This window comes from Acinetobacter sp. 22301 (assembly GCF_052045285.1).
Lineage (GTDB): Bacteria > Pseudomonadota > Gammaproteobacteria > Pseudomonadales > Moraxellaceae > Acinetobacter > Acinetobacter pittii.
On record NZ_JBQEOR010000004.1, the window covers coordinates 115,344 to 173,014 of the forward strand.

At 38.4% G+C, this 57,671-nt stretch carries 53 protein-coding genes and 6 tRNA genes (2 of these 59 cut by a window edge); 30 read left to right on the forward strand and 29 right to left on the reverse strand.

Going from position 1 to position 57,671, the window contains the following annotated elements; all coding sequences use genetic code 11:
- The 4 genes from ACTJJH_RS08745 to ACTJJH_RS08760 all read right to left on the reverse strand — a co-directional run.
- Positions 1–804, reverse strand: partial view of a tetratricopeptide repeat protein gene (locus ACTJJH_RS08745; RefSeq protein WP_440601012.1) — the 5' portion only. 21 nt of this gene lie to the left of the window's left edge; 804 of the gene's 825 nt are visible here — the first part of the coding sequence; it begins with the start codon at positions 802–804; its stop codon lies off the left edge, out of view.
- Positions 805–988: 184 nt separating this feature from the next.
- Entirely contained in the window at positions 989–1,699 is a 711-nt protein-coding gene (locus ACTJJH_RS08750; protein WP_014207575.1) for a DsbC family protein, read from the reverse strand.
- Between the two features lie 146 nt (positions 1,700–1,845).
- Complete coding sequence (gene ygfZ / locus ACTJJH_RS08755) at positions 1,846–2,568, reverse strand: CAF17-like 4Fe-4S cluster assembly/insertion protein YgfZ (protein ID WP_440601013.1); 723 nt, start codon at positions 2,566–2,568, stop codon at positions 1,846–1,848.
- A gap of 59 nt (positions 2,569–2,627) precedes the next feature.
- Positions 2,628–2,744, reverse strand: a complete 117-nt coding sequence (locus ACTJJH_RS08760; protein WP_002116161.1) for a hypothetical protein — start codon at positions 2,742–2,744, stop codon at positions 2,628–2,630.
- A 38-nt stretch (positions 2,745–2,782) separates the two neighbouring features.
- Here ACTJJH_RS08760 and ACTJJH_RS08765 point away from each other — a divergent pair, with 38 nt between their 5' ends.
- Positions 2,783–3,235: an SRPBCC family protein gene (locus ACTJJH_RS08765; RefSeq protein WP_014207573.1), complete on the forward strand. Its 453-nt coding sequence runs from the start codon at positions 2,783–2,785 to the stop codon at positions 3,233–3,235.
- A 45-nt stretch (positions 3,236–3,280) separates the two neighbouring features.
- On the opposite strand, the gene ACTJJH_RS08770 is transcribed toward ACTJJH_RS08765, so the two are convergent.
- From ACTJJH_RS08770 to rutD, 8 genes are all read right to left on the reverse strand, one after another.
- Positions 3,281–4,153, reverse strand: coding sequence for an NAD(P)-dependent oxidoreductase (locus ACTJJH_RS08770; protein ID WP_440601014.1), 873 nt, complete (start codon positions 4,151–4,153; stop codon positions 3,281–3,283).
- A 15-nt stretch (positions 4,154–4,168) separates the two neighbouring features.
- Positions 4,169–5,521 carry a pyrimidine utilization transport protein G gene (gene rutG / locus ACTJJH_RS08775; RefSeq protein ID WP_440601015.1) on the reverse strand — a complete coding sequence of 451 codons (1,353 nt, stop codon included), beginning with the start codon at positions 5,519–5,521 and terminating at the stop codon, positions 4,169–4,171.
- A gap of 31 nt (positions 5,522–5,552) precedes the next feature.
- Complete coding sequence (rutF, locus tag ACTJJH_RS08780; RefSeq protein ID WP_213689331.1) at positions 5,553–6,143, reverse strand: NADH-dependent FMN reductase RutF; 591 nt, start codon at positions 6,141–6,143, stop codon at positions 5,553–5,555.
- 66 nt (positions 6,144–6,209) lie between these two features.
- Positions 6,210–6,593, reverse strand: a complete 384-nt coding sequence (gene rutC, locus ACTJJH_RS08785; RefSeq protein ID WP_002116077.1) for a pyrimidine utilization protein C — start codon at positions 6,591–6,593, stop codon at positions 6,210–6,212.
- A gap of 46 nt (positions 6,594–6,639) precedes the next feature.
- Positions 6,640–7,392, reverse strand: a complete 753-nt coding sequence (gene rutB, locus ACTJJH_RS08790) for a pyrimidine utilization protein B (protein WP_068612103.1) — start codon at positions 7,390–7,392, stop codon at positions 6,640–6,642.
- Positions 7,389–8,507 (reverse strand): pyrimidine utilization protein A, encoded by a 1,119-nt coding sequence (rutA, locus tag ACTJJH_RS08795; protein ID WP_130173355.1) that lies wholly within the window; start codon positions 8,505–8,507, stop codon positions 7,389–7,391. The genes rutB and rutA overlap by 4 nt, the downstream gene beginning before the upstream one ends.
- Positions 8,508–8,867: 360 nt before the next feature.
- Positions 8,868–9,455, reverse strand: coding sequence for a malonic semialdehyde reductase (locus ACTJJH_RS08800; protein WP_372550686.1), 588 nt, complete (start codon positions 9,453–9,455; stop codon positions 8,868–8,870).
- On the reverse strand, positions 9,452–10,258 hold the full coding sequence (rutD, locus tag ACTJJH_RS08805) for a pyrimidine utilization protein D (RefSeq protein ID WP_440601016.1): 807 nt from the start codon (positions 10,256–10,258) through the stop codon (positions 9,452–9,454). Before rutD ends, ACTJJH_RS08800 begins: the two co-directional genes overlap by 4 nt.
- A 174-nt stretch (positions 10,259–10,432) precedes the next feature.
- Between rutD and ACTJJH_RS08810 the strand changes: the two genes are divergently transcribed.
- The 3 genes from ACTJJH_RS08810 (at position 10,433) to ACTJJH_RS08820 (ending at position 11,776) form a co-directional block, all read left to right on the forward strand.
- Positions 10,433–10,783 (forward strand): DUF488 domain-containing protein, encoded by a 351-nt coding sequence (locus ACTJJH_RS08810; RefSeq protein ID WP_320124204.1) that lies wholly within the window; start codon positions 10,433–10,435, stop codon positions 10,781–10,783.
- A 95-nt stretch (positions 10,784–10,878) separates the two neighbouring features.
- Entirely contained in the window at positions 10,879–11,223 is a 345-nt protein-coding gene (locus ACTJJH_RS08815; RefSeq protein ID WP_002116259.1) for a zinc ribbon domain-containing protein YjdM, read from the forward strand.
- 211 nt (positions 11,224–11,434) lie between these two features.
- On the forward strand, positions 11,435–11,776 hold the full coding sequence (locus ACTJJH_RS08820) for a YegP family protein (RefSeq protein WP_005064346.1): 342 nt from the start codon (positions 11,435–11,437) through the stop codon (positions 11,774–11,776).
- Between the two features lie 52 nt (positions 11,777–11,828).
- Here ACTJJH_RS08820 and ACTJJH_RS08825 read toward each other — a convergent pair whose 3' ends face one another.
- The 4 genes from ACTJJH_RS08825 to ACTJJH_RS08840 all read right to left on the reverse strand — a co-directional run bounded on the left by ACTJJH_RS08825 (position 11,829) and on the right by ACTJJH_RS08840 (position 18,533).
- The gene (locus ACTJJH_RS08825; protein ID WP_440601017.1) at positions 11,829–13,544 is read right to left on the reverse strand and encodes a proline--tRNA ligase; all 1,716 of its coding nucleotides are present in this window, start codon (positions 13,542–13,544) and stop codon (positions 11,829–11,831) included.
- Between the two features lie 58 nt (positions 13,545–13,602).
- The gene (locus tag ACTJJH_RS08830) at positions 13,603–16,701 is read right to left on the reverse strand and encodes an efflux RND transporter permease subunit (protein WP_440601018.1); all 3,099 of its coding nucleotides are present in this window, start codon (positions 16,699–16,701) and stop codon (positions 13,603–13,605) included.
- A gap of 15 nt (positions 16,702–16,716) precedes the next feature.
- On the reverse strand, positions 16,717–17,826 hold the full coding sequence (locus ACTJJH_RS08835) for an efflux RND transporter periplasmic adaptor subunit (protein ID WP_440601049.1): 1,110 nt from the start codon (positions 17,824–17,826) through the stop codon (positions 16,717–16,719).
- 68 nt (positions 17,827–17,894) lie between these two features.
- A complete protein-coding gene (locus ACTJJH_RS08840; protein WP_017400247.1) occupies positions 17,895–18,533 on the reverse strand; it encodes a hypothetical protein in 639 nt (212 codons plus the stop codon).
- Between the two features lie 284 nt (positions 18,534–18,817).
- Here ACTJJH_RS08840 and pilG point away from each other — a divergent pair, with 284 nt between their 5' ends.
- From pilG to ACTJJH_RS08880, 8 genes are all read left to right on the forward strand, one after another.
- Entirely contained in the window at positions 18,818–19,201 is a 384-nt protein-coding gene (gene pilG, locus ACTJJH_RS08845) for a twitching motility response regulator PilG (protein ID WP_000389061.1), read from the forward strand.
- 22 nt (positions 19,202–19,223) lie between these two features.
- Complete coding sequence (locus ACTJJH_RS08850; protein WP_002116220.1) at positions 19,224–19,586, forward strand: response regulator; 363 nt, start codon at positions 19,224–19,226, stop codon at positions 19,584–19,586.
- Between the two features lie 60 nt (positions 19,587–19,646).
- A complete protein-coding gene (locus ACTJJH_RS08855) occupies positions 19,647–20,183 on the forward strand; it encodes a chemotaxis protein CheW (RefSeq protein ID WP_002116439.1) in 537 nt (178 codons plus the stop codon).
- A gap of 42 nt (positions 20,184–20,225) precedes the next feature.
- Positions 20,226–22,304, forward strand: a complete 2,079-nt coding sequence (locus ACTJJH_RS08860; protein ID WP_440601019.1) for a methyl-accepting chemotaxis protein — start codon at positions 20,226–20,228, stop codon at positions 22,302–22,304.
- A 147-nt stretch (positions 22,305–22,451) separates the two neighbouring features.
- Positions 22,452–26,957 carry an Hpt domain-containing protein gene (locus ACTJJH_RS08865; protein ID WP_440601020.1) on the forward strand — a complete coding sequence of 1,502 codons (4,506 nt, stop codon included), beginning with the start codon at positions 22,452–22,454 and terminating at the stop codon, positions 26,955–26,957.
- Positions 26,957–27,424: a hypothetical protein gene (locus tag ACTJJH_RS08870; protein ID WP_032036909.1), complete on the forward strand. Its 468-nt coding sequence runs from the start codon at positions 26,957–26,959 to the stop codon at positions 27,422–27,424. The genes ACTJJH_RS08865 and ACTJJH_RS08870 overlap by 1 nt, the downstream gene beginning before the upstream one ends.
- A gap of 213 nt (positions 27,425–27,637) precedes the next feature.
- Positions 27,638–29,029, forward strand: a complete 1,392-nt coding sequence (locus ACTJJH_RS08875; RefSeq protein WP_410560405.1) for a coproporphyrinogen-III oxidase family protein — start codon at positions 27,638–27,640, stop codon at positions 29,027–29,029.
- Positions 29,030–29,037: 8 nt separating this feature from the next.
- Positions 29,038–29,919, forward strand: coding sequence for an alpha/beta fold hydrolase (locus ACTJJH_RS08880; RefSeq protein WP_440601021.1), 882 nt, complete (start codon positions 29,038–29,040; stop codon positions 29,917–29,919).
- Positions 29,920–30,059: 140 nt separating this feature from the next.
- Here ACTJJH_RS08880 and dapE read toward each other — a convergent pair whose 3' ends face one another.
- From dapE to ACTJJH_RS08895, 3 genes are all read right to left on the reverse strand, one after another.
- Positions 30,060–31,196 carry a succinyl-diaminopimelate desuccinylase gene (gene dapE / locus ACTJJH_RS08885; RefSeq protein WP_005072799.1) on the reverse strand — a complete coding sequence of 379 codons (1,137 nt, stop codon included), beginning with the start codon at positions 31,194–31,196 and terminating at the stop codon, positions 30,060–30,062.
- Positions 31,197–31,322: 126 nt separating this feature from the next.
- Positions 31,323–31,466, reverse strand: a complete 144-nt coding sequence (locus ACTJJH_RS08890; RefSeq protein ID WP_014207555.1) for an entericidin A/B family lipoprotein — start codon at positions 31,464–31,466, stop codon at positions 31,323–31,325.
- Between the two features lie 123 nt (positions 31,467–31,589).
- Entirely contained in the window at positions 31,590–32,471 is an 882-nt protein-coding gene (locus ACTJJH_RS08895; RefSeq protein ID WP_440601022.1) for a DUF1853 family protein, read from the reverse strand.
- Positions 32,472–32,574: 103 nt separating this feature from the next.
- Here ACTJJH_RS08895 and ACTJJH_RS08900 point away from each other — a divergent pair, with 103 nt between their 5' ends.
- The 8 genes from ACTJJH_RS08900 to ACTJJH_RS08935 all read left to right on the forward strand — a co-directional run bounded on the left by ACTJJH_RS08900 (position 32,575) and on the right by ACTJJH_RS08935 (position 34,525).
- Positions 32,575–32,943, forward strand: a complete 369-nt coding sequence (locus ACTJJH_RS08900) for a YbaN family protein (protein ID WP_014207553.1) — start codon at positions 32,575–32,577, stop codon at positions 32,941–32,943.
- 151 nt (positions 32,944–33,094) lie between these two features.
- On the forward strand, positions 33,095–33,598 hold the full coding sequence (elsL, locus tag ACTJJH_RS08905; protein WP_063099547.1) for a cell wall-recycling L,D-carboxypeptidase ElsL: 504 nt from the start codon (positions 33,095–33,097) through the stop codon (positions 33,596–33,598).
- A 206-nt stretch (positions 33,599–33,804) separates the two neighbouring features.
- A tRNA-Val gene (locus ACTJJH_RS08910) sits at positions 33,805–33,880 on the forward strand.
- Between the two features lie 24 nt (positions 33,881–33,904).
- Positions 33,905–33,981: transfer RNA gene (locus tag ACTJJH_RS08915), tRNA-Asp, on the forward strand.
- A 47-nt stretch (positions 33,982–34,028) separates the two neighbouring features.
- A tRNA-Asp gene (locus ACTJJH_RS08920) sits at positions 34,029–34,105 on the forward strand.
- Positions 34,106–34,194: 89 nt separating this feature from the next.
- Positions 34,195–34,270 (forward strand) — tRNA-Val (locus ACTJJH_RS08925).
- Between the two features lie 36 nt (positions 34,271–34,306).
- Positions 34,307–34,383 (forward strand) — tRNA-Asp (locus tag ACTJJH_RS08930).
- A gap of 66 nt (positions 34,384–34,449) precedes the next feature.
- Positions 34,450–34,525 (forward strand) — tRNA-Val (locus ACTJJH_RS08935).
- A 374-nt stretch (positions 34,526–34,899) separates the two neighbouring features.
- On the opposite strand, the gene ACTJJH_RS08940 is transcribed toward ACTJJH_RS08935, so the two are convergent.
- From ACTJJH_RS08940 to yccS, 4 genes are all read right to left on the reverse strand, one after another.
- Positions 34,900–35,685: a YdcF family protein gene (locus tag ACTJJH_RS08940; protein ID WP_440601023.1), complete on the reverse strand. Its 786-nt coding sequence runs from the start codon at positions 35,683–35,685 to the stop codon at positions 34,900–34,902.
- Positions 35,686–35,798: 113 nt separating this feature from the next.
- Positions 35,799–38,387, reverse strand: a complete 2,589-nt coding sequence (locus ACTJJH_RS08945) for a PepSY domain-containing protein (RefSeq protein ID WP_440601024.1) — start codon at positions 38,385–38,387, stop codon at positions 35,799–35,801.
- Positions 38,388–38,542: 155 nt separating this feature from the next.
- Entirely contained in the window at positions 38,543–39,118 is a 576-nt protein-coding gene (locus ACTJJH_RS08950; RefSeq protein WP_002116136.1) for an SdpI family protein, read from the reverse strand.
- A 100-nt stretch (positions 39,119–39,218) separates the two neighbouring features.
- Positions 39,219–41,393 (reverse strand): YccS family putative transporter, encoded by a 2,175-nt coding sequence (gene yccS, locus ACTJJH_RS08955; protein WP_017400237.1) that lies wholly within the window; start codon positions 41,391–41,393, stop codon positions 39,219–39,221.
- A 127-nt stretch (positions 41,394–41,520) separates the two neighbouring features.
- Here yccS and ACTJJH_RS08960 point away from each other — a divergent pair, with 127 nt between their 5' ends.
- Positions 41,521–42,735: a multidrug effflux MFS transporter gene (locus tag ACTJJH_RS08960; protein WP_440601025.1), complete on the forward strand. Its 1,215-nt coding sequence runs from the start codon at positions 41,521–41,523 to the stop codon at positions 42,733–42,735.
- Between the two features lie 25 nt (positions 42,736–42,760).
- Here the strand turns inward: ACTJJH_RS08960 and ACTJJH_RS08965 are convergent, their stop codons facing one another.
- On the reverse strand, positions 42,761–43,468 hold the full coding sequence (locus tag ACTJJH_RS08965) for a nitroreductase (protein WP_002116417.1): 708 nt from the start codon (positions 43,466–43,468) through the stop codon (positions 42,761–42,763).
- Between the two features lie 510 nt (positions 43,469–43,978).
- Between ACTJJH_RS08965 and ACTJJH_RS08970 the strand changes: the two genes are divergently transcribed.
- From ACTJJH_RS08970 to sbmA, 6 genes are all read left to right on the forward strand, one after another.
- On the forward strand, positions 43,979–44,182 hold the full coding sequence (locus tag ACTJJH_RS08970; RefSeq protein ID WP_086399865.1) for a hypothetical protein: 204 nt from the start codon (positions 43,979–43,981) through the stop codon (positions 44,180–44,182).
- Positions 44,183–44,365: 183 nt separating this feature from the next.
- Positions 44,366–44,506, forward strand: a complete 141-nt coding sequence (locus ACTJJH_RS08975; protein ID WP_014207545.1) for a hypothetical protein — start codon at positions 44,366–44,368, stop codon at positions 44,504–44,506.
- A gap of 99 nt (positions 44,507–44,605) precedes the next feature.
- Positions 44,606–46,081 carry an alanine/glycine:cation symporter family protein gene (locus ACTJJH_RS08980; RefSeq protein ID WP_063099544.1) on the forward strand — a complete coding sequence of 492 codons (1,476 nt, stop codon included), beginning with the start codon at positions 44,606–44,608 and terminating at the stop codon, positions 46,079–46,081.
- A 170-nt stretch (positions 46,082–46,251) separates the two neighbouring features.
- Positions 46,252–47,226, forward strand: a complete 975-nt coding sequence (locus ACTJJH_RS08985; RefSeq protein WP_005804673.1) for a patatin-like phospholipase family protein — start codon at positions 46,252–46,254, stop codon at positions 47,224–47,226.
- A gap of 203 nt (positions 47,227–47,429) precedes the next feature.
- The gene (locus ACTJJH_RS08990; RefSeq protein ID WP_005064397.1) at positions 47,430–48,665 is read left to right on the forward strand and encodes a threonine ammonia-lyase; all 1,236 of its coding nucleotides are present in this window, start codon (positions 47,430–47,432) and stop codon (positions 48,663–48,665) included.
- Positions 48,666–48,903: 238 nt separating this feature from the next.
- Entirely contained in the window at positions 48,904–50,100 is a 1,197-nt protein-coding gene (gene sbmA / locus ACTJJH_RS08995) for a peptide antibiotic transporter SbmA (RefSeq protein ID WP_119684659.1), read from the forward strand.
- Positions 50,101–50,142: 42 nt separating this feature from the next.
- Here sbmA and ACTJJH_RS09000 read toward each other — a convergent pair whose 3' ends face one another.
- Positions 50,143–50,892 carry a DUF4850 domain-containing protein gene (locus tag ACTJJH_RS09000; RefSeq protein ID WP_119684658.1) on the reverse strand — a complete coding sequence of 250 codons (750 nt, stop codon included), beginning with the start codon at positions 50,890–50,892 and terminating at the stop codon, positions 50,143–50,145.
- 124 nt (positions 50,893–51,016) lie between these two features.
- Between ACTJJH_RS09000 and ACTJJH_RS09005 the strand changes: the two genes are divergently transcribed.
- Both ACTJJH_RS09005 and ACTJJH_RS09010 read left to right on the forward strand, forming a co-directional pair.
- On the forward strand, positions 51,017–52,081 hold the full coding sequence (locus ACTJJH_RS09005) for a DUF1176 domain-containing protein (protein WP_440601026.1): 1,065 nt from the start codon (positions 51,017–51,019) through the stop codon (positions 52,079–52,081).
- An 83-nt stretch (positions 52,082–52,164) separates the two neighbouring features.
- Positions 52,165–52,683 carry a hypothetical protein gene (locus ACTJJH_RS09010; protein WP_440601027.1) on the forward strand — a complete coding sequence of 173 codons (519 nt, stop codon included), beginning with the start codon at positions 52,165–52,167 and terminating at the stop codon, positions 52,681–52,683.
- A 79-nt stretch (positions 52,684–52,762) separates the two neighbouring features.
- Here ACTJJH_RS09010 and ACTJJH_RS09015 read toward each other — a convergent pair whose 3' ends face one another.
- The 4 genes from ACTJJH_RS09015 to gatC form a co-directional block, all read right to left on the reverse strand.
- Entirely contained in the window at positions 52,763–53,341 is a 579-nt protein-coding gene (locus ACTJJH_RS09015) for a DJ-1/PfpI family protein (RefSeq protein ID WP_213069679.1), read from the reverse strand.
- A 167-nt stretch (positions 53,342–53,508) separates the two neighbouring features.
- Positions 53,509–54,978, reverse strand: a complete 1,470-nt coding sequence (gatB, locus tag ACTJJH_RS09020) for an Asp-tRNA(Asn)/Glu-tRNA(Gln) amidotransferase subunit GatB (RefSeq protein WP_000796643.1) — start codon at positions 54,976–54,978, stop codon at positions 53,509–53,511.
- The gene (gene gatA, locus ACTJJH_RS09025) at positions 54,978–56,456 is read right to left on the reverse strand and encodes an Asp-tRNA(Asn)/Glu-tRNA(Gln) amidotransferase subunit GatA (RefSeq protein ID WP_440601028.1); all 1,479 of its coding nucleotides are present in this window, start codon (positions 56,454–56,456) and stop codon (positions 54,978–54,980) included. The genes gatB and gatA overlap by 1 nt, the downstream gene beginning before the upstream one ends.
- Positions 56,457–56,509: 53 nt before the next feature.
- Positions 56,510–56,824 (reverse strand): Asp-tRNA(Asn)/Glu-tRNA(Gln) amidotransferase subunit GatC, encoded by a 315-nt coding sequence (gene gatC / locus ACTJJH_RS09030; protein WP_000107699.1) that lies wholly within the window; start codon positions 56,822–56,824, stop codon positions 56,510–56,512.
- A 133-nt stretch (positions 56,825–56,957) separates the two neighbouring features.
- On the opposite strand from gatC, the gene ACTJJH_RS09035 reads away from it, so the two are divergent.
- Positions 56,958–57,671, forward strand: partial view of a rod shape-determining protein gene (locus tag ACTJJH_RS09035; protein WP_000601379.1) — the 5' portion only. It continues 327 nt past the right edge of the window; only the first 714 of its 1,041 coding nucleotides appear in the window; the start codon lies at positions 56,958–56,960; the stop codon falls past the right edge of the window.

Here is a 57,671-nt window from a genome sequence, read left to right on the forward strand (position 1 = left end):
TGCGGGAGCATTTGCAGCCTGTTTGCTCTTTTCTGCAATAATCTTATCAACCGAAGCTAACGATTCTTTAGCGTTAGGCACATTTTGATTGGCAAGTTCAGTAAAGATCTTTTTAGCCTGCGGTAGGTTTTGCGGAATGATATTGCCATTCGCCATCATGGTTGCTAAAGCCATAGAAGCAGGTGCATAGCCTTTTTGTGCAATTGACTGTAAAGCTTCGATACCTTGGCGTTTCATTAAAGGATTTTTATTTTCAACACCTTGGCTAATGTCATAGAGTGCTTTGACCTGAATAGCAGGATAGTTACCTTTTCGAATTAAAGGCGCCAATTTTTGAAGGGCAATTTGATGTGACTGTGGTTTTTTTTGAGCAAATAAAATTGTCGCAATTTTCACAGTTGCATCATCAGAACCTTGAGCCGATGCCTTTTGAATATATTGACTGAATTTGTTGCTATCTTTCGCAACGCCCAATTCACCAGTCTCATAAATTTGTGCAAGGGTGTAACTCGCTTGGGCGTAACCTTTATTTGAAGCATCCTCATAATATTTTAGAGCTTTAGAAGAGTCTTTTGCTGTACCTTGGCCTATTTGAGTCATATAGGCTAAGTTATAAATAGCTTGGGCGTTACCTGATTGGGCTAAGCGTTGCATTTCTTGAAATGCAGCGGAGTAATTTTTTGCTGCGTAGAGTTGTTCAGCTTGTTTAAAAACATCGGTTTTAGCAGCAGTTGCTGTGTTATCAGCTGCAAAAATTGATGCACTTGAAAGGGTGATTAGGCTTGCGATTAGTAATTTCTTCATTTCTTTTTAACCTTTTACTTCGTAGCTACATCATTCCATTGATGCATGAAAGAGTTTCAATTTCTCATCATAAATATTGATTGATGAAAGTAAACAGCCGATTTGTATATAAAGCGCTGCACTTTGGGCAAATTGTGGAGAAAAAATACCCACTCACATTCATATAACGGAGTGGGTAATATTGTTATTTTGCAGTCTGGAGTAATGCTTCAATTTGTTTGGCATCACTTGGTACACCAGAGAGTCTTTGGCCATCTTGCAAGAACAGGGTAGGTGTTCCATCAATATTTAATTTTTGACCTAAAGCGATATTTTTCTGAATTGGGCTTGAACAACTTTTGCTATTAGTCGGCAATTTGCGATTAAGCATATAGTTTGTCCAAGCTTCTGCCGGATTTTTTGAACACCAGATTTGATTTGAAACTTTTTCAGCATTTGGATGCAAACTAGTAAGAGGATAAAGGAACACATATACGGTTACGTTATCAACCCCAACCATATTTTGTTCTAGGCGCTGGCAATATGGGCAATCTGGGTCACTAAAGACATAGAGCGTACGTTCGCCTTTACCTTTTACATATTTAATCGCCTGATTTAATGGCAAACTTTTAACGTCAATCTTGCCCAATTCGGCAATACGTTCTTCAGTCATGTTTTTTTGTTGTTTGATGTCGACTAAATTACCAACAAAAAAGTACTTCGCATCTTGATTAGTATAAACAATGCGGCCGCTTGTATAGACTTCATAAATGCCCTGTACAGGCGATTGATAAACACCTTTTACAGGCAAATCGGGATAATTCGTCTTAAGATTTTGTTCAAGTGTTTTAACATCAGCATGAGCAGAACCGAAAATAGCCAGACTCAACATGAGTGTAGCAAGTTTAGTTTTCATCTTTTTTCTCTTTAATTTCAACAGGGCTAATGATGGCATATAAAGCTTAAAAAATTGACGTTCTAATCTAATGAAATCATTAGTGTTTTGTATCTATAAAAAAGCCCACTAACTTAGCAGTGGGCAGTTTGAACTAATAAAAGTTATTAGTGTGGTCTTGCTACGTCGCCACTTAAAGCTTCTGGTAACTCAAGAACTTGAATCCCTAACTCTTGAAGAGCAGCAGGTTTAGCTACAACTAAAGCAAGATAGCCTTCATCATTTGCAATACTATTAACGACTTCTATATCGTTATTTAATTGAGCTGCTGAAGCAGGCGCTTCACCTGTACCCTGAACCAGATGTAACCAGTGTTTTGGTTTTGCTTTAAACCAAAGACGCGCCACAATTTCCTGGCCTAAGTAACAGCCCTTGTCGTAATTGACGCCTTCGCGTTGATGTAAACGCAATTCTTGTGGCTGGAATTCATGTTCAGTTGCCTGTGTAATCCACGCTTGACCAGTCATAATGGCTTGTTTTTGCCATTCTGAAATATCAGTTTCAGCAGTAGTGAACTCAGTTTGATGATTCACAACTTTTGGAAACACAGCACCTTGTTCACTTAAGGTCATTTTTGAAAAGGCACCATACTTTTTAATATGTTTGGCAAACTCTTCAGCTTGATCTTGAGTAACTACAATTTCAAAACTTTCAGGATTCATCTTCTTTAGCCATAAGCCAAAATGAATACGACCTTTAAGATCACAAATAGCTGTATAGCGAGTTTCATTTTCAGCTAAACGTTCAGTATCTACAGTAACTTGGCCTTGTAAAAACTTTTGTGCATCTACACCGTTTAAAGCATATGAGGAGAAAGCGAGCAGACTCATGATTAATCTCAAATTCAATATGTTTCTTTATGATTGCTGACTATTTTGCTCCATTTTTACTAAAAAATCAGCCATAGTTTTCGTAATTTGAGTTTGTCCTGAAGTTGGCTTTTTTGTTTAAAAAAACACCAAAAATATACGTTCGGATAAATCGGAAGGTTTAAGCTAATAGCCATAATTTCAATAATTTTAAGGAAATTAAAATAAGGAGAATATGATGGCAACAGGTACAGTGAAATTTCATCGCGTATTTAAGGCACCAGCCGAGCGAGTCTATCGTGCATTTTTAGATCCAGATGCTTTAGTCAAGTGGTTACCGCCCCACGGTTTTACTGCGAAAGTTCATAGTTTTGATGCAAATGTTGGTGGCTCATACAAAATGAGTTTTACCAATTTTTCAACAGGTTCAACCCATGCTTTTGGCGGAACATATGTGGAATTAGTTCCAAATGAACTAATTCGCTACAACGATCAATTCGATGATCCAAATTTACCTGGGACTATGCAGGTTACTATTACATTAAAAAGCGTATTGGTAGGTACAGAAGTGCATATTACGCAAGAAGGAATACCGGAAGTTATTCCTGTAGAAGCTTGTTATTTAGGGTGGCAAGAATCCCTATCTTTGCTTACCTTATTGATTGAAGCTGAAATTCCAGATCAATAAAGTCACTCTACTTTCTTATAAAAGAGTAGGTCGTATGACCTACTCTTAACATAGTTCTAATTGGTTTTGTTGTTCCAATAGCTTAACTATGGCTGAAAAATCAACTTGTTGTGCATCGGGTTTGGAAACCTGATTAAACTGTTGCTGAATAAGATTAAAAGCTGGGAGTTCCAAATTATTTTGAGTAACGAGATTTAGTGCAATTCCAATATCCTTTTGTAATAAATCTAATGCAAAAGTTTTTTCAAATTTGCGGTTTAAAACGCGTTGCATCATGATGTGTTCTGAAACATTACTTTTGCCGCTAGAGTGGTTAATGCAGTTCATTGCGGAGTGTAAATTTACGCCTTGGGATTTAAGGATACTTAATCCCTCTGCCAACGCCCAAAGATGTGTTGCCATTAATGTGTTATTGATGGCTTTTACTGCAAAGGCAGCACCACTTTCGCCGACATATTCAACTAAATTAGCAAAGGCTTGAATGATTGGTTTTGCTCTTTTAAAAGCAAACTCGTTACCTCCGACCATTACAGTGAGAGTTCCTCGTTCAGCCCCAATCGTTTGTCCTGAAACTGGTGCATCTAAATAATCAACTCCACTTAATTTGAGCTGTTGGCTGAGTTTTCTTGCAGTCTCTGGCACACCGCTAGTGCAATCCACCCAAATACAGCCTTGTTTTAGTTGAGAATTCGCAATTAAATTTTCTACATCTTGGCTAGTCGGTAGGCATGAAAAGATAATATCTGCTTGTAGAGCTTGTGTCAGGTCTACAGCCTCCGTACCAAAGGTTTGTTCATGTTGCTTTGCTTTAGCAAAAGTACGATTCCAAACATAGACTTGGCTACATACTTGGGTTAAATGGGAAGCCATGTGCCATCCCATTGCACCTAAACCGATAAATGAAACACTTTGAATCAAGGAGTTTCTCCAGAATTAGAGATGTGGGACAGAATTAAGCGGTTCTACTGATTTTTCAATAGATTGACTTTCAGATTTTTCCGTTCTGTTGAGTAATAGGTTAAGCACAATTGCTGCAAGTGTCGCAGTTCCAATACCCCCTAGGTCAAATGGCCCAATATGTAGACTTAAATTACCAGCACCCATAATCAGGCTGACTGCTGCAATAATTAAAGTACTATTTTTGGTGAAATCAACTTTGTTATCGATCCAAATTTTTGCTCCAGCCACAGTAATTAAACCAAAGACAACAATGGATGCACCGCCTAATAAAGCGACAGGGATGGTACTAATGATTGCTCCAAATTTAGGAGATAGACCGAGTAGAATTGCAAATAGTCCCGCAACCACAAAAATAGTCGTTGAATAGACTTTAGTTACAGCCATTACTCCAATATTTTCAGCATAAGTCGTCATCCCTGTACCACCAACAGAAGCTGATAAACTTGTACAGATACCATCTGCAAAAAAAGCACGCCCCATATATGGCGATAAATTACGTTCTGTCATGGCAGAAACCGCTTTAAAATGTCCCAAGTTTTCAGCGACTAAAATAAGCGCAACAGGTGCAATCAATAAAATAGCTTTGGCATTAAAAACAGGTGAGTGAAAAGTTGGTAGGCCAAACCATGCAGCTTGACTGATCGCATTAAAATCGATGGGTTTGCCTAACCCAAAGATATTGGTGAGTATAAAATAAATAAAATAAGCACTGATAAGTCCGATGAGTAATAGAAGGCGGCGAATCATACCTCTTGTAAAAACAGCAACGGCACTAATGCATAAAATGGTAATGACTGCCATCCACGTGTCAAAGCTATTTGTCGAAACACTTTTAATTGTTACAGGTGCAAGGTTTAAACCAATAATCATGACAATTGCACCAGTGACCACGGGTGGCATGAGTTTTTCAATCCATGCAGTTCCAGTTTTCATGACAATTAAACCGATGCATGCATAAATCAAACCGCAAATGATTGTACCGCCCAGCGCCACAGCTAAATTTGGATTTGATCCAACTCCTGCATAGCCTGTCGCTGCTGCGACTGCGCCAATAAAGGCGAAGCTTGATCCGAGATAGCTAGGCATACGCCCACCTGTAAGTAAAAAGAACAAGATAGTGCCAATACCAGTAATAAAAATGGTGAGGTTCGGATCAAAGCCCATGAGTAACGGGGCTAAAACAGTTGCTCCGAACATCGCAAAAGCATGTTGTAACCCCAAAACAATACTTTTACCGGGAGGAAGATATTCATCAATTTGTACGGGAGTTTCTAAATTACCGGTGTGCGGCTTAAATTTAGGAAACCAAGATTCTTGTGTTCGCATAACAGATCCTCTTTTTCATTTTTTATCTGCATTAGCATGCTGTTTGTAATTCGCAATAATTGCGGTTGAAGTACATAAGTGCATTAAGCCCACTTTGGTGTTTCATTGCTTTGACCGAACAAAACAAGACATCATGACTACCGATACTCATGCTTTGTACAATTTCACAATCAAATGACACCAAGGCCTCATTCAAAATCGGAGAACCAGTGATTAGCTTGCTCCATTCCCCATGAGCAAAGCGTTCTGGCATTGGTGTTTTTCCGCCGAATATTGTAGATAGGGTACTTTGATGGGCAGCTAAAGTATTGACACAAAGCACCTCGTTTTGTTTAAAAGTATTAAAAACTGATGCTGAGCGGTTGAGACAAACCAATAGTGTCGGTGGTGTATCGGTTACGCTACATACTGCGGATGCTGTAAAACCAGCCTGTCCCGCAGGTCCATCTGTCGTGATGACATTCACTGCTGCTCCAAGATTTGCCATGCCTTGCCTAAAAGTATGCTGATCTACTTCTAAGTGTGTTGAGCATGTTTGAGTCTGCTGAATAGCAGATGGAGTTAAAACCTGTTTCTCTTCTCTTTTTTGCATGATTGCTCTCCAACCCCAATGCATGATCATTACAATGAATCGAGGCTAAAACATCACATCAGTTATGATGCAGAAGGTTTTTGTCAGTGACATCGTTTATCCCACATGGGCAATCGATGCTATTTCAATTAAGGCATCGGGTTTCACCAAGCCGCACTGGATACAAAAGCGAGCAGGTTTGTCACCCGGAAAATATTCGGCATATACCGTATTCACTGCGGTATAGTCCGCCCAATCTTTAATGAAAATGGAATTGAACGTTACGTCATCCATGGTGCCACCTGCTGTTTCAATCACTTTTTTGATTGTTTCTAAAATATGGCGAGTCTGTCCTGCTGCATCACCAATACAAACCACATTATTATTTTCATCAAAAGCCAATGTGCCTGAGACATACACAATATTGTCCGCTTTGGTTGCAGGAACATAGGGTGCAAGGGGTGCCGATGTTCCTTCAGGGATAACAACTTGTTTAGACATAAAATGCTCCAAATCAAAAAATTTTAGATAAAATTAAATGTATGAATTAGGCAGATTGCTGTAGCAATGTTGATGCCGAACTAAAGGTTTCAATGAAACTATTGGTGTCAGATACCCAGCCAAAAAAAGTTTTAATGTTATATAGCGCTGCGTCGTGAGCCTCTTGAGGTCCGGCTTGATAGCAAGCATCTTTAAGTGCAACACCGAAATATTCCAAAAAGAAACCATCACGTAAGGTCGACTCGACACAGACATTGGTGGCAATACCTACAAAGACCAAATTACGAATGCCACGAGCACGTAAAATGCTGTCGAGCGCGGTGTTAAAGAAACCGCTATAACGTGGCTTTTCAATAATGATGTCTTGTGGAAGTGGTTGTAACTCATCAATTAAAGCAAAGTCCCAACCACCTTTAGATAAAAGTTGGCCTTGTAACTCAGGCTGTTTACGCATGGTTTTTAAAGCATTGGATTTATGAAAATTTGGTGAACCTAAACCACCAGCTTCGACGTAGTTTTTATCCCAACCATTTTGAAAATAGATGACCTGAATCCCTGCACTATGTGCAGCATCGATCGCCTTTTTAATATTTTCGACTACAGGCTTAGTCTTTGAGACATCAAAACCTGCTAAATCTAAATACCCACCTAAAGAGGTGTAAGCATTTTGCATATCAATGACAACAAGCGCAGTTTGTTCTGCTGCTAGTTGAATATGTTCAGGTTCGGCCTTTAATACTTTGCCTGTACCAATCTGTGCGGTGAATTCTGCACATACAATATTAGACATTTCATTCATGCGCTTTTCTCCAAAACAGTTGGTTCGGCTTGCTTTGTCAGTTCGGTAACGACACTTTCACGACATTTCATGAGCGGTTGAATGCGTTGACCAAAATCTTCTACGCCTTGTACAAAGTCATCAAAGGTCAACAAAATTCCCTCTGTCCCTTTAATCTCGGAAATTTGATCAAGCATTTTTGCGACATTTTTAAAAGAGCCAACAATGGTGCCCATATTGATATTGACGGGAGAAACGCTAGAGGCCATGTGGCGAATATTGGTGTCAGTCCCAGACACTTTATCTTTTGCACCTTGGTCTTGTAGCCAACGAATAGCTTCCATGTCTGCACCATCGTTATAGTGTTGCCACTTCTGCATTGCGGCTTCATCTGTTTCGGCAGCAATTACCATAAACAACACATAGGTTTGTACATTGCGTCCAGTTTTGTCGGTTTGAACCTTTAAGCGATCATTAATTTCGGCATAGGCTGTCGGTGTGTTTAAACCTTTTCCGAAAACAAAGTTGTAGTCAGCATATTTTGCGGAAAAAGCTAAACCAGCATCAGACTGTCCTGCACAGATAATTTTCATATCAGCTTGAGGCTGTGGTTTGACCTGACAATCATTCATCTGGAAGAACTCGCCTTTTAGGTCTGACTTCCCAGTTGCCCAAAGTTCACGTAAAACTTCGACATATTCAGATAAGTAATCATAGCGTTTAGCAAAATATTCATCGCCGGGCCACATACCCATTTGGGAATATTCGGGCATTTGCCATCCGGTCACGACGTTTAGTCCAAAGCGACCGTTGGAAATCGAATCTATGGTCGATGCCATACGTGCCACGATTGCAGGAGGCATGACTAGTGTTGCAGCGGTTGCATAAATTTGGATTTTACTGGTGACAGCAGCGAGACCTGCCATGAGGGTAAATGTTTCAAGGTTATAGTCCCAAAACTCAGTTTTTCCGCCAAAACCACGCAACTTAATCATGGAAAGGGCAAAGTCAAAACCGTAGTGTTCAGCACGCTGTACAATTTGTTTGTTTAATTCAAAGGTAGGTTTATATTGCGGTGCATTTTCTGAAAGCAGCCAGCCATTATTTCCAATTGGACAAAAAACGCCGATCTTCATCTTGATTCCCCATCGTGAGTTTAGGAAGTCGAACTGAAAGCTATAAACGATATAATTTTCAGTGTTTGGTTGTATTTTTAATAATGCATAGCTCATGCCAAATTTAATATTTTTATATTTATCAATATATTGAATTTATTGTTTGGTATAATTTTTATCAAATGGTAAAAAGTAATGCGATTGTGCACCAAGGAGGAACTATCTTGCTTCATTGTGCATCATTTGATCAATTTTACTTTTGGAGTGTGTATGACATCCAATGTTTTAAAACAGCAGAATAAAAAAAAGGCGACATTGAAGTCGCCGTGTACAACTAAGGTATTTCTCTTTTGAGATTGAAGAGGGGGTTATGTACTTAACTCATTCTACCCGACAAGCCTCTTCAAAATTTAAACGGGGAAGGCGAGTATAAACTTTTTGAGGGTCGCCATAGCCGATGTTAATGATGATATTAATATGATGATTTGTGCCTGCAAAAAATAGCTCATCAACTTGTTTTGCATCAAAACCAGACATTGGACCCGTATCTAAACCTAAACTACGACATGCCATAATTAAATATGCAGCTTGTAATGAACTATTACGAAAAGCAGTTTCATGTGCTACGGCTTCACTTGATGTAAACCATGATTTTGCATCGGCATAAGGAAATAGTTCTGGCAGTTTGTCATAAAATCTTGCATCGGTTGCAACCAAAACAGTGACAGGAGCTGTCATCGTCTTTTCTACATTGCCAGACGACAATGCTGGCTTGAGTTTTTGTTTAGCTTCAGGTGTTGTTAAAAAGACAAAACGAGCAGGATTACAGTTGGCAGAAGTCGGCGCCATTTTGACCAGATCATAAATTTGTTGAATTTGCTCAGTGCTGACCGCTTTATCTAACCACGTGCTGTGGGTTCTAGCTTCTAAAAAGAGTTGATCTAAAATATTTAATGTTTTTGCATTCATGATAAGGCCTTAATGTTATGGAAAAATTGAATGAAAGTTTGATTTAGTCGTTGAGATTCGGTCACTGTGGAAGCATGGGCACCAGAGGGTAAAATGCAAAGTTGACCATGACCAAGTTTGGTAAAAAGATCTTGTGATTTATGTGCTGGAACTAAAAAATCATCTTGATTGGCAACGATATGAATTGCAGTGTCTTGCAATGCTTGTAAGTGCTCTGCTTGTAATTGAAAATGCATTAATGCCTTGAGTCGTGCAAATACATTTGTCTTGGGCGGAAAACCTTGAAGTTGAATATCTTCAGTACTTTTAATGTGGCTATGATTCTGAGAAATCCATGCTGGAGGATACAAAAATAATGCCTGTGCACGTACATAGGCTTCAGCACCCGCAGAGGCTAACAATGCGATACGGGCATCAAAACATTTTTGCGTATGAGCATCTAGCTCATCCCACGCATTAATCAGTGTCAGGCTGAGCATGGTAATTGAGCTAGATTGTAGTTGCTTTGCGAGTTCCATTCCGATGATACCACCCAAAGCATGCCCGATCATATGGAATTCATGAATTTGAAGATGTTCTAATAAATGTAGTACTTGATTGGCCATGTCACACATATGGTAATGTGAAGGTAATAAAGCACTGTCTTGATGACAGCCTTCTTGGTCATAAGTCACAATGTTGAAATGCGTACTCAACGATTCAAGTTGTGGGCTCCAAAAACTAGCATGACCACCTAACCCAGATGAGAAAATCAAATAAGGGGCATCTTTTTGAGATGAACACGGATAAATATAATATTTCATTTTTTACCATTTGATAAAATAATGAAAAATTCAAAAGCAATTTATATGCCTGAATTAATCAGTAATGGCAAATTGAGACAATATTTAGCGCAAAAGATTTAGATTGTAGAGGAAGGCAAATCAATGTGATGATTAAGCCAATGATATTTAGATTAAGCTGAGTAGGTGTCAGAAATGGATATACATATTAAAAGAATTTATGAAAATGCTGAGCCTAGTGATGGAAAACGAATTTTGGTTGACCGTTTATGGAGTAGGGGAATTAGTAAGGAGAATGCCCACTTGGATTTGTGGCTAAAAGAAATAGCACCATCGACCAAACTTAGAAAATGGTTTCATGCTGCAACACCAGATCATTGGCACGAGTTTAAACAGCGCTATTTAAAAGAGCTTGAGACCAATTCCGCAGTTGAAGAGCTACAACACATCGCAGCAAAACATACAGTTACGCTTTTATATTCAGCAAAAGATGTTGAAAATAACCATGCAATTATTTTGAAAGAATATTTATTAAGTAAAACTTAAAATAAATATATAAATTTTTTTTTGGTAAAAGTCTCTTATTTAAAACTTTAAAAAATGAGTCATATCTCGCATAATATACTTTTTGAGATTTTTTCATGTCTTTGCCAAACTGCCCAAAATGCCAATCAGAATATACTTACCAAGATGGCGACTTATTGATTTGTCCTGAATGTTCACATGAGTGGAAAGAAGGAGAAGCATCAGCAACTGAAGAACAAGAAATTATTAAAGATGCAAATGGAAATGTCTTGGCAGATGGTGATAGCGTCACTGTAATTAAAGACTTAAAAATTAAAGGTTCATCTTCAGTCGTTAAAGTAGGGACAAAGGTAAAAACGATTCGTTTAGTTCCAGATGCAAGTGATGGCCACAATATTGATTGCAAAATTGATGGTATTGGTCAGATGAAACTAAAATCTGAATTTGTAAAAAAAGCTTAAACTGTTAATTATTATTACATTTCAGCAGAGATATATGTCTATATCTCTGCTTTTTAATTTCCTAACATCATTATAATTTTATTACGAAAAAGTATAAAAAATGGGCTGTTCAAGGGATATTTACGCCTTTATATTGTCATTAATAACAAATAACTTTCGTCCAGAATAATAACGAAAGTCATACCCACACCAACAAAAAAATGAGGTTTTTATGGCAGGATGGTACGAAATTTCACAAGCGAGTGATGGTCAATATCGTTTTATTTTGAAGGCAGGAAATGGTGAACCTATTTTAAATAGTGAGCTATATAAGGCAAAGGCTTCTGCTGTAAATGGTATTGAGTCAATTCAAAAAAACAGTGGTGATGACGCCCGATATGAGCGTTTAACTGCAAAGAATGGGAAACCTTATTTCAATTTAAAAGCTGCAAATCATCAAATTATTGGCACGAGTCAGTTCTATGCGAGTGAAGCTTCACGAGATAAAGGAATTGAGTCGGTTAAAAACAATGGTTCATCAACGACTGTTAAGGACTTAACGGTTCAGGCATAAAATTGAGTTTAAAAAAGCAGCTTCGAAAAGCTGCTTTTTATTTATGTATTTATTAACGCGCTAACTTAGCTAAAAGCTCTTCTTTAGTTAAATTGCTCGCTTCAGCATCGCGGCGGCCTTTATATTCAAAAGTACCAGCATCAAGACCTTTTTCACCAATCACAATACGGTGTGGAATACCCATTAACTCAAGGTCAGAGAATTTAACGCCTGGGCGTTCATTACGATCATCAAGTAACACATCAAAACCTTGAGCTTGAAGTTCTGCATAAAGGGATTCTGCTGCTTCAAGAGTACGTGGTGATTTGTGCGCATTCATTGGAACAATTGCAATTTCAAATGGTGCAATGGCTTGAGGCCAGATAATACCTTTGTCATCGTAGTTTTGTTCAATTGCAGCTGCAACAACACGTGTTACACCAATACCGTAGCATCCCATAGTTACTGTAAATGGTTTGCCATCTTCACCTAAAACTTTACAGCCTAAAGCTTCAGAGTATTTAGTACCAAGCTGGAAAATATGACCTACTTCAATACCGCGTTTAATTTGTAGGGTGCCTTTGCCATCTGGAGATGGATCGCCTTCAACCACATTACGTAAGTCAAAAACTTCGCTAATTTGCGCATCACGTTCCCAGTTTACGCCAACCGCATGTTTGTCAGCTTCATTTGCTCCAGCAATGAAGTCAGAAAGAACAGATGCAGCACGGTCAACAATTACAGTTAAGCCTTTTTCGACTAAACCTTGTGGACCAGTAAAGCCAGCAGTTAAACCAAATGCTTGAAGTTGTTCTTCAGTTGCAAAAGTAAGAGGCGCAGCAACTAACGGATGCTTCTCAGCTTTAATCTCATTAAGTTCGTGGTCACCACGTACAAATAGAGCAACAACAGGAACATTACCTTTTTCGTCTGCAATGCCTTGAACCAATAATGCTTTAACAGATTGCTTTGGATCAGCATTTAAGAATTGGCATACATCATCAATCGTTTTTTGGTTTGGCGTTTCAACCAATTTAAATTCTTGTGTCGGTGCTGCGCGTTCACCCACCAAAACAGCCTCAGCCATTTCAACGTTTGCTGCATAATCAGATTCAGTTGAAAATGCGATGTCATCTTCACCACTAGCCGCCAATACGTGGAATTCGTGTGAAGCTGAACCACCAATAGAACCTGTATCTGCTTGAACTGGACGGAAATCCAAACCTAAGCGAGTGAAAATACGGCTATAAGTGTCGTACATCACATCATAAGTTTCTTGTAATGATTCTTGAGTTGCATGGAAAGAATAAGCATCTTTCATGATGAACTCGCGTGAACGCATTACACCAAAACGTGGACGGATTTCATCACGGAATTTAGTTTGAATTTGATAGAAATTTACAGGAAGCTGCTTATAACTTTTTAATTCGTTACGCGCCATATCTGTAATAACTTCTTCATGCGTTGGCCCAAGTACAAATGGGTTCGTATGACGATCTTTAAAACGTAATAACTCAGGGCCATATTGTTCATATCGACCTGATTCTTCCCAAAGACTTGCGGGTTGAGTCACGGGCATGAATACTTCCATTGCGCCTGAACGGTTCATTTCTTCACGAACAATCGCATCTACTTTTTTAAGCACACGTGTTCCCATCGGCAGCCATGTATATAAACCAGATGCCAATTTACGAATCATCCCCGCACGTAACATGAGCTGGTGTGAAATCACTTCAGCATCATTTGGGGTTTCTCTCAACGTTGCAAATAAAAAGCGGCTTGCGCGCATGGAAAAAGTCCTAAAAGTTAAGCGTTATAAAAACGCAGATTATACGATAATCGCTGCATTATGACATGAATCGTCGTGTTTGACGCAGCATAAAGTTTTTCAAGTCATCCAGATAAGTGAAAATGACGGGTACAACCACAAGAGTCAACAGAGTAGAGGTTATCACACCACCAATAACCGCATGAGCCATTGGTGCGCTTTGCTCACCGCCTTCGCCGAGACCTAAAGCTAAGGGAACCATCCCCATCACCATAGCACTTGTGGTCATCAAAATTGGACGTAAACGGGTCTTACCAGCTTGTAAAATAGCGTCATAACGGCTCACACCCTGATCCATCGCTTTCTTAATAAAATCGATCAGCAAAATCGCATTTTTAGTGACAAGTCCCATGAGCATGATAATACCAATAATCGAAAACAGATTTAGGGTGCTTTGGAACAAGAATAGGGCAAGAAAAACACCAATCAATGACAAAGGTAAAGAGGCCATAATTGCTGCTGGATGAATAAAGCTATTAAACTGAGAACCTAACACGATATAAATAAATACAATCGATAGGGTAATGGCTGTTAATGCGTATCCCGCAGATTCAGCCATATCGGCGTTTGCTCCTTGAGTATCGAATGTATAGCCCGCAGGTAACTTAAATGCCTTTTGCATTTTGTCGATGTCTTGACCAATATCTCCGCTCGGGCGACCAGAGGTATTTGCCTCAATAAGAACCTCACGTTCAAGATCACGTCTGTTAATTTGCGAAGCCCCAAGTTTTTCTTCGGTCGTTGCGACGGCACTCAATGGAACTAATATATTTTGTCCAGCTGCATTGGTTTTATTAGAGTTGATATATAAATTTTGTACATCTTGCGGAAGCATACGTTTATTTTCATTTAAACGTAAATTCACATCATAAGTTTCGCCGTCACGATCTTCCCAAGTGGTGACATTATCGCCCGCAATTAATGGTCGAATGGCATTCGCAATTTGGGAAACAGATAAGCCCAAATCACTTGTTAGCACGCGATTAATATGAACACCTAAAGTCGGTTTAGGTTCTTTCAATGAGCTTTCTAAATCAACTACGCCTTTAATTTTTTCCATTTCAGCAATAAAGCGATCTGAAATTTTTTGTAGTTCATTTAGGTCAGATCCTTTAATAGAAATCATGATTGGCTTTTGTCCGCCAGAGACAGAATCTTGTGCTGCGGCAACAGAGGTTACTCGAATACCCGCTACAGTTTGCAAACGATCACGGAACTCATTGTTGAGAGTATTAAGATCTGAGCTACGTTCTTGTTTTGGCTTTAAGGTCACCCCTAAGCCAGCATGGTTTTTACCAGAGTCTACTTCACTGTTAACCACGCCATAAGTAGAAACCACATCGGGGAATTGTCTAATAATTTGATCGACCTGATGTAATTTGGCTTGGGTATATTCTAAAGAAGAATCTACAGGAGTCTCGAACTGGATACGGACTTCACCTTTATCTGGTGTAGGTACAAATTCGGTCCCGATGAGTTTAGACAGGCCTAATGCAGCAAATAATGAAGCGATTGCAACAATGACTGTAATGAAACGGAAGCGTAGAGCAAGCTTTAATAGCTTTTCATAAACATGAGTAAGCCGATCTAGCAAATTAGAAATATGGTTAAAAAAACGTTGTAGCCAATTATCTTTTTTCTTTACAGGATCTTTCCAGTGAGCTGAAAGCATTGGATCGAGTGTAAAGCTAATAAACATTGAAATTAAAACAGCCGTACTGACCGTTACACCAAATTGATAAAAGAAGCGTCCAATCAGACCACCCATAAAGGCTACGGGTAGAAAGACTGCCACAATAGTAAGCGTGGTTGCGAGTACAGCTAAACCAATTTCTTTTGTCCCTTCAAGAGCAGCGGTTACGTGGTCTTTGCCCAGTTCAGTATGTCGGACGATATTTTCCCGAACTACAATTGCATCATCAATGAGTAAACCAATACTGAGTGACAAAGCTAACAGCGTCATCATGTTAATGCTAAACCCAAATGCCCAGATAAAAGTTAAGGTTCCGAGCAAGGTAATCGGTAAGGTTAGACCAGTAATAACTGTAGAGCGGAAAGAGCCTAAAAAGAGTAAAACAATGAGAACTGCTAAAGCAGCACCTTCAATAATGGTTCGAACAACATCTTTGATTGAAGCGCGAATACCTTTAGAGCTATCAGCTACGACTTTGTAATCTAAACCCGCAGGCATTTGATCTTTTAATTTCTCTAACGTTTGATAAGTCTGATCGACGACTTTAATTACATTGGCATCGGAACTTTTTAAGATATCGACTGAGACCGCAGTTCTTCCATTATAAAAGGCACGCGATTGTAGTTCGGCTTGTGTGTCCTCAACAGTTGCCACTTGCTTTAAAAAAATGGGTGAACCATTTTTATTGGCAATGACCAAATCACCAAATGCAAGGGGATGAATAACTTTTGATTGAATCTGTACAACCAGTTCAGAATTTTTTTGCTGTAAGGTCCCTGCAGGCACTTCAATATTTTCATTTTTTAGCGTGTTAATGACCTGATCAATACCAATGCCGTAGCTTTGCAATTGTGCAGGAATAACCTTTATTCGTATTTGCCGTTTAGCGTCGCCCAATAAATTCACATTACCGACACCCGAAACCGTTTTAAGCTGAGGTACGATTTTTTTATCTACATACGAACTTAATTGCGCCAGACTCATGCTGTTTGATTCAAATACGACTGACATGATTGGGCTAGAAGAGGGGTCATAGCGTTGCACAATCGGTGTATCAATTTCATCACGGAACTGCGCTGTGACGGGTGCAATTTTGTCACGAACATCTTGTGCTGCAATCGCCGAAGAAGTATCAAGATTAAACTCGGCAATCACCATTGAAAGGCCTTCACTTGAGCGTGAAGTAATCTGTTTAATTCCTGAAATTGTATTGATTTGATCTTCAAGTTTTTTTGTTATATCTGACTCAACCGCTTCTGGTGACGCACCCGCATATTGTGTAGTGACTACTACGAATGGGAAATCTATATTCGGAAACTCTTCGACAGTCATACGTTTCCAAGATGCCAACCCGAGTACCATTAAGCTGAGCATCATCATAATGGTAAAAACGGGGTATTTCACACTGATTCGAGTAAACCACATACGCTATTTGCTACCTTATTTATTTTTGTCGGTTGTAACCGTCACTTTTTTATTAATGTCGGAATCTTCAAATTGAATACGGCTGACCAGATCTGTGCTTTGTAAACCTTCGACTAAAGCAATATTGTCGTTATAACGCTGTTCAACCACCCGAATTTTAACTTTTTGAATAGTGTGATTGCGTATCACCCATACAAACGGGTCATGTTGCATATTTTGAATGCTGTCTAAAGGAATCGTTTGGCCTTGATGAGTGTCATTGCGCAGAATGTTTCCATTAATGAAAGCCCCAATACTTAACGAATCAATTTTTTCTTTAGGAGCAGCAAAAAACTCAATTTGTCGACTGTCTTGATCGGCAACAGGTGAAATGCGAGTAAGCGTTGCATTTAGTTGTTTAGAATTGCCCTGAATTTGATATTGAATGTTACTACCGATCTTAAGCGCAGATTGCTGTTCAATTGGCAACTTGGCCTGTATTTCAAGTTGATCAGGATTTACGATTTCAAATAGTGTTTGTCCAACTGAAACAGTTTGACCGGGTTCAACTTGGCGTTTAGTAATCACACCTGAAATTGGACTAGTAATAATTCCGTCTTGATCCGCTTTTTTAGCAATATCAACATTCGCTTGTTGTGCTTTTACACTTTCAAGCTGGCCTTTATAGTCAACCTGACTTTGTTCAAACTCGACACGAGCAATAAAACCTTGATTAAATAATCTCTGTTTTCGGTTCATCAAATTACGAGCAAGTTCAGCTTGTGACTGAGCTGATGCAAGGTTGGCGCGTGCTTGCGCTAATCTTGCAACATTGTCCTGATTATTCAATCTCACCAGAACTTGGCCTTTTTGTACCTGTTGTCCCACATTTGCAGTGACATTCGTCGCTGTTGCACTCACTTGTGCCTGAATGGAACTTTGCTGAACCGCTCGAATAGTTCCTGTAAATGCAGTTTGAGAGTCAAGAGCTCCTTCTTTAACAGCAATAAGATCTTGAGGAATAAGCTCAATTTTTACAGGAGCTGAGGCTGAGGTTTGAGTTGTTTCTTGCTGATTACATGCAGCTAAAATTAAACATAAACTAATAATACTCAGTTTAAAAAAAGTAGAAGGGGTGAGATGCATTGTGTGCATACAGCATCATCCTATAATTCAAATTTTATTTTGCCCCTATTCTTGATAAACCTTTGCAGTTATTCAAGCTTTTTTAAACGATCGATAATATTTTCATACTCATTGTTGGTTCGGTTATAGGTCTTGGAAAGTGTTTCAAGTGTTTGTTTAACCCGATTAATATTATTTAGATTGTTTTCAATCAACGCCTTATGACGCTCAGGAATCGGTTCTCCTTTTCTGAAATACTCCATTTCCTGACGCTTAAATAAAATTTTGTCTTGTTGTAATTGATTAAGTTGTTCCTGTTGATAATTAATTTGCTTTTTTATAGACACTAATGCCTGATCTCTTTTAATCGAAGCTGTCTTACTATTGCTATAAGCTTTTTTTAATTTGATATCTTGTTCTTTATGTCGCGCCAATAATGCCCGTTGACTCGATTGATTTAAATCAGCTTCAGCATTATAAGAGTGGTTTCTTTTTATTACTTGCATATTACGATCTAGAGCTTCATAACCATAACGAATATGAGCAGGTGTGACCGATGTACTAATATTGGCAATACCATGTTGGTCATAATAACGATACCAAACCGCTTTAGGTGTGTCGGCAATAGCAACACTAGAGGGTAAGAAAAAGAGTGATCCGAAGGAAATAATGCCTATAGATACAGACAAACAGTTCCTGTAAAAGGCATATTTCATCCTGTCATTCATTGAAAATCCCCAAAAAAGATAGCTAAGTCGCTTATTTTTAAATATTTAATCTTCATTATATTAATTATTATTTAGCTGAATAAAAATATAGTCATTATAAAAAAAATGATAATTTTAATTAAAGTGTGATGAGGTTAAAAGTTATTGTTTATAAATGAGAAAGTAGACAAAAATGCCTCATTGAAAATAGAACGTGAGATATGTTAAAAATGCGTATAAATGTGTAAAAACAAATTTAAGTTAAATTGCATTTATATTTTATTTTTATGGGGATGGAAGATTAAATGGAAGATGCATTCCAAAATCTGAAAGTAATGGTGATTGATGACTCAAAAACCATTCGCCGTACAGCAGAAACCTTATTACAGCGCGAAGGCTGTGAAGTCATTACTGCTGTGGATGGATTTGAAGCTTTGTCCAAAATTGCAGAAGCAAATCCGGATATTGTTTTTGTCGATATCATGATGCCTCGTTTAGATGGTTATCAAACTTGTGCTTTGATAAAAAACTCTCAAAATTATCAGAACATTCCCGTTATCATGCTCTCTAGTAAAGATGGTTTATTTGATCAGGCAAAAGGGCGTGTGGTAGGTTCAGATGAATACTTGACGAAACCTTTTAGCAAAGATGAATTGTTAAACGCGATTCGTAATCATGTAAGTTCATAAACAATAATTTGAGGGCAAAAAAATGGCACGTATTCTCATTGTAGATGATTCACCAACCGAAACTTTTCGTTTTAAAGAAATCCTAACCAAACATGGTTATGACGTGCTTGAAGCATCAAATGGTGCAGATGGTGTAACTCTTGCAAAAGCAGAGCAACCAGATCTTGTATTGATGGATGTTGTAATGCCAGGTGTAAATGGTTTTCAGGCAACACGTCAGATTACTCGTGATGAAGACACTAAGCATATCCCTGTTGTGATTGTGAGTACTAAAGATCAGGCAACTGACCGTGTATGGGGCAAGCGTCAAGGTGCAATCGATTATTTGATTAAGCCAATCGAAGAAAATCAATTGATTGATGTAATTAAACAATTTCTAAATTAACTCATCCCTCCATAAAAACATAAATAACGGGCATTTTGTACCCGTTTTATAGGATCGAGTATGGCAGCGAATGGATTTATCGAGTTACTTCGTTTGTCTAAACGGGGTAATAAGAATTACGCTTCAGTTCAAAATGAAGCACAGCGATGGTCAGGAATTGCTTTTGAAATGAGAGGGCAATACTTCGTCGCACCACTTGGGGAAGTGTCAGAAGTAATCTATCCACCAAAATATACACCAGTTCCAAATACCCAAAGTTGGGTAAAGGGATTGGCAAATATTCGAGGAAGACTACTTTCAGTGTCTGATTTGGCGCATTTTATTTTAGGGCAACGAAGTTCATTTTCGTCAACTCAAAAAGTATTGTGTATTAGCCATCGCGACCAGTATGTGGGGTTGGTCGTGGATCAGGTTTTGGGGATTCAGCACTTTAATAAAAAAAGCTTTTTTTCTCAAAGCTTAGACTTAGAGGAAAATCTAAAAGAATATTGCCAAGGTTATTTTCATCAACATAACCAGCATTGGCATGTCTTTTTATTTAGTCGTTTATTGCAAAACCCACATTACATGAATGCATCGACAAAATTTATAAACTAATTTTTACGCTGTGAAAACAGAGTATTTTTCTGGGGAAAAGCTATGGGCTTTAAGCTTAAAAAGAAAGGCAGTAGTCGAGTTGCGTCCGAAAAATCGGGTGTCAATTTTATTGCAACAATCCAGTCAAAAATTGAGCAGTTTGCCAGTTTATTTGGGGAAAGTGAAAAGTCCAAGCCAATCCTGTATGCAGCACTTTTATGTTTTGTGCTTGCATTAGTTTCTCTAGCCTATCTGTTCTATAACGTACCACGTCATAACCAGTTAATTCGAAGTCTCGGTGAGTTACGTTTGTTATCTCAAACGATTTCTAAACAAGCAACTGAAGCAACTGAGTCTGGCTCTCAAGAGGCAATCACCAAGCTACAGCAGTCTCAAAAAGACTTTAATGAAAACTTACTTGAGATTGAAAATATTCACGGTAAGTCGACTGATGAATATCAAAAAGTTCAAGTTATGTGGACTGAACTTTCAAAAAACATCGATTTGATTTCAGCACATCAAAAAGTTCTTAACCAGTTATATGACACCAACATCTCTATTAGCGAAACCGTCCCTGAGATTCAGGCAGAATATAACTTGATGGTTGACCAAATGGCGCGTCAAGGTTTGCCAAGTAGTCAGGTAATTATTGCTAAAAACCAGGTATTTATTGCCGAACGTATTTTACGTTCTATTAACTCGGTATTAAGTGGTACCGATGGTAATGTATCGACTAGCGATTTTGGTGTAGACATTGATACGTTTGGTACGTATTTAAATGCTGAACTTAATGGTAATGCTGAATTGGGTGTTGATCGTATTGCAGATCCGGCTTTACGTGAATCATTAGAAAGTATTAAATCTGAATATGACAAAGTCTTAAAATCTGCTGCTGCCACGGTATTAAAAAATGGTAACCAGATTGTCAATGTTCGTCAGGCATCTTCTCAAATCTTCTCTAAATCAGATGTGATGTTAGATAACTTGGGGCATTTATCTGATGTAGCAAGAAAGAACTGGCTTACTTTATTGTTAGGCGCGGTGCTAATCAGTTCTTTAGCAGGCTTAATCTTCTCTGTACTTAAATTGATCACATTACGTAGTGTGATGGATAAGCAACGTGTTACTCGATTACAAGACGAGTATGACCGTAACCAAAACGCGATTTTACGTTTACTTGATGAAATCGCCGATCTTGCAGATGGTGACTTACGTTCATATGCAACCGTATCTGAGGATTTTACGGGAGCGATTGCCGACTCGATTAACTTCGCGATTGACCAACTACGTGATCTTGTATCCCGTATTCATGAAACCTCTCAAGAAGTTGCTCGCTATACGCAAGATACGCAGAGTATTACGAACCAATTAGCAGAGGCGTCTGAGCATCAAGCTCAAGAAATTGCTGGTGCATCAACAGCAATGAATGAAATGGCGCAATCGATTGACCAAGTATCTTCAAATGCATCTGAATCTGCTGAGGTAGCTGAGCGTTCGGTACAAATTGCCTCTAATGGTGCGCAAGTGGTAAACCGTTCAATTGAAGGTATGGACACAATCCGTGAACAGATTCAAGAAACATCTAAACGTATTAAGCGATTGGGTGAGTCTTCACAAGAAATTGGTAACATCGTATCGCTCATTAACGATATTGCCGACCAAACTAACATTCTTGCATTAAACGCAGCAATTCAAGCATCTATGGCTGGTGAAGCAGGTCGTGGTTTCGCCGTAGTTGCTGACGAAGTACAGCGTCTTGCAGAGCGTTCTGCATCGGCAACTAAACAGATCGAAACTCTGGTTAAAACAATTCAGACCGATACAAATGAAGCTGTTATTTCGATGGAACAAACCACCACTGAAGTTGTGCGTGGTGCAAACTTGGCAAAAGACGCGGGTATTGCCTTGGATGAAATTCAAAAAGTATCGGGTGACTTGGCAAACTTAATTGCCAGCATTTCTGATGCAGCAAAACTTCAATCTGCATCTGCCAGCCATATTGCGACCACCATGACAGTCGTACAAGAAATTACTTCACAAACGACAACTGCAACCTTTGATACAGCACGCTCTGTTTCTGAACTAGCAAACATGGCAGAGTCATTACGTGAATCGGTAACGGACTTTAAATTACCTGATTAAATTGGGGATGAGAATAGCTGTTTCAGTACCGCTATTCTTCTAAAAAGTATTAACAACACCAGATAAATATTGGGGAAACAGCTATTTTTCTGGTGTTGACTCTGTCGTTTTTCTCCATTTAGGGGACAAGCAAAAGAAGCCTTTGCTATGAAAGAAATATTAAAAACTTTAACTAAAGCAATGATGCTACCGGAAGATAGCTACTCTCAACAAGACGATGAATTTCTTGAAATATTTGTCGAAGAAATTGAAGAAATTTTTGTTGAATTACAATCTTTGATTCACGAATGGATGCAATCTGAAAATGTTGCTACGCTTACTGAAATCCGCCGTCATTTTCATACATTGAAAGGTTCAGGGCGAATGATTGGGGCCAAATCTTCTGCTGAGCTTGCTTGGACTGTAGAAGATACGCTTAATCGGGTAATCAATCAGAGTCTCGGATTAACTCCTGACATCCAACAATATGTTCAGTTGGTATTTAAGTTCTATTTCTTTAAGTTAGTAGATGACTTCAAATCTAAAAAAAATCATACCCTAGACTTTAGGCCCCTAATTTTATTGGGACAACAATTACAGCAACAGCAAAGTATAGAACCCGCGTTAGACGAACTTTTATTATTATCAGATATTCTTACTGCTGAAACTCAAACTGGTTTAGAAACATATGACTTAGAACCAGAATCTACAGAAGTTTTAACTATTTTGACTCCAGAAGTTGCTATAGAAACTGAACAGACTCTTGCTGAAACCTTAATTTTATTTATGGAAGAAGCAGAAGAGCACTTAGCGACAATTGATCAGTTTTTGGAAAAAGAAATACATCAGCATGAAAGTTATAATGCTCTAATACGTGCGTTACATACATTACGTGGCAGCTCTGCCATGGCTCATGTAGAACCAATCTTTGAAGCTAGTACCAAAGTTGAGCATTTATTTAAAATACTATTACAAGAAGAGCTTTCTTCTCATTCAGAAGAAGTTTCATTACTCCGTGATTATCGTCAGTTTATTCGAAATAGTTTAGATCTATTGGCTGCACATTGCTCTACTGAGCAATTGGAATCTGATCTACAAAAATTTAATCAGGTTTGGGATGCTTACATGGAGCAGCATGGTGAGCATTCGAGCCCACTCATGCCTCCACATGGTTTAGTGTCTCAGCTATTACAGCTAGATGTTGCTGAATTACTTGATGCGGAATTAGACTTTGAGAAGGGAATACGTACAGAGTTTCCTCATTATCTTGAACGTTTAAGTGAACAAGCAGATGTTTTGCTGCAACATACTCAGTCGCAGGCAATGATTGGTTTATATGAATATACTAACCAGTTGAAAGAAAGCTACGACATATTGCTTGATCGACCTGATTTATTGCAATCAGATTATATTTTTGAAATTTATCAAAAAGCGCACCAACAATTAATTCAGTTATTTGATGCATTAGCTGCGGGACAAAGAGTAAGTATCATCGAGCAACACCAAAATGTCTTGGATGAGCTAAAACTATATACTCAATATATTCCAAATCTTAATTCCGAATCATTAGAAACTCATCAAGACGTTTTTGAACCATTGTTTAATGCTGAAGTTGAACAAACGGCGAATGAACCTCTGATAGAAAATGTATTCACTGATCAGGTCACCATAGGGCAGAGTGTACAACTAGATCGACAGTTTATTTCGTCTGAGTATGTAAACCGTCATTTTGATCCAGATCTTTTAGATATTTTTCTTGAAGAAGCCGATGAGTTGCTTGAGGGAATGGATACAGATCTTAATCTTTGGGTTAATGATCAAGAAAACTTTGCCGCTCTCAATAATCTGATGCGTTATTTGCATACCTTAAAAGGTGGGGCAAATATGATTCAGGCAACTTATATTGGTTTAATTGCACATGAGTTAGAAAGTATTTATGAGCGTTTAATTCAAAAACAGTTGATAGCTTCGTCTGTTCTCATTGATTTTATTCGACTAGTTCAAGATGACTTGGCTGACCGTCTTCAAATAGTGCGTGAACAGCACCTAGATTATGCTGCTTCTCATACTATTCAAGCACTTAAAAATGCAGGTCAGGTATTTGATTCTCATATTAAAGAGAGCAAAACAGAACCTGAAACGTATGTTATACCTGAATTAAATTTTGAAGTATTACAACAAGAAGCGATAAATAATACGGCGTTAAACCTCAGTGAGTTAACTTCTGCTTCTGAGCAGATTGCTAAGTCTAATAATCAACTTGTTGAGCAAACCGAACTACAAGTTCTTCATGCTGATCACGATCAAAAAGAGAGTATCCCAGATCAAGATATTAATACTGTTGTCGAGCAGACATTCATGGAGGAAGCGGCCGAACTATTAGAAATGGCCGATCACTTATTAAAACAATGGTTCGAGCAACGTACTAACCGTAGTATCTTGCTTCAACTACAAAGGGCAGTGCACAGCTTGAAAGGCGGTTCCCGTATGCTGGGACTTGAAACCGTGCAAGCGATTGCTTATCAACTTGAGAATGCTTTTGAACAATTTGCGCTTCATCATTTCAGCTCAAATATTTATGACAACTTATTAGAGAGTGCAGTTGTCTGGTTAAAAGAGGCAATTTTTAAACAAAATTATCAACACTTCGATGGGTTACAACAAAGTCTGGAAAATATCCAGTTCATTGAAACAGCAATTCAAATTCCTAGTAAGTTAACTAGAACTGATCTATTCAGCACGGAACCTGTAATGAGTTTTGTGCAAGGTGACGGTACAGAACCACCGCCAATGATGGGTGATTGGGAACAAGCACAACGCCTTGATCAAAATAATGAGATGATTCGAGTCTCGGCAGATTTAATTGAAAAAATGATTGATCTGTCTGGTGAAAATTCGATTAACCGTTCGCGAATTGAAATGGATTTAAGCCAATTTGGTCATACCTTAGCGGAAATGGAATTGGCTATTCAGCGACTTGCAGATCAGTTGCGTCGAATGGAAGGCGAATTAGAAACCCAAATTATTGCAAAACACGGTATTGAGAACTCACGTTATACGGAATTTGATCCTTTAGAGATGGACCAATATTCTTCATTAAATCAGTTATCAAAGTCTCTTGCCGAGTCTGCATCGGATTTAGTAGATTTTAAAAATACATTATCTGAAAAGATCAGAGACACTGAAGGTTTATTGGTACAGCAATCGCGTATTCAGGCTGAAATTCAAGAAGGTCTTATGCGAACACGCTTAGTACCATTTTCTCGATTGTTGCCTCGTCTGCAAAGAATTGTGAGGCAGACTTCTACCGCGTTAAATCGACCAGCAGAGCTTTTCGTTAATAATACAGAAGGCGAGCTGGACCGGACAATGTTAGAACGTTTGGTTACGCCACTTGAGCACATGCTTAGAAATGCAATTGACCATGGACTAGAAGACCGTGCGCAACGTGAGCAAGCGCAGAAACCAGAAACGGGACGTATTGAACTCAATATTCATCGTCAAGGTACAGATGTTGTAGTTACATTTAAAGACGATGGACAAGGTATTGATATCGAAAAGGTTCGTCAAAAGGCGTTAATGTCTGGTTTGATTAATCCAGAGCAAGTATTAGAACATCAAGATATTTTACAGCTGATTTTCCATCCTGGTTTAAGTACAGCCGATCAAGTCACTCAGATCTCAGGTCGTGGCGTAGGGCTGGATGTCGTGCAAAGTGATATTAAGGCCTTAGGTGGCCATGTGAGTGTCGACTCTGTATATGGGCAGGGAACTGTCTTTACCATACGTGTTCCAACGACAGTAGCTGTTAGTGATGCTTTAATGGTTAAAGTTGCTGATCAGCAATTTGCAATCCCACTGGCTCAGATTGATCGAATTGTACGAGTTTCACCAGCATCATTAGAACAATATTTCGGAAGTGCACAAGAGCTCTTTGAATTTGAAAATAAGCGTTATCCATTACGTTATTTATCTGAGTTTGTTGGTAATCAACCAATTCCGCGCTTAAGTGGAATGATGTATTCATTACCAGTATTAATGATTAAGGCAAATAATGGACAAAACGTCGCATTATTAATTGACCAACTGATTGGCTCACGCGCACAGATTGTAGTTAAGCCAATAGGACAACAATTCTCTAGCATTGGTGCGATTGCAGGAGCAACTATTTTAGGTGATGGCCAAGTTTGTCTAATTTTAGATGGACAAAATATTGCTCGCCAAATTCAATCTACTCGCCGACATAAATCGCTTAATGAAACTATTTATAGAAAACGCGAGTCTGACGAGCGACGTCTTATCATGATTGTAGATGACTCGGTAACTGTACGTAAGGTGACGTCTCGCTTACTTGAACGTCAGGGCTATGATGTAGTTACAGCTAAAGATGGGGTTGATGCCATTGAGCAGTTGGAAAATATTAAACCAGATCTCATGTTACTTGATATTGAAATGCCGCGAATGGATGGCTTTGAGGTACTTAACCTCGTTCGACATCATGATCTACATCAAGATATGCCAGTGATTATGATTACATCACGAACTGGTGAAAAACACCGTGAACGAGCATTTACTTTAGGTGTTAACCAATACATGGGTAAACCTTTCCAAGAAGAAGACTTACTTCACAATATTGATGCGTTATTCATGACATTTGAAGGGGGACTTGCCTAATGAAAAGTAATATAAGTACATCCTTAATTAATGAAATGGACCAGCAAGAGCTTCAGCATTTAATTACTGTCTCAACTGGTTTTATTGATGCATATATTATTGAATGCCATCAGCAAGTGCCGATGCTATTGCCACAAAATATAGTGTTATCTGCTATGGATGTTAAAAATGGTATCAAGCATATTGAATGGCATGATGTAAAACTCCCTGTTTATTCGGTTCACAACGAAATAGATTCTCGAGCAGTAGCATTAGTCATTGAAAGTGAAGACATTAGTCAACGTTTTGCACTTATGTGTAAATCGATGCCAGTTTCAGTTCGTCTGCGTATTTCTGAAGTCGTAGATGAAAATGAAGATATACAAGAGTCTTTGCAGCACCCAACGGTATTTAAATATGTCCGTATGGATAATCAACGCTACCATGTTCCTAATTTGCAATATATTCAAAATTCACTTCATCTATAAAATATCTAAAAAAGGAACTCATTTTGAGTTCCTTTTTTATTAAAACTAAATAATTTCTAAACATGTTGAAATATAGTTTAAGATTTTTTTAATAATATTTAAATTATACTAATAAAGAGTTTTCGAGTGGGAAATAATAATTAAATTAATTGTATAAAATAATATACTTAAATATAATATATTTATTTTAATAGGATAAAAGATACACGAATTATGGATATTGTTTCAATTAAAAATTTCATCCAAAAAAATAAAGTAAGACATTTATCAAATAAGGTTCTACATACTCATCCTTCACCTAAAATATGGAAAACAGATTTAAAGGAGGAAGAAAATAATCACTTTTTATTAAATACGGAGGCTCAATATAAGTCTATAAATTTATATTTAGGTATTCCTTATTGTATTCCTACTGATCCACCTCATTGTGGATTTTGTCTTTTCCCTACTCAAGACTATAAAGGTAAAAAGGAAGTAGATTATTATCTGGACTTTTTAAATAGGGAGGCTCAATTATATAAAGAATTTTATCAAGGCGCTAAACTAGAAAGCCTATATGTAGGAGGGGGTACACCTAACTTACTTCAACCTCATGATTATATAAAACTGGCTAACATTGTGTCATCCGTTTTTCCGGACATGGGGTTATCTACACCCATAGAAATGACTTTAGAAGGTATTCCTCAACTTTTTAACGAAGATAAAATAAGAGCAATTAAGGAGGCTGGTTTCAATCGAGTCAGTATGGGGGTACAACAGGTTAATGATAAGCTAATCGTTACCAGTGGTCGAAAACAAACAAGAAAACAAGTTTTCGACGCGATTGAGTTATTCCACAAGTATTCTCTATCTTGCAATGTTGATCTGATCTATGGCTGGCCAAATCAATCGATTGAAGCAATGCTAGGAGATTTAGAAAGTATTGTTCAATCAGGAATAAAACATATTACTCATTATGAGCTTAATATTGCTGGTCGATCTGATTTTGCTACAAAACAAAAGCAGAATACGCCATCTATTGAGAAAAAAATTGAAATGTATAATATTGCAAAACAATTCTTAATAAGTAAAGGCTATAAACAAAAAACAGTATATGACTGGGAAAAACCAAATGATAATCATCTGATCTCAGAAAAATATTTATATGAAGATAATCTCCGAGACTGTTTACATGAAAATGGTCAAAGTAAAATGACAACAATGAGCGGATTAGGCTATGCAGCGGTTAATATGAGATTACAGCCTAACTCATCAGAAATTAAGTCTGTTTCAGCAATGAACCACCGAAACCTAAATGAATATTATGATGCGATATCTTTGAATAAGCTTCCTATTGAACGTATGTTTGTTCATGATACTGAAGATGTGAAGCTAATCTGGATATTCCAAGCATTACAAGAAATGAAAATTAATACAAAAAAATATGAGAAAATTTTTAATAGCGATATTAAACTCGACTATAAGCCGATATGGGATGCTTTAGTTGAAGAAGGCTGGGTAGAGTATACAGACGAATATATTAAACTTATTAATGAGGGTGAGTTTTATACTCCACTCATTCAAGCATTGCTAAGTCAACCTAGAATAAAGTCTTTACAACAGTAGATAAATAAATGTCAATTCATAAAGAGCTACATATTTTAAAAACAGATGATCATGGTGAATTTGCTTTATGGGAAATTTCTAAAAGAAATAATTCTCTAATAAAAAAAGAAGCAATTTTCTTATCTCATGGTGCATTTTCGGATAAAACTGTTTGTATAGGCATTGCAGATTATTTGGCAAATCATGGTTATATTTGTTTTATTTTAGAGTGGCGAGGGCATGGTACTAGCCCAAAAACAGAGATACCATTTAATTTTGAAACTGTTGCATTATATGAATATAAAACTGCATTTCATTATATTTACCATAATTTTAATATAACCTCCTTGCACTGTGTAACACATAGTGGTGGAGGGCTATGCTTAACCATGTTCTTAATTAATTATCCTGAATATTTAAAAAATATTCAAAGTATTACTTTTATTGCTTGCCAAGCATTTGGAGCAGTAAATAATTCCTTTGATTTTATTAAATTGTTTTCTGCAAAATTAATTGTAAAAGGTCTAGGTCAGATTCCTGCTAATAAATTTAAGTTGGGGCGAATAAATGAAACCTATTACACGATGCGTCCATGGTTTAATTGGAACTTAAAGGAAAATTTTATAAGTGAATTTAAAGATATAGATTATAAAAAATTTATGAGCTCTATTAGAGTTCCAATATATTCTATTTGCGGGACTGGCGATAAATTTATTGCCCCTGCTAAAGGATGCTATAAATATTTGCAAGCTTTTGAAAATGAAAATAATATATTTCGAGAATTTGGCTATTCCAATAGTAACTTAGAAAATTATTCTCATAGTCGAATTGTACTTAGCCAAAATGCTGCTAAAGAAGTCTGGCCAACTATATTGCAATGGATAGATAAGAATTCAAAAGCAGCTTTTTAAGCTATTTCTATTAAAACTAATTTTCTAGTTTATTGAATATAAATAATCTTTAAAATTTTAAAAGAATGTAATGTATTGATACTTTAAATATAAAAAACGCCCCCAAAAGGGCGCTTTTTCAATTCGTTAGATCTTAAGTTTTACTTAGCTAACAAATTTTCCAAAATTTGCTCATAAATATCAGTTAGTGGATCAAGGTCTTGTACATCAACATGTTCGTTAATTTGATGAATTGTTGCGTTTAGAACACCTAATTCCAATACCTGTGCGCCTGTTGGAGCAATAAAACGACCATCAGAAGTACCGCCACTCGTTGAAAGCTCAGTTTCAGTACCCGTTACGTTCAAAATAGCAGTTTGCGCTGCATTAACGAGTTCACCTACAGGTGTTAGGAATGGTAAACCAGAAAGATTCCAAACGATTTCGTACTGTAAACCGTGTTTATCTAAAATCTCATGCACACGTTGTTTAAGTTGTTCTGCTGTTACTTCTGTTGAATAACGGAAGTTAAAAGTAACTTCTAGTGCACCAGGAATGACATTTGTTGCGCCAGTGCCAGCATGAATATTTGAAATCTGAAATGATGTTGCTGGGAAATATTCATTTCCATTATCCCAAACAGTTTGGCACAGTTCTGCTAAAGCTGGTGATGCTTCATGAATTGGATTACGCGCCAAATGTGGGTAAGCCACATGACCTTGCTTACCTTGAACTTTTAATACGGCATTAAGTGAACCACGACGACCATTTTTAACAATATCACCCAATTTATGAGTACTAGAAGGTTCGCCTACCAAACACCATGTCATCTTTTCGTTACGTTTTTCAAGAGTCTCAATCACTTTAACCGTACCGTTAATAGCAGGTCCTTCTTCATCAGAAGTAATTAGAAAAGCAATCGAACCCTTGTGATCAGGATGTTTTGCGACAAAACGTTCAGATGCAACGACCATAGCTGCAAGTGCTGTTTTCATATCGGCCGAACCACGACCATATAATTTTCCATCGCGAATTTCAGGTACAAATGGATCTGAATTCCATGCTTCTAACTTACCTGTCGGAACTACGTCAGTATGACCGGCAAAACAAAATACAGGTTCTTCAGTTCCGCGACGCGCCCAAAGATTGTCAACTTCACCAAAACGCATTGGTTCAATATGAAAACCAATTTTGGCTAAACGGTCTGCCATGATGGTTTGGCATGTATGATCAATAGGAGTAACAGAAGGTTGTTGTAACAGTTCTAAGCTAAGCGAGAGAGTGTCTGAATGGTTCATACCGAAAATTGCGTGCTGATCAGGTGAAATATAGTCCGATATAATAGGCGAATCTCTAGATGATGGGTACGTAAAAATAAAAAAACCTTATCGGAATGATAAGGTTTTTGAAGTAACAACTCTAACTTACATTTTATCTTGTGTTTTTTCAGCAGTATTTGTTACAGCATCACCTGCTTTAGAAACATCTTGCCCAAAACCTTTAAACGTATTACACCCTGTTAAAATAACAGCAACCATTACAGACGCAGCTAAAACTTTTTTCATCATTTTCTCCGTTTAAATTTAATAATGAAGTAAATTTAGATTAAAAAACAAACGGAAAAAGAAACATGACTGTTTAATAGTAAAAACGTTATAAAATGTTTCTAGAAGCTTAAAACTTATTGTTAATTAGCTTAATTTTTGCAGTTGAGGCTTGATGTTTAAGTACGAAGGATGTCTAAACATATAAAACAAAATCTCTTTACTATTTTTACAATATAGACCGTCTGTCCACCAATGTGCTTGATTTGAAGTCTGCTCTTTATTTGGACACAACCATTCATGTCTTTCCAATCGATAAAAAGAAGAATGGAGAATGGTAGTCCCCCAATATCCCAAACGACGCTTTAAATTTATCCAGTCTGGTGGCGACTTTTGAAAATTTAGTTGAAGTGGTAGGTAGAGTTGTCCTTTTAAAACTGCAAAACGTTGTTGAATCTTAAAATTTAATGCCTCAGAAAATTGAAATTGCTTATTCGTAAAATGATAAAGTTTCTTGCTTAAAGTATCCTGACGGTTTAATCCAATCCATTGTTCTAAATGTAAGTCTGCCTCGCCCAAATAGTATTTTAACGCGACTTCCCAATGTTCAATTTGTTGAGTTTCTTTATTTAAAATTAAAAAATCTAGCTCACCTAAAGTTTTTGCTCCATCAATTTTTTGAATACTATGGCCTAATAGTTGGTAAGGATGATAATTATCCTCTTGTAGCCAGAACCAAAGTAAATTCTCAAAGCGTAAACCTAAGCGTGTACTTTTAAGTTGAGATAAAAACTGGATTAAAGGATCTGGTGACTGATCGAGCTCTTTTAACCGTGGTAAATAATTTTGGAAATGCTCTTCCCATACTTCGGTTGGGTGCAGCTTAAAGTCGTGTTGTATAGAAAAACTTTTTGGTAATTGGCAAAGTAAATTTGGACTAGCAATACAAAAAGCCAGCTGTCGCACTATAGGATGTTGAAATTGAAGCCATGGTTCGAAATAGGAAGTTTTCACTGAGGCAATATTCATATATTTAATACTCGAAGTAATTCATCCTAATTTCATAAGGGATCAACAAACAATATTAGAAAAACACTTTATACTAACGCTAACAGCAGGTTAAGGTTTATATATGCGAACATTGTTCTGGCGCTCTTTGGTCGTGATTTTTATCACGCTAGGCATTATTGGAGCAATTTTACCAGGTATGCCCACAACAGTGTTTTTGATTCTGGCTGCATGGGCAGCTTCAAAGGGATGGCCACAAATGGATGATTGGTTATTAAACCATCCCAAATACGGCCCAACATTACGTGATTGGCGAACCAATGGTACAGTACCACGTAAAGCCAAATGGATTGCAAGCATAATGATGGCAATCAGTGGCCTTATAATGCTATTTACTTCAGCACCGCTTTGGGTCAAGATTTTTACTGATACTACCATGTTGATCGTTGCAGTTTGGTTATGGCTACGCCCTGAGCCAAAATTAAAAGATTGATAATCTTTTAATTTTGGCGCAAGACAAGCAGTGAAACTGCGCGTAGATAAGAGAAGATTGATAATCTTTTAATTTTGGCGCAAGACAAGTTCTTCATATAAATTTTTACTTAAACTCAAAGTATTTGAGTTGATATAAGAGAATAAGTTCAATGTCTCAATTTAAGCTCGAAGAAGCAGATGTCCTCATCGATTTAGCAAATCAAACATTAACTTTGCCTAAACATAATAAGTTTTATGTCATTTCTACCGGAAAGAACGGAATCGGTGAGCAAGAGAATACTGGTAGGACTCCACGTGGATGGCATAGGGTTGCAAAAAAAATTGGTGCACAATCTCCTCAAAATGCGGTTTTTATTGCACGTAAGCCAACAGGGGAGGTCTATAGTAGTGAACTTGCAGCACAATTTCCTGAGCGAGATTGGATATTGTCCCGTATTCTTTGGTTAGATGGCTTAGAAGAAGGCTTTAATAAAGGTGATGGCCACGACACCATGCAGCGTTATATCTATATTCATGGCACACCTGATAAAGAACCGATGGGTGTTCCCATGTCACATGGATGTATTCGAATGCGTAATGAAGAAATCATTGAGTTGTTTGATTTAGTCGCTGAAGATGCATTGGTTTATTTGTCTGAGCAATCTTTAACCTAAAATAAGATTTTAAAAATTCTTATTTAATTAGCTGAATGATCAAAATATTAAAATAAGTGCTTAAATAAAATACAAAAAATTGTTTTTTACTTAATAATGACTTATTTTTAATCATTCATTCGCATTTTTTTGAAAAGTTGTCGAAAAGCGTTTGACACCTGTTAAAGATTCTCTATAATGCACCTCACAAACGATGAAGACGTTAAGGGCGCTTAGCTCAGTTGGTAGAGCGTCTGCCTTACAAGCAGAATGTCGGCGGTTCGATCCCGTCAGCGCCCACCAAGCCTTTACGTTAAGCTCTCAAGTGCAGCGGTAGTTCAGTTGGTTAGAATACCGGCCTGTCACGCCGGGGGTCGCGGGTTCGAGCCCCGTCCGCTGCGCCACTTAAGACTTAACATCGTTTACCCCACAATTGCGATATTGTGAAAGTGCAGCGGTAGTTCAGTTGGTTAGAATACCGGCCTGTCACGCCGGGGGTCGCGGGTTCGAGCCCCGTCCGCTGCGCCACTTTTCAGTTCGAGTTGTGTTTGGAAGATGATTTAAGATGTAAGAATTTTAAATCGAAAAATTAATAATTTATTAGTTTTTTCTTCTTGGGGCGCTTAGCTCAGTTGGTAGAGCGTCTGCCTTACAAGCAGAATGTCGGCGGTTCGATCCCGTCAGCGCCCACCATATATGTGACCATACTTTATTTTAAAGTATTGTAGTGCAGCGGTAGTTCAGTTGGTTAGAATACCGGCCTGTCACGCCGGGGGTCGCGGGTTCGAGCCCCGTCCGCTGCGCCATTCTCTTGATTCCCTTGTCTAGAGAATGTAGAGTATGAAGATACATTCGTTATCTTTTCTCATTAAGGGCGCTTAGCTCAGTTGGTAGAGCGTCTGCCTTACAAGCAGAATGTCGGCGGTTCGATCCCGTCAGCGCCCACCATAATTTCTATTAGAAATTTAAATTCCCTAAATTTATACTCATCTATAAATATCTTATACTTACATGTAAATTTATTTACTATGTGACTCAGTGTAGATACAACGTTTCTATTCTAAAATTAAAGTCCTTATATCTTTAAGTTATTCTTTTTATTGATCGCTAGTTTTTAATTTTTTAGCATTAGTATTTTTTCTCTTGCTGTTGATGGGCTTCCTCCTCCTTATTAAATTTCTTTATTAGTGGCTAAAGATAAGAATCTAACTTGCAATTTATGATCTTCAGCTTAGATCAACTTTGTATTTGTACCGATCACTAATATTTTCACAAAAAAAACTGCTATTTTTTAAATAGCAGTTTTTTTATTAAATTATTTTTTAATATTCGTTTAAAATCCATCCACTTGCATATGCGAAATATTCCCGTAACCATGCATTGTAACGAGTAGCTAATGGTGTTTCTGCCGCTACCCCATAAACTTGGGTATAGCCCTGTTTTTTTGCAATTGCTATTGCTCGAGGAATATGAAAATCACTTGTCACAATAGCGATTGGTTGGTCTAAGGTAATGTGGTGCTGTTCTAATAAGGTTTTACTATTTTTTAAGTTAAGCTCTGTGCTGGTGCTTTTATCTTCAAGGATCATTTGATCTCTTGCGATATGATACTTTTGTTCAAGATAACGAGACATAACCAGTGCTTCGCTTTCTTTTTCTGAAAAATCAAGACCACCTGTTAGAACAATCTGTGCTTGCTGCTGTTTTAGGGCTAGAGGGGCGGCCGTATCTAAACGTTTTGCAAGAATTGTGGATGGCTGACCATTCTCAACACCGCTTCCTAAGACAATAATTGCTTTTACTGGAGGGATACTATTTGGAGTATCTTTATTTTCTTTAATAAAGCTAAAAAAATAGCCTAAGCCAATTAACCATATCCAGAAGCATAACCATCCAAAGCGCCAAAGTGTGTGTAAGCGATAGTGATAGAAGAAAAAGCGTTCTAAATGATAATAAAATAAGGAATATAGGCAGAAGAAAGCACCTAAAATTAAAGGAATAACGGTACCTACATTAATTTTATTGAGACAAATTAGAACTAATCCATCTAGAAATAAAATCGAACCAATGATTGCTAGGAAAATACGGATCCACTTACTGACTTGCATTGTGCTTAGAGTTGCAATTTAAATTGCAGACAGTGTATGCAAAATCATTCTGAATGCAATAAAAAACCGAGTAAAGCATTAAGCCATTACTCGGTTTTAGTTTTTATTGATCTTTAATAAACATCACGGCGGTAACGACCTTGTTGTCTTAAATCATCTACCTGTTCTTCACCTAGAATTTCGATAAGTGCTTGATCAACTCCACTTGCCATACCATCAATACTACCGCATACATACAGAACAGCACCGCGTTCTACCCAGCTTACTAATTCTGCTGCATTCTGACGGATTACATCTTGAACATACATGCGTTGTTCTTGATCTCTCGAAAATGCTAAATCGAGGCGCTTTAACATTCCTGTGGTTTTCCATGCCTCAATAGTTGATTCATAGAAGAAATCACATGCTCTTTGACGTTCACCAAAGATTAACCAGTTTTCAGTGTAATCATGACGCGTACGGGTGTGTAATAGGCTCATTAAGCCAGCAATGCCAGTTCCGTTACCAATACAAATAATAGGGCGGTTATCATCAATAAGATGGAATGATTCATTGGTACGAATACGCAAAGCGATTTCATTATTAACTTGTGTATGTTGAGTTAGCCAACCCGAACCTAAACCTAAATTACCAGACGCATCATATTGTTGACGAACAACCAAACGAAGGACTTGCTGAGACGGAATGCTCGCAATCGAATACTCTCGCGTTGGTAGAGTAGGGAGCTGCTCTAATAAATGATCCAGATTGGCAAATGGTTCAATTTCACCAGTTAAATCTTTATTCCAAAGTGCTTTTTCGATTGAAATCTGCAATGAATCAACTTTTGAATTTTTAAGAATATGATGCTTTTGCAAAAAAGCATGAATACGTTCAGGACTATTACCAGGCTGGATTTCAGCAATATCACCCGCTTGCCATATCGCCTCATGATTTGCTTTAAGTTCAATATTATAAGCAGGCTGACCTAAGCTATTTGGGTTGAGTAAATCACGTTGTTGTAATGTCCAACTATCAAATACTTTTTCCAGATTTACAGCATGTAAATCTAATTTGGTTGCTTTAGCGAGAGATTGATTCCAATTTTGAATATCCGATGGGTTTGCATTATCAACTTCAATTGTATTGAAGAGGGCATGGGCACCATTTGCTTTAAGCCAAACATCTACTGCATGGCCAAAACTACAATAAGTGTCTGGATATTCTTTAGAGCCCAGCGCTAGAACAGCATAGTTGATGTGCTTAAGATCCACATTCAATTTTAAAAGTTTTTTAGCAAAGCTTGTAGCAAGATCAGGAGCATCACCAGTACCATAAGTACTGATCACGAATAAAACCTGTTGATGTTGCTCTAAATCAGTTTGTGTTAGTTGCTGTACAGGTTTTACCTGAACAGGTTGATGAGCTTCTTGTAAACTTGTTGCCGTACTCCAAGCGAGTTGTTCAGCTACGCCGGTTTGAGTTGCATAAGTAATAAGCCAAGGCTTTGCATTTGGATCAATGTATTGTCCTGCTAAAGACTGACGAGCCGCCTGTGTTAATTTTTTCTGTTTACGGCGTTTAAGATACAGCATCCACCCAGTAACCAAGAACAAAGGCATTGCTAGAGAAGCAAGCATTGCAACGAATTGATAAATTGGTCCAAAGAAGCTACCGCGGTGTACGGGTAACATGCTGCTCATAATCTTTTGATTAAGCTTTTTGTCTTCGTAAAGCTCCATCTTTTCGATGTTGCCAGTTTGATAATTATAGATGGCTTGGTTACGTGCCCGTTCGTGTTGTGGGGTAGCATCGACAAAGCTTAACTCAATTTTTCCATCATCTTTTTTCGGTAAGCTTAATGTTAGAGTCGAATAATCACGTCCAACCTGACTATTGAAGCCACTCCATGTTTGATTAAGTGCTGTAATGAGTTGAGTATTATCTAATTGAGGCTCTGATTTTTTATCATTATTACGGTCAGATTGTTTACCTTGCTGCATTCCACGATTTTGATTTTGAGGAGCAGCGCCATGATCTTGTCGTTTAGGCTGTTCAACTCCCATCACTTTGAACATGCCACTACGCCACCAATCATAAGACCAATATAGTCCTGTACATGCGAAAAGAAGATAAAAAACAATGACCCATGTGCCGACAACAGCATGTAGATCCCAAATAAAATTCCGGCCTTTGAGTTTCGGTTTAACAGCAAGCCATTGACGAGCAGAATGCTTTTTAGGCCAACGTAAATATAACCCACTGAGTACGAAGTAAATTAGCATGAGTGCGCAGGCACCAGTAATTTGTTTACCAACTTCACCTGCTGTTAAATTACGATGAATTTGTTGTATGAGTAACAACAATTTTCGGCCTTTAACATCTGGAAGAACCTCAGCGTTATAAGGGTTCACCATCATATTATAGCCACGGCGTTCACCTTCTTTTTCAATATTTACAATAGAAGAAGAGGTGGGGTCCTTGGCAATCGTAATGCTATTAATTTTGATTTCAGGTTGGGCTGTATTGAAATGTTGATATAGCTGAGCAGGAGTTAATTTTGGAGTGTTTTCAGCTTGTACAACATAACTATCAGAATTCACCCATTTTAAAATTTGTTGGTCATAAGAATAAATTGCACCTGTAACACCCATAATGGATAAGATGAGGCCAGCAGTAATACCCAGAAACCAATGAATTTGAAATAAAATTTTTTTAAACATGGTCGAAAATGTAAATATGATGGAGATCTTGTAACGAAGTATAGCCGAAGATTGGGGAGATAATATGGATTTTGGAGATAATATTAATTTTCATTATCATTTATTTTTAGCTTAATAAAAAACCTCCATGAGGAGGCTTTTTATAAAATCTAGAATTACAAGGTTTTTGGTTCGCCTACAGATTCTTTTAAGTGTGTGCGAATTGTGTTGAACGAGAAGTTTTTAGAATCCATGCGCTTAGGTAGGATATAAGCACCTTGTTGTTCTTGGCCTTTTGGATCTTTTACTTTGAAATTGACCAAAATAAAATCAGGTGTATTGTACCATTCGTAGATATTTTTCCATCCAATAGTACCTACGCCTTCTTGTAAGCCCATTTGTTGACGCATCACAATACCATGAGGCTGCACACCTAAACGAATACCTTTGATTTCCTGTACCGGAAATTCATTCATTTTGCGTTTAACGTACCACTCTAATCCGTATTTACGACCTAGGTAGTAAAGTACAACAGCGACAATAGCAACCCAGCAAAAAACAGTAGAGTAGTTCTTAATAAAAATAAGACCTAATATAGCTAGGGCTAAAACGACACCCATAATTGCCCAAATTTTTGTGCTGATTTTATTGGTGCTGCGCCAGATAAGAAGCTGTGCATTACGTTGTTCAGCTTCTGACACATCATAGGGAACAGGCTGAAGCGTATAAGCGTATAAAGTTTTCGCGGTCATAGTGCAAATAACAAATTGTAAACTGTTTTAAGTTTAGCATTAATTGGCATAAGTCAGGAAAGGATATTATGCCAATTTCATACTAATTTCCGACTCAAATTTATAACGATGCAAGCTCGCTGGCATCATTATCAAGATCATGACTTAGGCGTTGTTTTAGCATACTAAAACGGTTCAATACACCAAGCATGAGTGATAGCTGCTGTAAAATAATGAGTGATTTCTGGTCCTCTTCATTATTTTGACTCAAACGTTGACGTATCGTCTGGAGCATATTTTGTGCTGTAAGATCAGGCATCTCATCTCTTAATAATGCACCCTGAATATCATCTAGCGCTTGGTCTAAGAGTTTAAGAACAGCTTGATCTTGAATGCTTTCTCGATGTGCTCCAAGTGCGGCGATATAACTTAAAAATGTATGGTTTAAACATAAAAATTCAAAGATATCCGACTTACGGGTAGGGTCAAAGTCTGGCTCTGTTGCTAAAGTTGAAATAAGTGAAGCAACCTCGGCATCTGTATTATGAGCAGCTCGTCTTACAATACGGTAATTCAACGCATGATTGCGGCCTTCATGATATTGTTTAACAACTTCAGCTAAATAATTGCATTGAGCTTGTAATGAACGTCTGATGTTGCGAGGTAAGCGTCGGAATTTCCAGTCAGGCCAAATAAATGTCACCCCAAACCAAGCTAGGGCACATCCAATTAAAGTATCTACAAATCGCGGAATAGCAGCAGCCATTGCCGAGCCATCTAGATTAAAGTTAATTAATGCCAAAATTGTAATAAATGCGGTTGCTTGAGCATATTGCTTACTGCGTAACTCAAAAAACAGTACCCCGCTCAAGATCAACATTAATAGTTGTCCTTCGACGGAAGGCACGAGAAATACAATGGTAAGACCAACAATAATTCCGACTAATGTTCCGACAATTCGTAAGCGTAAGCGACGTTTGGTTGCGTTGAAGTTAGGTTGGCTTACAAATAGGGCTGTAAGCATAATCCAATAGCCGTACTCGATATTGGTCATTTGAATCAGCACATACCCAATAAAAAGAACGATTGAGACGCGAATTGCATGGCGGAAAAGTACAGATTCAGGAGTTAAATTTTGCTTTATTCGGATGACAATATCGTTCCATCCTTGTAAATCATCATCTTTAAGCTGGTTCTCTGCTTGTTTAACTTTATCAGACTGAATGTGTTGTTCCGTTTCTAAGTTGAGTAACTGAGAGTCGATAGATTTTAAATTTTGGTATAAAGCGAAGAGAGCATTTACCCATAACAGATCATAATGCTGATCACGTCTTAGTTTCTCTAAAGATAGTCTTAAGTTCTCAAAACTCTGTTTGAAACGTTTGTTATGGTTATAAGGTTTACGTTGTAAAATACATTCGTTTAACTCTTGGCAAGCTTTGCCTTGAACCGCCAAAATTCGTTGAAATCTAAATAAAATATCACTGTGCTGAAAAATTTTGGCTAACTTTTGATAGTCGATATGGGCTGAGTCAGCACGCTCATGAATGTCTTGAGCGACAAAATAATAATGTAAGCTTCGGCGTGTATCTTTTTGCCCACGGTCACCTTTTAAACGAGTCAATAAAGCTGTTTTTAAGTCATTAAAAATCGTAATTAACTTACCATTTTCTAATGACAGCTCAATCATACTTTGCTGATAGCTGGCAGGAGTCATATCTACATCAAATAAATTTGATTTTGCAAATAGAAAGTCACCTAGAGATGCATAAGACGCTGCGAGTTTATCTTGAAGTTGGCGAACCGGAAATAGTAAAAAGCTAATAGTAGCAATGAGACCATACCAAGCAGCACCTGCAACTAAAAGAGCAGGTTGAATATACCAATGATCGAAAAGGTGAACACCCAACATGGTATAGACCGAAACAACCAAACAGCCATAAGAAATGGTGGCGTAACGACGTCCCAGCGAACCTAATAAAATCCAGCCAATACATGAGGCAATCAACCCTAAAGCAAAAGCCATTGGGTAGGGGAAAAGTAGTTGTACCGAAGCTGCGGTAACGAAGAACCCAATATAAGTATAAATTAGGTTCATGATTCGCACGGAAAAGCGATCATCAATATCACTCAAACCTGCTGCGACTACACCTAAAGTGAGTGGAATAGTTGCTAATTGATAGCCTAAAAAATAAGGCACGAAAGCAGTTCCTGAAAAGGCTATCAGCATTCGCACGTTATACATAAATGTGGTGTTATAAGTCGCTCTTTTTAGGCGTTTAAACCAAGATTTCAAATGAAGTCCTTGCTGATCAACCTGTGTGATAAAGGATTTGTGTATTTCTACACCAATGTTGCACAAATCATACGATAGACAGTGTAAGCTTGTCTGTATGCAAATGAGTGAAAAATGAAATATCGTTATGTCTGAACAAACAGCCCAGCGTCAATACTCTATTGGCTGGATTATGTTGCTCGCTTTACTTACGGCTTTAGGGCCGTTATCCATTGATATGTACTTACCTGCGTTACCACAAATGGCCCATGATTTTGGGGTAAGTACGCAAATGGTGACAAATACACTACCAGCATATTTTTTTGGTTTAGCCATTGGGCAGTTGGTTTATGGTCCTTTAAGCGATCGTATCGGTAGAAAGAAACCACTTTACTTTGGCCTCGCGCTTTATGCAGTCGCAAGCTTATTTTGTGTAATGGCTACTAATGAATGGAGCTTGATTGCGGCCCGTATTCTACAAGCTTTAGGTGGTTGTGTTGGCGTAGTCATGGCTCGTGCGGCAATACGCGATAAATTGGACGTTCAAGGCTCGGCACAAGCTTTCTCAAGCATGATGATTGTCATGGGACTTGCACCAATTTTGGCTCCTATGATCGGAGCATGGATTTTAATTTGGTTTCCGTGGCAGGCTATTTTTATTGCGCTTTCAATTGTGGGTGCGCTGTGTTGGCTGTGCGTACATTTCTTTTTTAAAGAAACTTTGGCAAATGATAAAAGGCTTAAGCTATCGCTCTATCAAGTGGTGACTTTATATGGAGCTATTTTCAAAGATGCGAGTTTCCGCTTACCTATGTTTGCAGGTTGTTTAACAGGGGCTGCATTGTTTTGCTATATCAGCTCAGCACCTGCCGTGTTTATGGATCAGTACGGACTTAATCAGCAAGAGTTTGCTTACGTGTTTGGACTAAATGCTTTTGGCATTATGTTGATGTCTTCTTTAAACAAGCATTTAACAACACGTGTTGAAATTACCAAACGCTTAAAATCGGGTTCCCTTGTGCAAGTGACTGGAGCCATCATTGTATTTATTGCTGGTTTAATCCCTGCAGCGCCTTTATGGCTTGTTATGGTAGGGTTATTTTTAGCTATTTCGGGTATTGGTTTAACAGGCCCAAATGCTATGGCGTTAGCAATGTCCAAACAAGGTGCTCGCGCTGGGACAGCAAGTGCAATTATGGGAAGTATGCAATTCGCTTGTGGCCTTTTAGGTGGCGTGCTTCTTAACTTCCTGATTTGGTCCGCATCTCTCAATATGGGCGTAATGATGGTGTTATTTACACTAAGTGGTTTTATTGTCGTATTGAAAGCGACACAACAGGTCAAAACCAAGCCATTCTCATAGCTTTTAGAGAATGGCCACTTATAGCTTATTCGTCTAGAAAAACTGTGAAATTTTCAACAGGTTCTCTAGGTGTAATAAAGGTATTTACAATGTGGTTAGGATCGGCATGACCTAATGCAATTGCACATACCAGTTCTTCGTCATCTGATGCACCTACTATATCTAAAACAATAGGGTGAAAATGATTCCAAGCTGCTTGTGGGCATGTATCTAAACCACGTGCCTTGGCAGCGACCATCACGTTTTGGATCATCATTGCGATATCCATTTTAGAACCGATTCCCATCGTTTTATTTACGGTAAAGAAAAGGCCGACTGGTGCATCAAACAATTTAAAATTACGTAGCTGCTGTTCAGCCATTTTTTCTTTTTCGCCCTTTTTGATTTCGAGTAAACCGTAGAGTCCCCAACCATTCTCGCGGCGGCGGTCAATAAAAGGGGATATCCATTTTTCAGGGTAATAGGCAAAAGTTTCTTTATATTGTTCTGCTAGCTCAGGATTTTTTGAAACTTCAATTTGTGCAGCACAGACACGTTCAACCATTTCATCACGTTTTTTACCTGTGACCACATAGACTTTCCATGGTTGAGTGTTCGTTCCAGAAGGTGCTCGACTTGCGACTCGTAATATATCTTTAATGACTTCTGGCTCAATTGGAGTATTTAAAAAAGCGCGGACAGAATGTCGAGAAGTGATAGCTTCATCAACGAGACGAACTTGTTCCAGATTCATGCGTACTCCTATATCTTTTCTTAAATACTTCATACTTTTTTGAAGCTTAATTTCATGTTTTGAAAGTACTTCATTTATAAGCAAAAAATATTAGAAAAGGGATATCCTTAAAGATATGATGATGTGTTTAGTTTGGATATAATGTCTAATTAACTCTAATGTGAATATGCCACTTTAGATCTAAATAGACAAAAAAGTATGATGTTTTTGACTATAAAAATAAATTTATAGCATTAGTTGGATTAAAAATCACTCAATTGAAAAAAAGGTATAATATGTTTAAAAACAGTACAAAATAGATGATTTTGGATAAAAAGTAATCGGAAATAACATAAATTTTTAATGAAAAACATACACAAAATTTTAAATTTCTGCATAATACCGACTTTTTTACGCAGGTATGATTTCTCCATACTCATGTTAGGAAAGAAATGGCTGCATACAAAATCCCTTTACAAAAAGGATTTGAATGTAGAAATGGAGAAATACACGAGGAATAAGGAGCTTTACATGAGTTTACCGCTCATCAACAAGCAGTTCATGAAACAAGGATTGGCGATTACCATTGCAACCATGAAAATGAACGTAACTCACGCAACTACTGAGCCACAAGAAATACAACAGCTTGGTACAGATCTAAATGCACTCTTCTCCACTCAGCGGGAAAAGGGCGCAGATAGCCGCGTTATGGCGATGGCTCGTTACAGTCTTTGAAATTCATATCCATTTTAGACATTCGCTCTCAAGTATATGTAAATATGCTTATTGGCTTAAATCCAGATTTTTATAACTCGATTAATTGATGGGAATCATTAAACGAGCTGATTTAGCGGTGGTCATTTGTTAGTTTCCAAGTTTGTAGCCGAGTCGATGCATTCTGTTCACCCAAATGGGAATATGTTCAGTGGTGCGATGAATTCATTTTATCTGAAGGGTGCTTTCTCTCATGCGACCTTCAAAGGCTTAGTGCTGGGCATTATGTTGCTTAAACTTGTGACGTTAATTGCTATTCAAGTGACATTAAAAGTTTTTCCTTAAATGTACTGAAGAAGTCCCTATTTTGAGGGGCTTTTTTGTTTATTGCAGTATTTTGGCTTGTGCTATTAGCACATTAGCAAGAACGTAAGCGGACCGAGTATGAATGAACAACTCAATGCCACACTGATGTCGTGGGTACAATTTTTTAATGATCCTTTATGGGATTTTCTGGTTATTTTCTTGCTGGCTGTCGGTATTTTTTATACGGTCTTAACAGGGGCAGTGCAGATCCGCATGTTCTTGCAAAGTATCCGTGTCATGAAAAGCAGCCGTACAGAAGGCGAAGATGAGCATGGACTTACACCTTTCCAAGCTTTTGTAACGGGTCTTGCGAGCCGTGTTGGGGTGGGTAACATTGCAGGTGTGGCAATTGCGATCGCAATTGGTGGCCCTGGCGCTGTGTTCTGGATGTGGGTAACTGCTGTACTTGGTATGAGCTCTGCTTTTATTGAGTCTACACTTGCTCAGCTTTTTAAAGTTCGAGATAACAAGACTAAACAGTTCCGCGGTGGACCAGCTTACTATATTACCCAAGGTTTACGCAGTAAAACCTTTGGTGTGGTTTTCGCACTAGCACTCATTTTTACCTACGGTTTCGTATTCAACTCAGTCCAAATTAATGCGATTGCTAATGCTTCTTCACATGCTTGGGGTTGGGACAAAGCTAATCTTGTTGCTCATTTAGGTGGTGTTGATCTAGAAATTTCATGGGTTGGCCTTGCACTTGTCGTGATGGTTGCATTGGCAATTTTTGGTGGTATTAAACGTATCGCTAAATTTGCAGAGATGTTTGTACCTTTAAAAGCGGGTCTTTATCTAGCCGTTGCTCTCTATATTGCCATTAGTAACTATGCAATTTTGCCTGATATTTTAAAGCTGATTGTGACTGAAGCTTTCCACTTCAATGCTGCGGCAGGTGGTTTCTTCGGTGCGGCAGTGTCAATGGCAATGATGCAAGGTATTAAACGTGGTTTGTTCTCAAACGAAGCAGGTATGGGTTCTGCGCCAAACGCGGCTGCTGCATCTGATGTAAAACATCCTGTAAACCAAGGTTTAGTACAAATGCTTGGTGTATTCGTAGATACGTTCATTGTATGTACAAGTACTGCAATCATCATCTTAGTTTCTGGCGTTTACCAAGATGCAGGTTTTGTTGGTGTTGAATTAACACAACGTGCCTTAGAAACTCAAGTTGGACATTGGGGATCTGATTTCCTAGCGGTTCTATTATTCTTATTCTGTTATTCAGCTGTACTAGGTAACTATGCCTATGCAGAAGGTAATGTACAGTTTATTAATAACAACCCGAAAGTCATGTTCATCTTCCGTATTTTCGTATTGGTGATGGTGTACTTCGGTGCAATCGGTAGTGTTCCGCTCGTTTGGTCAATGGCTGATTTGTTTATGGGTATCATGGCAACCATTAACTTGATTGCAATTTTACTATTAACGCCAATGGCACGTACTTTGTTAAAAGATTACCGCGAGCAATTAAAACGAGGCATTAAAGAGCCTGAGTTTAAAATTGACAAGTATCCGGAATTGAAGAAAAAAGTTGATTCAGATATCTGGTAAGTTTCAAAAGGCCTCTTATACATAAGGGGCCTTTTTCATATAGGCGATAAATAAAATACTTGAGTCTAAATTTTAAACATGACAAATTAAATAAATTCACTACAGCTTTTCACGAAAGTAGCAACTAAAATTGCAATCCGAACTTAATCCTCATAGTACGAAGATGGGCCATGAAACAGCTTAAATTGTGGGTTCTCGGACTCTCTATGGTGTTGGCGGGATGCCAGACCACTACACACTTGTCTGCTGCTCTAAAACCGCAAACGACAGAAGCTTATGCTCGTCCTGTCGATCAACCTTTTGCAAGAATTAAAAAAATGCAAAAACGTCCTGTTGTTGCGCTTGTATTGGGTAGCGGTGGGGCACGAGGCTATGCTCATATAGGGGTGATTGAAGTTTTAGAACAACATGGTATTCGCCCGGATTTTATTGTGGGTACGAGTGCGGGTAGTATTGTTGGGGCAATTTATGCCAGTGGTAAAACACCTGCTGAACTGCGTGATACTGCTTTAAAAATGAAAGCTGGCGATGTCCGTGACATTAGTATCGGTTTAAAAGGTTTTTTTGATGGTAAAAAAGTAGAGAACTACGTTAACCAGCAAGTAAATAATATGCCACTCGAAAAAATGAAGATTCCAATGTATGTGGTGGCAACTGAACTGAAGCATGGCACTAAGACCGTATTTAACTACGGCAATACTGGGCAAGCCGTGAGAGCCTCTGCTTCGATTCCGAGTATGTTTGTGCCGACTAAAATTGGTAAATCTGAATATGTAGACGGTGGGTTGGTAAGTCCTGTACCTGTTGAAGTGGCTCGTGATTTAGGTGCTGATGTCATTATTGCAGTTGATATTCTAGCTCAACCTATTTACACAGAAACTTCGAATGTCTGGGGACTGTTTAATCAGAATATTAATATCATGCAAGGGCGTTTGGCAGCAGAAGAATTGCAATATGCAGATGTTGTTATTCAGCCAGATTTAAGAGAAAAAGCACATATCTTTGATGTCAAAGGCCGTGAAGCTACTATGAAATCTGGTATAGATGCAGCTAATGCCAAGCTTTCTGATATTCAGTTTGCTATTGATGAAAAAATAGCTGAACAAAATATGTCTACGGAAGGCTTGAGTGCTCAAAGCCAATAAATAAACGTTAATATTCTGAAAATTATAAAAAAAGCCCACAAAGGGCTTTTTTTATGGAAGTCTAAATCTTCAATTTTTGGAATAAAATTTTTTGTATATTAGAGGCATGTTGGATATGCTGAAAACTCTAATGGTTAATATGAAATATTGTTGCCATTTTTTAAAAATAATTGATTTGTAGTGTATTGAGGCTGACTGGATAAATGATACAGCAACAGGTTAAAAATGGCTTTCCAACATTAGATGATGTTCATGCTGCCGCAGAGCGTTTGGAAGGTTTAGTTGTAAAAACTCCCTTTGTTTTCTCAGAGACCATTTCTAAAACCTTAGGGGCTGAGATGTGGTTGAAATTTGAAAACTTACAATTTACAGCTTCATTTAAAGAGCGGGGTGCTCTGAATAAACTGTTGTGTTTATCTGAGCAAGAAAAGCAACATGGTGTTATTGCAGCTTCGGCAGGCAACCACGCCCAAGGTGTAGCCTATCATGCTCAGCGGACAGGTGTGACTGCAACTATTGTAATGCCGAAATCTACGCCAAATGTTAAGGTGCAACGAGTACGTGAGTACGGTGCGCGCGTTATTTTGCATGGGCAGGACTTTTCAGAAGCTGCTGCTGAAATGCATCGTGTTGCACAAGAAGAATCTTTAACGATTATCCACCCATTTGATGATGCTGAAATTATTGCGGGTCAAGGCACCATTGCACTTGAAATGCTTGCGGCTGTACCTGATCTGGATATTTTGGTTGTGCCAATTGGTGGTGGTGGTTTAATTTCTGGTATTGCAATTGCTGCTAAAGCGATCAATCCAAAAATCAAAATTATTGGGGTGCAATCAGTTGTATACCCAAGTATGGCAAAACTACTTTGTAATTATCAACATGCAGTTTCAATGGGCTCTACTGTTGCTGAGGGTATTGCGGTAAAAACTCCAGGTGAGCTTACGACCCAAGTTGCTAAAGAATATGTTGATGACATTGTTGTTGTCACTGAAGACATGATTGAAGAAGCGATTGCACTATTACTTAATATTGAAAAAACAGTATGTGAAGGAGCAGGGGCAACAGGTATTGCTGCAATTATGTCGCGTCCCGATCTGTTTTTAGGTCATAAATTAGGTGTGGTGCTGTCGGGTGGCAATATTGATACACGTGTTATGGTCTCTGTATTACAACGCCATTTAACCCGTACAGGCCGTATGGTTCGTATTCGTGTTGAATTACCGGACAATCCAGGTGCTTTAGCTCGTTTGACGGCCATTATTGCTGAGCAGGGCGGTAATATTTATGAGCTGCGTCATGAACGCTTTGCGGCAACAAGCCGTGCCAAAGAAAGCGCTGTGAGCGTTGATGTCGAATTAAAGAGTGCCTCGGACCTAGATTTGCTTATTCAAGCAATGCAATTAGAAGGCTATATTGTTCGTAAAGAAGAGATTTAATCTCTAATATCACTGTGTTATAAAAGCTGTATATGGCTCTATCGAGAGTCATATACAAGGTAATTTAAATGGATTAAATTGCCAAAAAAGGGATTAATTTACAAAAAAACGATCAAATCCTTCAATGGAATAGGAAAAACTGACAATTCTCTAAACTTTACCCTTCACAATTTTAAGGTTTAGGTTTTAGTATTCCTTTCATTGTAAATTTGAAGAAATATAGGGATATCCACGCTCAATGTTCAAATCATTTTTTCCATCACCAAGGTATTTCTTTATATCTGCGGTCATTTGGATCGCGCTCAATATGGTGCTTTGGTATTCAGGTGGAAACACGTGGGGAACTTTTATCGGGTTTCCTCAAGGCTATCATGATGCTCAACTACCAGTGGGTGTGAGCCGTTTTTGGTCTCCAACTTTCTTATGGTTTTATGTCTGGTTTTTAGTCTCTACTGCGCTCTTTGCTGGATTTTGGAAAATTTTTTCTAATAATCCATGGCAGGGATGGTCAGTGTGGGGGTCGGCATTTATTTTGTTCAATATTTGGTTTGGTGTTCAGGTCAGTGTTGCGATTAATGCATGGTATGTACCATTTTGGGATTTAATCCAAAAAATGCTTTCTGATGGTGGCGGAGACCTCTCGGCATTATATAGCGAGACAATGGTTTTTCTTTATATTGCTATGGTCGCTGTGACTCTTGCTGTAATTAATGCCTTTTTTACAAGCCATTATGTATTCCGCTGGCGTACAGCAATGAATGAATACTACACAGAGCATTGGGAAAAACTACGTCATGTTGAAGGTGCTTCCCAGCGTGTGCAAGAAGACACTATGCGCTTTGCAACCATTATGGAAGACTTAGGTGTTGAACTGGTAAAAGCTGTGATGATTTTAATTGCCTTTCTACCTATTTTATTTCAACTGTCTAAACATGTTCCCGTTTTACCAATTGTTGGTGAACTAGAACATTCGTTAGTATGGGCAGCAATTGTATGGGCTGCTTTTGGTACCGTTCTTTTAATGGTAGTAGGGATTAAGTTGCCAGGTTTGCAATTTAATAATCAAAAAGTAGAAGCGGCTTATCGTAAAGAATTGGTTTATGGAGAAGATCATGCAGAGCGTGCAAGACCAGCTACTCTAAAAGAGCTATTCGGCCGAGTTCGTAAAAACTACTTCCGGCTCTATTTCCATTATGCTTACTTTAACTTGGTCGCAACTTGGTATAAGCAGTTAGACATTTTATATAGTCTAGTTGTTTTATTCCCTGCAATTGCGAGTGGGAAGATGACGTTAGGCTTGATTAACCAAATCGGTGGTGTATTCGATAAGGTCCGTGAATCCTTCCAATACTTAATTAGTTCATGGAAAACGATTATTGAACTGCTTTCAATTTATAAGCGTTTAAAAGCTTTTGAGTCGATACTACACAAATAAAATAAAAACCCGCGAAAGCGGGTTTTTTTATTAAGTATTGGATTAGTGCGTTGCATTATAAAAATTAAGGATAGGGCCAACTAAAGACTGCTGCGATTTATCTAAGGTGATTTGAATTTCTTTATAGTTAAAAGTGTCTTCATCATAATATTTAGCAATACCATGCGTTTTATTGTTCACTTGTGGAATTTGATAACTAAAAAAAGCCACTTTCTTAGAAGGGTGAACAATATTGATGAGTTTTTTAGGGTCTTTATAGCCACCGAATTCATTTTCAAGACTTTCTTTTAATAACTCTGGGAAATAGAGCGTTGCATTTGGTAATCCGCAGCCAACACAAAATGAAGAATCATAGAGTTCTATTGCTTGTTTTTGATCTGTACTCATTATTAGAGCAAAACCAGTCCCATTAGCGCCTGCATTTGCTTGCACATCTTGCCAATTTCTTGGAACGAGCACCAAACCTGTTTCAGGTAATGCAAGAAGCTTGAGTTGTTTTGCATGTTGAGCATCGAGTTTAAAATTAAAATGGCAGCTTTTAGGTGTACAGGTTTCAAAGTCTTTAAGTAAACCATTCTCTGTTGGGCTCTGTGCTGTAACACCATAAAACGGGACTGTAACGCCGTTTAAAAACTTTGCCTCTCCTAGAGCGTAGAATTGATTATCTGCTTTGCGGGTTGCAGCAGAACTATAAAACTTTGGAAAATGGGGAGTAAAGCTTTTTACTTCTGCATAAACAGTTGAAGTTAGACTGACCAATGCTGTGCATAATAAAAAATTTAGTTTTTTCATTTTTAGAAAGTAATCAATTTAAATCTTATATAAATCTAACATATTCTTTTAAACTAGACGGTAACTCAAAATTTAACGCTATTGTTAACTTCATAATAAAACAGACCAGCAGAGACATGAAAAAATGAAGAAAGTCCTTTCAATTTGCTGTTTATCCGTCATTGGTTCTTATGGTTTTGCTCAAGACATAAAAGGTATTTCATTTTCTCACCAAGAATGGGAAATCTCTTGTAGCAATACCGGTACATGTAAAGCCGCAGGCTATCAAAACGAGGAAAATGGTGACAATCCTGCTTCAATTTTATTAACACGTAAAGCTGGCCCAAAAGAACCTGTGCAGATTGAATTTGCTTTGTCAGACTATGAACAAAGCATGCCAGCAAACCAGCTTAAAAATATTCATTTTTATATAAATGGCAAAGATTTAGGCGCTGTGAGTGTAGATGGTACTGAGTTACCACTTATGGGTAAACTGAACAGCTCGCAAGTCAATGCTGTACTACAGCAATCCAAACAGAAGACCGAAATTGTATTTAAAAATTCACAGCATAAATGGAAAATTTCCGATGCTGGAATGACCGCTGTGTTATTAAAAATGGATGATTTTCAGAAGCGTATCGGAACTGTTGGTGCTTTGGTTAAAAAGGGCAGCACCAATGAAACCAAAGTGCTTATGCCTGAGCCAAAACTACTTGTTAAACGTATTAAGACTTCAAACAAACCTTATTTAACATTACAGCCTAAAAATAAACAGTACCAAGCAATATACCGTAGTTTGATGGCTGCTAAACCAAATCCGAAAGAAGACTTTTGTGAAGGAATTTATGGTGGTAATAGTGATGGAGCTGAACCACAGAAAATTGAGCTATATAAACTAACCAATAAGAAACTTCTGGCGACTACGTTGTGTTGGAGAGGCGCCTATAACGAAGGATATGGTGCTTGGGTACTAGATGAATCCTTAAATGATAAGGCCTCATTTGTGACTGAGTCTGCTTCAGATTTTGATAGCGGTATGATCAGCAGTTCTCAAAAGGGAAGAGGCATTGGAGACTGTTGGGCAAGTGAAGAATGGGTGTGGGATGGCAAGAGTTTTGTGCACACTAAGGATATGTGGACGGGTATGTGCAAAGGCTTGGCAGCAGGTGGGGTGTGGGAGCTTGATCGAATAGAGTCTGTGGTGAAATAAGTATTTTGCGGTTACAGAGTCATAACAGGTAACTTTAGTGACTCTGTGATAAAAAGAACAGATTGTTTATTGGAGCTAGACCTATGTCACGTCATCTTTACACTATTGTTCGCCGTAAGTTTTCACACCTGAGCCGTTCAATATGTGTGGCTGCTGCTGTGTTGGGGACTACTCAAATTGTGATGGCTGGCCCAACGGTTGATCAGCTCAGTGATTGTTTAGTTAAGGCTACAACGGCTTCAGACAAAACTACTGTACTTCAATGGACATTTACAGCTTTAGCAGCTCATCCAGATTTAAAAGCATTTAGTAATGTAACGCCTGAGCAAAAAGATCAGTTAGACCAAAAACTGGCTCAGGTTTTACAACGTGTGATTGTGGAGCAATGTTCTGCTCAGACCAAAGCTGTAATTCAGGCTGAAGGTGTGAAGGCGGTTGGAGAGGCTTTTCAACAGTTAGGTCAAAGTGCGGGTGAAGATATTGTTAAAGACCCGGCCGTTAAACAGCAGTTACAAGGTACATTGCGTTATATCGATTTAAATAAATTAGTGACGACGTTTTTAACACCAGAAATTTGGAATAAATTAGGGATTACAAGATAAAAAATCTAGTCTTCTATTTTAGTAATAAAGCCTGCTATCTAATAGCAGGCTTTATTGTATTTGGGATAAAGAGATCTCTTTAGATCGTAATTGTAGCCCCTAAAACTTTCACAAATTGAGCTAACCAAGCTGGATGTGCAGGCCAAGCTGGAGCAGTCACCAAATGCCCATCTGTAACGGCTTCACTCACAGCAATATCTGCGTATTGTCCACCTGCCAATTTTACTTCGGCCGCACATGCTGGATAAGCTGAGCAGAGGCGACCTTGTAATACATCTGCCGCTGCCAGTAACTGAGCGCCATGGCATACGGCTGCTATTGGTTTTTTCACTCGATCAAACTCACGCACAATTTCGATAACACGATCATTCATGCGCAAATACTCTGGTGCACGACCACCCGGAATAACTAGACCTACATATTCTTCGGTATTAACGGCATCAAAATCATAGTTAATCGCAAAGTTGTGGCCACGTTTTTCGCTATAAGTTTGTTCGCCTTCAAAATCATGAATAGCCGTCGCAATATGGTCGCCGTTCTTTTTATTTGGGCAAACAGCATGCACGGTATAACCTAAACCAGTTAAGAACTGAAATGGAACCATAGTTTCATAGTCTTCTGCATAGTCACCGACCAACATTAGAATCTTTTTAGACATGATTTATCTCTCTTATTTAAAATATATGTGATTTCAATTTTTAATTTAAATTAGCACAATGAAAGTATGATTTTTAGCAAAAAGCACATTCTTTAGTCGAAGGATGTTTCATAAGGATGTAAAAAAGCCCCGATAAATCGAGGCTTTTTTTGAGTTAGCTAATGAAATTAACCAATCAATTTTTTCATTAATTCATTTACTTGAGCAGGGTTGGCTTTACCCTTAGAAGCTTTCATGACTTGACCAACAAGACCGTTAAAGGCTTTTTCTTTACCAGACTTGTATTCTTCAACCATTTTTTCATTGGCTGCAAGTACTTCTTTAATAATTGCTTCAATTGCGCCAGTGTCGGTTTCTTGCTTTAAGCCTTTTTCCGCAATAATGTCATCGGCAGATTTACCTTCCGATTCCCACATAAAGCCAAAGACTTGTTTAGCAATTTTACCGCTAATGGTGTTATCAACAATGCGTGCAATCATGCCGCCAAGTTGTTCAGCAGAAACAGGAGAGTCTGCTAAGTCTAGGCCTGCTTTGTTTAACGCACCTGAGAATTCACCCATTACCCAGTTTGCTGATACTTTACCTTGCTTCGCACCGCCAGCAGCAGCCACAACAGCTTCATAGAAGTCTGCCATTTCGCGTGAGAGCGTAAGTACATGTGCATCGTACTCAGTTACACCAAAGTCTGCGATAAAGCGCGCACGGCGAGCAGCAGGGAGCTCTGGAAGTGCAGCGCGAGCAGCTTCAATTTGCTCATCAGCAATAATCACAGGTAACAAATCTGGATCGGGGAAGTAGCGGTAGTCATTCGCTTCTTCTTTCGAACGCATTGAACGCGTTTCCATTTTGTTTGGATCGAACAAACGAGTTTCTTGGTCGATACTTCCGCCGTATTCCAAAATTTCCATTTGGCGTTCAATTTCAACATTGATCGCTTGCTCAATGAAACGGAATGAGTTGAGGTTTTTAAGCTCGCAACGTGTACCAAAAGGTTGGCCCGGACGGCGTAAAGACACGTTACAGTCCGCACGGAATGAACCTTCAGCCATGTTACCGTCAGAAATACCTAACCAACGTACTAATGTGTGAATTGCTTTGATATAAGCAACAGCTTCTTCAACCGAACGCATGTCAGGTTCAGAAACGATTTCAAGTAAAGGTGTACCAGCACGGTTTAAGTCAATGCCAGACATGCCTTCAAATTGGTCATGTACAGATTTACCCGCATCTTCTTCAAGGTGAGCACGAGTTACGCCAATACGTTTAGTCGTACCATCCTCAAGTTGGATGTCGATGTGACCTAAGCCTACAATCGGGTTGTCCATTTGGCTAATTTGGTAGCCTTTTGGAGAGTCAGGGTAGAAGTAGTTTTTACGTGCAAATACAGAAGCTTGGTCGATGTATGCATCAATTCCAAGACCGAAGCGAATTGCAAGATCAACTACTTTTTCATTCAAAACTGGGAGTACACCCGGCATTGCCAAGTCTACAAGGCTCGCTTGCGTGTTTGGGTCTTGACCAAATTCAGTCGATGAACCTGAGAAAATTTTAGAGTTAGTCGCAAGCTGAGTGTGAATCTCGATACCAATAACGACTTCCCAACCGTCAATCAATTTCAACTTTTGAGCTTCAGCCATTATGCATTCTCCTCAGCAATTGCCGCACGTTGAGTATGGAAATCGGTGTTTTGTTGGTATTGATGGACAATCGACAACAATTTTGATTCTGACCAGTAATTGCCAATTAATTGTAATCCTACAGGTAAGCTGTCTTTATCAAAACCAACAGGAGCATTAATCGCTGGTAAGCCTGCTAAGTTCACTGCAAGGGTATAGATATCGCCTAAATACATTTCAGTTGGGCTTAAGTTCGCACCAATTTTATATGCAGTTGTTGGCGCAGCAGGAGCAGCAATCACATCCACATTCTCAAATGCTTTTAAGAAGTCTTGTTGAATCAAACGACGTACTTTTTGAGCTTTTACATAGTAGGCATCGTAATAACCCGCAGAAAGCGCGTAAGTACCAATGAGAATACGGCGCTGAACTTCTGGACCAAAACCTTCTGAACGAGAACGTTTATAAAGATCCATCAAATCAGCAGGGTTTTCACAGCGGTAGCCGTAACGAACGCCATCATAACGAGACAAGTTAGAAGATGCTTCCGCAGGCGCGATGAGATAATACGTTGGTACATAAGCTTCAGTCATGTTGAGGTCGATCTCAACAAGCGTTGCGCCCATTTCTTCAAGCTTTTTCAAAGACTCTTCAACACGTGCTTTAACGTCAGCATCTAAGCCTGCAACGTTAAAGTACTGTTTAGGAATACCAATGCGTAAACCTTTTACAGGTGTGCCATTTAAATTTGCAACGTAGTCATCAACTTCCTTTTTAACCGAAGTTGAGTCTTTTGCATCGTGACCTGCAATTACATTCATGAGGTAGGCACAGTCTTCAGCAGAACGAGCCATCGGACCTGCTTGGTCTAAAGATGATGCATAAGCAATAATGCCGAAACGAGATACACGACCATAGGTTGGTTTTAAGCCCGTTAAGCCGCAGAATGACGCAGGTTGGCGAATTGAGCCGCCTGTATCAGTACCTGTAGCAAAAGGTGCTAAATCAGCCGCTACAGCCGCAGCAGAACCACCTGATGAGCCACCAGGAACGTGGTCGAGTGCCCATGGGTTACTTGTTGCACCAACATACGAGCTTTCTGAAGTTGAACCCATTGCAAACTCGTCCATGTTCACTTTACCTAAAGTGACAAGACCAGCTGCTTTAGTTTTTTCAACAACAGTTGCGTCGTATGGAGAGATGAAGTTGTCTAGTATTTTTGAACCGGCAGTTGTTTTAATGCCTTTGGTACAAAAGATATCTTTATGAGCAAGTGGAATACCCGTTAAAGCTGTTGCATTACCTGCTTTTAATGCAGCATCGGCAGCGTCGGCTTCAGCAAGAGCTTGTTCAGGCGTAACCGTCACGTAGCTTTTTACCAGTGGGTCAATTTTAGCAATACGTTTTAAATAGTGTTCAGTCAGTTCGCGAGATGAAAACTTCGCTTGGCTTAAGCCCTCAGCAAGTTCACGAATTGATAAGCGATGTAAATCAGTCATGAGTAAAATTTCTTTACATTCAAAATAGGGAAGATGGGTTAATTGAGTAGAAGTTATTCAATCACGCGAGGAACAAGATACAAACCATCTTGAGTTGCAGGCGCAACTGCTTGGTATTCATCTCGATGATTGCTTTCAGTTACCACATCAGCACGTAAAGGTTGAGGATTGTCAAAAGGACTTTTCAAAGGTTCTACGCCTTCCGTATCAATGCCTTTTAAGGTTTCCATCATGCCTAAAATTTTATTTAGACTTTGAGCATATTCAGCAGATTGCGTATCATTGAGCGACAATCGAGCAAGATTGGCGATTGCTGAAACTGTTTGTGCATTTAAATCTGCTGAATGCTGTGCATCCGATGTAGACATAACATCACCTAATCAGTATTAAAAATTTTCAAAATATCGTGCGTTATAATAAGCGATTGACTTGTTCAAATCATCACATTTAGTTTAAAGTTGCCACCTTGCATCCACATGAAAGTTTAACTGAGAACGAACCGTGATTCTAAAACGACTAATTGGCTTGTTTTCGCCGGATCTAGCCATTGATTTAGGTACAGCAAATACACTTATTTATGCACCAGGCCGCGGCATTATATTAAATGAACCAACAGTTGTGGCAATTCGTCACAGTGGTTCACAAAAAATTGTTGCTGCTGTAGGTCTAGATGCTAAGCAAATGCTGGGCCGTACGCCTGCGAATATTTCTGCAATTCGTCCAATGAAAGACGGTGTAATTGCGGATTTTGAAGTGACTGAAACCATGTTGAATCAGTTTATTGGTAAAGTTCACGAAAAACGTTTGTTCCCACCTGCACCTCGTGTAGTTGTATGTGTACCATGTAAATCAACTTTGGTCGAGCGTCGTGCGATTCGCGAAGCAGTATTTAATGCTGGTGCCCGTGATGTTCGTTTGATTGAAGAGCCTATGGCGGCAGCAATTGGCGCAGGTATGCCAGTTGAACAAGCATGTGGTTCTATGGTTGTGGATGTTGGTGGCGGTACAACAGAAATTGCAATTATTTCATTGCAAGGTTGTGTCTATGCTGACTCTTTACGCATCGGCGGCGATGTTTTTGATGAGCAAATCATCAATTATGTTCGTAAAGCTCACGGTTGTGTGATTGGTGAAACCACTGCTGAAATTATTAAAAAAGAAGTAGGCATGGCTGTTTCTGATGGTACAACATTAGAAATCGAAGTACGTGGCCGT

Bases quoted from the DNA above. Each gene is read 5' to 3' on its own strand.
- ACTJJH_RS08940 (WP_440601023.1), bottom strand. From the start codon at position 35,685: ATGCAAGTCAGTAAGTGGATCCGTATTTTCCTAGCAATCATTGGTTCG.
- gatA (WP_440601028.1), bottom strand. From the start codon at position 56,456: ATGACTGATTTACATCGCTTATCAATTCGTGAACTTGCTGAGGGCTTA.
- ygfZ (WP_440601013.1), bottom strand. From the start codon at position 2,568: ATGAGTCTGCTCGCTTTCTCCTCATATGCTTTAAACGGTGTAGATGCA.
- rutF (WP_213689331.1), bottom strand. From the start codon at position 6,143: ATGATCATGCATTGGGGTTGGAGAGCAATCATGCAAAAAAGAGAAGAG.
- ACTJJH_RS08950 (WP_002116136.1), bottom strand. From the start codon at position 39,118: ATGACCGCGAAAACTTTATACGCTTATACGCTTCAGCCTGTTCCCTAT.
- ACTJJH_RS08980 (WP_063099544.1), top strand. From the start codon at position 44,606: ATGAATGAACAACTCAATGCCACACTGATGTCGTGGGTACAATTTTTT.
- ACTJJH_RS08800 (WP_372550686.1), bottom strand. From the start codon at position 9,455: ATGAATGCAAAAACATTAAATATTTTAGATCAACTCTTTTTAGAAGCT.
- ACTJJH_RS08850 (WP_002116220.1), top strand. From the start codon at position 19,224: ATGGCACGTATTCTCATTGTAGATGATTCACCAACCGAAACTTTTCGT.
- ACTJJH_RS08965 (WP_002116417.1), bottom strand. From the start codon at position 43,468: ATGAATCTGGAACAAGTTCGTCTCGTTGATGAAGCTATCACTTCTCGA.
- ACTJJH_RS08960 (WP_440601025.1), top strand. From the start codon at position 41,521: ATGTCTGAACAAACAGCCCAGCGTCAATACTCTATTGGCTGGATTATG.
- ACTJJH_RS08820 (WP_005064346.1), top strand. From the start codon at position 11,435: ATGGCAGGATGGTACGAAATTTCACAAGCGAGTGATGGTCAATATCGT.
- ACTJJH_RS08975 (WP_014207545.1), top strand. From the start codon at position 44,366: ATGTTCAGTGGTGCGATGAATTCATTTTATCTGAAGGGTGCTTTCTCT.
- ACTJJH_RS08875 (WP_410560405.1), top strand. From the start codon at position 27,638: ATGGATATTGTTTCAATTAAAAATTTCATCCAAAAAAATAAAGTAAGA.
- ACTJJH_RS08760 (WP_002116161.1), bottom strand. From the start codon at position 2,744: ATGGCTATTAGCTTAAACCTTCCGATTTATCCGAACGTATATTTTTGG.
- ACTJJH_RS08870 (WP_032036909.1), top strand. From the start codon at position 26,957: ATGAAAAGTAATATAAGTACATCCTTAATTAATGAAATGGACCAGCAA.
- ACTJJH_RS09000 (WP_119684658.1), bottom strand. From the start codon at position 50,892: ATGAAAAAACTAAATTTTTTATTATGCACAGCATTGGTCAGTCTAACT.
- elsL (WP_063099547.1), top strand. From the start codon at position 33,095: ATGTCTCAATTTAAGCTCGAAGAAGCAGATGTCCTCATCGATTTAGCA.
- rutA (WP_130173355.1), bottom strand. From the start codon at position 8,507: ATGAAGATCGGCGTTTTTTGTCCAATTGGAAATAATGGCTGGCTGCTT.
- ACTJJH_RS08860 (WP_440601019.1), top strand. From the start codon at position 20,226: ATGGGCTTTAAGCTTAAAAAGAAAGGCAGTAGTCGAGTTGCGTCCGAA.
- ACTJJH_RS09010 (WP_440601027.1), top strand. From the start codon at position 52,165: ATGTCACGTCATCTTTACACTATTGTTCGCCGTAAGTTTTCACACCTG.
- ACTJJH_RS08865 (WP_440601020.1), top strand. From the start codon at position 22,452: ATGAAAGAAATATTAAAAACTTTAACTAAAGCAATGATGCTACCGGAA.
- ACTJJH_RS08945 (WP_440601024.1), bottom strand. From the start codon at position 38,387: ATGTTTAAAAAAATTTTATTTCAAATTCATTGGTTTCTGGGTATTACT.
- ACTJJH_RS08825 (WP_440601017.1), bottom strand. From the start codon at position 13,544: ATGCGCGCAAGCCGCTTTTTATTTGCAACGTTGAGAGAAACCCCAAAT.
- ACTJJH_RS08815 (WP_002116259.1), top strand. From the start codon at position 10,879: ATGTCTTTGCCAAACTGCCCAAAATGCCAATCAGAATATACTTACCAA.
- ACTJJH_RS08900 (WP_014207553.1), top strand. From the start codon at position 32,575: ATGCGAACATTGTTCTGGCGCTCTTTGGTCGTGATTTTTATCACGCTA.
- gatB (WP_000796643.1), bottom strand. From the start codon at position 54,978: ATGGCTGAAGCTCAAAAGTTGAAATTGATTGACGGTTGGGAAGTCGTT.
- ACTJJH_RS08810 (WP_320124204.1), top strand. From the start codon at position 10,433: ATGGATATACATATTAAAAGAATTTATGAAAATGCTGAGCCTAGTGAT.
- ACTJJH_RS08750 (WP_014207575.1), bottom strand. From the start codon at position 1,699: ATGAAAACTAAACTTGCTACACTCATGTTGAGTCTGGCTATTTTCGGT.
- ACTJJH_RS08840 (WP_017400247.1), bottom strand. From the start codon at position 18,533: ATGAATGACAGGATGAAATATGCCTTTTACAGGAACTGTTTGTCTGTA.
- gatC (WP_000107699.1), bottom strand. From the start codon at position 56,824: ATGTCTACATCGGATGCACAGCATTCAGCAGATTTAAATGCACAAACA.
- ACTJJH_RS09015 (WP_213069679.1), bottom strand. From the start codon at position 53,341: ATGTCTAAAAAGATTCTAATGTTGGTCGGTGACTATGCAGAAGACTAT.
- rutB (WP_068612103.1), bottom strand. From the start codon at position 7,392: ATGAATGAAATGTCTAATATTGTATGTGCAGAATTCACCGCACAGATT.
- ACTJJH_RS08970 (WP_086399865.1), top strand. From the start codon at position 43,979: ATGAGTTTACCGCTCATCAACAAGCAGTTCATGAAACAAGGATTGGCG.
- ACTJJH_RS08990 (WP_005064397.1), top strand. From the start codon at position 47,430: ATGATACAGCAACAGGTTAAAAATGGCTTTCCAACATTAGATGATGTT.
- ACTJJH_RS09005 (WP_440601026.1), top strand. From the start codon at position 51,017: ATGAAGAAAGTCCTTTCAATTTGCTGTTTATCCGTCATTGGTTCTTAT.
- dapE (WP_005072799.1), bottom strand. From the start codon at position 31,196: ATGAACCATTCAGACACTCTCTCGCTTAGCTTAGAACTGTTACAACAA.
- pilG (WP_000389061.1), top strand. From the start codon at position 18,818: ATGGAAGATGCATTCCAAAATCTGAAAGTAATGGTGATTGATGACTCA.
- ACTJJH_RS08890 (WP_014207555.1), bottom strand. From the start codon at position 31,466: ATGATGAAAAAAGTTTTAGCTGCGTCTGTAATGGTTGCTGTTATTTTA.
- sbmA (WP_119684659.1), top strand. From the start codon at position 48,904: ATGTTCAAATCATTTTTTCCATCACCAAGGTATTTCTTTATATCTGCG.
- rutC (WP_002116077.1), bottom strand. From the start codon at position 6,593: ATGTCTAAACAAGTTGTTATCCCTGAAGGAACATCGGCACCCCTTGCA.
- rutD (WP_440601016.1), bottom strand. From the start codon at position 10,258: ATGAAATATTATATTTATCCGTGTTCATCTCAAAAAGATGCCCCTTAT.
- ACTJJH_RS08855 (WP_002116439.1), top strand. From the start codon at position 19,647: ATGGCAGCGAATGGATTTATCGAGTTACTTCGTTTGTCTAAACGGGGT.
- ACTJJH_RS08830 (WP_440601018.1), bottom strand. From the start codon at position 16,701: ATGTGGTTTACTCGAATCAGTGTGAAATACCCCGTTTTTACCATTATG.
- ACTJJH_RS08895 (WP_440601022.1), bottom strand. From the start codon at position 32,471: ATGAATATTGCCTCAGTGAAAACTTCCTATTTCGAACCATGGCTTCAA.
- ACTJJH_RS08880 (WP_440601021.1), top strand. From the start codon at position 29,038: ATGTCAATTCATAAAGAGCTACATATTTTAAAAACAGATGATCATGGT.
- rutG (WP_440601015.1), bottom strand. From the start codon at position 5,521: ATGCGAACACAAGAATCTTGGTTTCCTAAATTTAAGCCGCACACCGGT.
- ACTJJH_RS08835 (WP_440601049.1), bottom strand. From the start codon at position 17,826: ATGCATCTCACCCCTTCTACTTTTTTTAAACTGAGTATTATTAGTTTA.
- ACTJJH_RS08985 (WP_005804673.1), top strand. From the start codon at position 46,252: ATGAAACAGCTTAAATTGTGGGTTCTCGGACTCTCTATGGTGTTGGCG.
- ACTJJH_RS08765 (WP_014207573.1), top strand. From the start codon at position 2,783: ATGATGGCAACAGGTACAGTGAAATTTCATCGCGTATTTAAGGCACCA.